Raw genomic sequence first — 57,671 nt, 5'->3', positions numbered from 1 at the left:
AATTGCTCTACTAATTAATCGTTTTACTTGCAAATTTTTAAACAATGCCGTGGTCATTACATTGGCACCTTGGTCTTCTCCAAAGGCAATAATAACAACATCAGTATCGCTTAAAGGCAAACCAGAAACAGTAGATTCATCCGTAGAATCCATACAAATAGTATGAGATATTCTTTCTTTATACAGTTCTACTTTGGCCATATTGTTATCTATCCCTATAACCTCATTTCCTTGAGTGGTTAATTTTTCTGCTAACGGCGCTCCAAAATTTCCTAATCCTACAATAATATACTTCATAATTTTAGTTTATTGTTATTTCTTCGCTTGGATAGCGATAATTTTTATGTTTAATTTTTTTGAAAACTGCTACCATTATAGAAAGCATACTTACTCTTCCAATAAACATAATGGCAATTATAACTAATTTACTAGCAATACCAAAGCTAGCCGTAATTCCTAAACTTAACCCCACGGTACTATAGGCAGAAAAACTTTCGAAAGCGATCTTTAATAATCCTAATTCTGGATTAAACATGGTGATAAGCATAATTCCAGAACCTATTACAAATAAGGAAAGCGCAATGGTTGCAAATGCTCTTTTAACAGAAATATCAGCAATTTCTCTTCTGTATACTTCTATCCTATTTTTTCCTTTTGCTAAACTTAATATATTTAAAATTGCAATGGCAAAAGTACTTGTTTTAATACCACCTCCGGTGGATGCAGGTGAAGCCCCAATCCACATTAATAAAAATGTAATCATTATTGTTGGAGATGCTAGTGCATTCATATCTACGGAGTTAAAACCGGCTGTTCTAGGCGTTGTTGCTATAAATAAGGCATTTACCATTTTCCCGAAAAGAGAATGTTCTTCTAACGTATTATGATATTCTATAATAAAGAAAAGTATAAATGCAATACCTGTAAGAGAAAAAGTGGTAATTAAATTAATTCGACTATTAATTTTTAACACCCAAGGTTTATAAGCTTTTCTGTATGTTTGAAATCTAAAAAAATTTAGAATTACATGTTTTAAATATTTTAAAAGATTTACAACAATAGGAAACCCTAAACTCCCCATAAAAAACGTTGCAATTATAACCAATTGTAACGGGTAATTAAAACGAAAACCAACTTCATAAATACTATTACTTAATGTAGAAAAACCAGCATTACAAAAAGCAGAAATAGCATGAAATATGGAGAAAAACAATTTGTCTACAAAATTGGTTACTAATTTATCTCCTAAAGAGACATAAATAAGCAAGGCAGCAATTAACTCTACCGTTGCAGTAATTACAATAATGTTTTTTAAAGTATTAAAAACCCCTCCAATTCTTTGCGAATTTGTCATTTCAGTTAATGTCAATTGATTTTCATAAGTACTTCCTCCTTTAAAAAAGTAACTAAAATAACTGGCAAAAGTTAAAATTCCCAAACCACCTATTTGAATAAGAATAAGAATAATAGATTGTCCGAAAATAGTAAAATAAGTTCCTGTATTAACCACGGCTAAACCTGTTACACAAACAGCACTTGCAGACGTAAATAAGGCATCAATAAAAGATAAACCATTGTAAGTGGCCTTTGGCATCATCAATAATAATGAGCCTAGAAAAATAATGGTTAAAAAACTTAAAATAAATAACTGAGCAGGATTTAAATAAATTCTGTTTAAATTTAATTTAAGTTCAGAAAATTCTCTAATAAATGATAAAATAACGGCTAAAACAAGCCACATTGGGTTGTCTAAAACTAAATCTGTCTGAAAAGATTCTCCAACAAACAAATACATGTAAAAGATGCATAAAGAATACACCACCGAAAGAAAATCAAATACCGCTACATTTCTTTTTAAGAGATGAGGTCTTTCAAAATAACGTACAAAAGTAGACATTAAGCCCAATGCAATTACGATAAAATAAAACACATCTATAAGTTGTTGTACAAAAATAGTTTGATCAAAACCAAAATGAAATATAAAAGCAAACAATCCTAAAACGCTTGCCCAAAATGCCGTTTTATATATTTTTTTGAGAACAAAATTCATTCGGTAAAAGTAGTCTTCATTATTAATATTCTTCTTAACTTTTTATTAGTTTTTTTTAGTAATTCCTTGCATTACAAAATTCTAAAAAAATATTAGCTATTAATATCTAAAACGTATTTTCGTTCTGCTATTTTTATCAATATCATTTATTATTCGCTTAGATAATTAAACGTACACCACCCAATTCTTCAATTTTATAAGGAAAACGATCTCCAGGAGAACCAATAAACATAAAATTAATAGGAATTTTCCACTTTTTAGACAGACTAGCAATTAATTCTGGAGAGAAAACACCTTCTTCAATTATAAATTCAATTGCAATTTCAGGATATTCTCTATCTAAAAAATCTACTTCTTGCTTAAGTTGTTTGGGCATTACATTATCTTTATTCGCAACAAATACCAACTTTAACTTTTTTGTATGTTCATTATTAGATATGTATAACATTACTTGGTTTAAATTTGCAATATTATCTCCTTTGGTAAAAAAAACAAACTCCTGAGAATTAATTTTATCAATGACAGAAAGTAGTTTTCTATCCGTATTTAATACTGCTTTTCTAAAAGGATCGAAAACCGAATGCATTATTTTTAGTAAAACTTTCAGTAATAAAATTCTATTTAGCATAATGCTGATAAAAATAATAGAAGGAATAAAATACTCTAAAAACACGGATAAGTTACTAGGTAAACCATCTTTTGGTTCCATACTAATATTACCTACTAAAGCAAAAATAACAGCAGTAATTGCAACTGCAATAGCAAACCAACTAGCCCTTTCCGGACGAGGTAAACTAGATCTTTTTACTTTCAATAAAACATTACCAATTCCAAAAAGAGCCATTACAGATAAAAACGAAATGGTATAAACACCTGCTAAAAGTTTTACGTTTCCGTTGGTAATAAGTAAAACAGAGATTGTTAAAAGTAAGAAAACAATAATAATACGATATGAACTACCTTTTTTGTTTTTCTTTAGAAAGTACTGAGGTAAAATACGATCTAAGGCCATACGTTCTAACAAACCAGAAACCCCAACAAAACTAGTAAGCACTGCTCCACTTAATACTAAAAAGGCATCAATAGCAATTAAAATAGCCAACCAATTGCCACCAACATGAGAAGCCATTTCTATTAATAATGTATTTTGATAAGCATCACTTTGCAACAAGGGCATAGCAAATAAAGACAATGCAAACAAAGCTGCTAAAGGGTTGATCACACTTACTACAATCCACATATTTTTTAGTGTTTTAGGAAAAACACCTTTTTCTTGTTCCTCTACAAAATTGGCGGAACTTTCAAAACCAGAAACCCCTAACATGGAAGCTGCAAAACCTAGAAAAATAGCATTTGTTATACTCCCTCCAGTAGTTGGTAAATGCCAATTTTCTATAAAAATATCAAAACCACTATTTAATAAAAAGAAAATGATAAAAACACTTAGTAGTGCAAAAGAGGCTAAATGAAAAAGGAAAATTCCGATAGCAACCTTTGCCGATTCCGAAACTCCACCTATGGTTAGTACTCCAAAAAAAGTTAGTAATATAATAGTGGCTATAATTATAGGTATTGAAGGAATTAAATGATGCAGATAATGAATGGCTTCATTGGCAGAAATTACTGCTGTAGCCATATAAGATAACAAGGTTAATGTAGCCGCAAAAGAAGCCATAGATTTACTTGTTGTGTTTAATAAAGCGTTATAAGCACCTCCGTTTAAAGGCAATGCTCCCACCACTTCTCCGTATATTTTCCTGAATAAAAAGAGCACTAATGATACAATAAGCAAGGTTACCCAAGCATATTGACCTGCAAAAGCAATCGCTAGCGCAGACACATATAAAACAGATGAACTTATATCATTTCCACAAATAGCTGTAGATGCTAAAACAGATAATTTTTTATGCTTTTTCATTGAAAATCCTTCTTAATATTTAAGATTTTATTTGAATTATAATTTAATTTATTTATAAAACCAAGATCTAAATTAATACTTATTTAAGATTCCATTACTGACATAAATCAGCATTCTAAAAACAAGTTTAAAAGAGACTATAAAGTTATTTTATTATCCTTTAGAAACAAACAATATTAGCAGAACAAATAAAGATTTCACATTCTAATAACTATAAAATAGAACTTTAACTATTTATCAAAAAAGTGTACCAAATTTTATGTAATTTTGATAATTAGTGTCATTTAAGTACTAATGAATTTAAAAAACATTTTTTTAATTAATTTTGTATTTAACTGCTACTAAAATGAGATTTTAACGCTTTTACTAAAAGTTTATATATTTCTCTATCCAGTACATTAAAACACCTAAAAACGAATTAATTGCTACATTTTATAGACGTCATATTACCCATTCCTATTCAGAGAACGTTTACGTATTCTGTAACAGAAGAAGAAGCCAACTTTTTAAAAAAAGGAATGCGTGTTGCAGTTTCTTTTGGAAAATCTAAAATGTATTCTGCTTTAGTTTTTAACATTCATCAAACTAAACCTGTTTTATACGAAGCCAAAGAAATTCATCAGATTTTAGATGAAGTTCCTTTGGTAAATGAATTGCAACTAAAACATTGGCAATGGATTTCTACTTATTATATGTGTTCTATGGGAGACGTGTATAGAGCGGCATTACCATCTGCCTTTTTGTTAGAAAGTGAAACCATTATCAATAAAAATGAAGCATTTTCTGACGAATCTATTTTAGCAGATGATGAATTTTTAATTTTTGAAGCCTTACAACATCAATCTCAATTGACTATTCATCAAGTTGTAGCAATTTTAGGAAAACAAAAAGTAATGCCTATTATAAATTCTTTAATCAAAAAAGAGGCAATTACCATTAAAGAAGAAATTTACGAACAATACAAGCCAAAATTGGTAAAATATGTTCGCTTACATCCAGATTATGCTTCGGATGATTCTTTAGGAAAACTATTAGAAGAGTTATCTAGAGCAAAAAAACAACGAGAAGCAGTTTTAGGATTTTTTCAATTATCAGCTTCTAAAAAACCTATAAAAGCAAAAGAGTTAGAAGAAAAAGCAAGTGTTTCTGCTTCCATTTTAAAATCTTTAGTTGATAAAAACATCTTTGAGTTTTACCACATACAAACCGATAGAATTCAGTTTAAAGGAGACACAAACGATTTAAAAAAGCTGAATGAGTTTCAAGAAAAAGCGCTATCTGAAATTAAAGAAACTTTTAAAGAAAAAGATGTTACACTTTTACATGGAATTACCAGTTCTGGTAAAACAGAAGTCTATACAAAATTAATTCAAGAGGTTTTAGACCAAGGAAAACAAGTATTATTCTTGTTACCAGAAATAGCTTTAACAACACAAATAATTACGCGTTTACAGTTTTATTTTGGTGAACAAATTTCTGTATTTCATTCTAAATATTCTATGAATGAGCGAGTAGAAGTTTGGAATAATGTATTAGAAAACCAACCAAAAGCACGCATTGTTTTAGGCGCACGTTCTTCTATATTTCTACCCTTTTCTAACTTAGGTTTAATTGTGGTGGATGAAGAACACGAAACTTCTTACAAACAATTTGAACCTTCTCCAAGATATAATGCACGAGATTCCGCTATTGTTTTAGCCAAAATTCATAAGGCAAAAATATTGTTAGGTTCTGCTACTCCTTCTTTAGAAACCTATTTTAATGCGCAACAAAAAAAATATGGCTTTGTTGAATTAAATCGTCGTCATGGAAATGTGCAATTGCCAAAAATTGAATTGATCGATGTAAAAGAAAAGCAGCGCAAAAAAGAAATGAAAGGTCATTTTTCTGACAGATTACTTCAATTAATTCAGGAAGCTTTAGACCTAAAAGAACAGGTGATTTTATTTCAAAACCGACGTGGATTTTCTCCTGTTGTAGAATGTAAAACATGTGGTGTTTCTCCTCAATGCCCAAATTGCGACGTGAGTTTAACCTATCATAAATTCAGACATGAATTACGCTGCCATTACTGCAATTATCAAAGATCCATGCCTAACAGTTGTGGTGCCTGCGGAAGCAATACTTTAGACAATAAAGGTTTTGGAACCGAACAAATAGAATTAGAATTAACCACCTTATTTCCCGATTTTAAAATCGGAAGAATGGATTTAGATACCACACGTGGAAAATATGGTTATCAAAAAATTATTGGAGCTTTCGAAGCCAAAGAAATAGATGTATTAGTGGGTACGCAAATGCTTTCTAAAGGTTTAGATTTTGAAAACGTTACGCTAGTAGGAATCATAAATGCAGATTCTATGCTTAATTTCCCCGATTTTAGGGCGCATGAACGCGCTTATGATATGATGGTGCAAGTTTCTGGACGTGCAGGTAGAAGTAAAAAACAAGGAAATGTAGCTATACAAACTTACAATCCGCATCATCAAATATTACAACAAGTTTCTACTACAAATTATGCAGAAATGTATAAAGAACAGTTACAAGAACGCTGGCAATATAAATACCCTCCTTATTACAGGTTGATAAAAATAACTTTAAAACACAAAGACTTTAATAAAGTAGATAGTGGTGTTAATTGGTTGTTTAAAGCGCTATATACTTCTTTTGGAGAAAATGTATTAGGCCCTACAGCTCCAGCTGTTTCTAGAATTAGAAATCAATATATTAAGAATATTGTCATTAAAATTCCGCCAAAACAAAATTTAGCACAAACAAAAAAACAACTTCAAAAAATCAAAGATACTTTTGAAGCTGTTAAAGATTTTAGACCTATTCGGTTTATTACGGATGTGGATGCTTATTGATTTAGTTGGCAGTGCACTGTTGGCAGTATACAGTCTTAGTTTTCAGTAACTTACTAACTGCCCACTGCAACTGAATACTGAAAACTTTCCCTAATAATTTCTATATTGTTTCGTCTCTTCAAAAACGTGTTCTAGAATTTTTTTATCAATTTCGTCAAAAACAAGACCTCTACGTTTCATAACTACTTCTGCAACTTCAAAAACTTTATTGGTTTTATATTCTGTATATCCAGATGCTCCTCCCCAACTAAAAGACGGAACAAAATTTCTTGGAAATCCGCTTCCAAAAAGATTTGCACTGACTCCTACTACAGTTCCTGTATTAAACATGGTATTAATTCCACATTTAGAATGATCTCCCATCATTAAACCACAAAATTGTAAGCCTGTTTTTGCAAAACGCCCCGTTTCGTAATCCCATAATTTAACTTCTGCATAGTTGTTTTTTAAGTTAGAATTGTTAGTATCTGCACCTAAATTACACCATTCTCCTAAAACAGCATTCCCTAAGTATCCATCGTGTCCTTTACTTGAATATCCAAATAAAACAGCATTGCTTACTTCTCCTCCTACTTTGCAATAAGGACCTAAAGTTGTTCCTCCATATATCTTGGCACCCATTTTTAAAACCGCATGTTCACACATTGCAAATGGGCCTTTAACAGCACTGTTTTCTAAAATTACAGCATCTTTACCAATATAAATTGGTCCGGAAGAAGCATTTAAAGTTGCAAAAGTAATTTCTGCACCTTGTTCTATAAAAATATTTTCTTTATTGATGCATCTCGTTCCTTCTGGTATTGGCTCAGATTCTCTTCCTTCTGTAATTAAATCGAAATCTTGCTGAATAGCCTTATCATTTAAAGAAAAAATATCCCAAGTATTTTTAACTTGTATCAAATCTTCTTCAAATTCTATTTGCGTGTATTCATCAAAATTCACTTCTTCTTGAGAATCTGACGTATAAAAGGCAATTACATCTTCACCTTTAAAAATAGCTTCGTATTTTGATAAATTCTTTACTTTTTCAACCAAACTGTCTGTCGGACAAAAAGAAGCATTTATTAAAATATTTTCTTCCATTTCTACCATCGGATATTTTTCTTCTAAATATTCCTCCGTAATTGTAGTAGTGGTTAAACCTAAATGCATTTCCCATTTTTCTCTAATGGTTAAAATTCCTATTCTAATATCTGCAACAGGTCTTGTATATGTAAAAGGTAATAGCGCGTTTCTAACATCGCCATCAAATAGAATGTAATTCATTTTTTCTTTTTTGAAGTCGGACAAATTTACTTTAAAATAGGCACAAAAAAAACCCGTTCTATTAATTAGAATTGGTTTTTATCAACTTAAAAAAATAACACCTTTTTTTACACTTTTATAAATTTTTTTTTTCAGAATAGTTTTCTTAGATCATTTAATTTTTGTTTACAGACCTAATAGTCATAATTTTCTCTATACAAAAACAAATAATCCGTAATAATTATATATCTTAACTAAAAAATATTTAATAATTTTTAATAAGTACTGTTTTTTATTTAATAAAGTAAATAAAATGATATTTTCGCCTATCAGAAATAAAAACAAAAAATAAGAATTTTAAAATATTAAAGGCTTGTTACTTAAAGCACAAAACTAAATTATGAATAAACATTTTAAATATATACAAGAATCACAAGTAAAAATTATGGAGTTAATGAAACCATCTAACTCTAATTTTAGTGGTAAAATTCATGGAGGGTATATTTTAAATTTGATGGATCAGATTGCTTTTGCTTGTGCGTCCAAACATTCTGGAAATTATTGTGTAACGGCTTCTGTTAATAAAGTAGATTTTTTAAACCCTATAGAAGTTGGCGAATTGGTAACCATGAAAGCTTCTATTAATTTTACAGGAAGAACCTCTATGGTGGTTGGTTTGCGTGTAGATTCTGAAAACATTAGAACGGGAGAAACCAAACATTGTAATTCTTCTTATTTTACAATGGTTGCTAAAGACGATAATGGTAAAAGTACGCCTGTTCCTGGAATTGTATTAACTACAAAAGATGAAGTAAGACGGTTTGCCAGAAGTATTACTAGACAAAATGAAGGAAGACATAGAACTTCTCGTTTTAACAGTAATGTATTTGAAATTGAAGATTACATCCATTTGTTAGAAGAGAGCAATGCTAAGGTTGATTTAAAATAAACAAAAAAGCTACTGACTAAAAAGTATTAAACCTTTTCATACAGAACTCGTTTCAGTATCTTATCTCCTTATATTGTAATTATATATGAAGAAAATTTAAAATAAATTCAGGCTGACAGAAATTTCACTTTTAAGGCCAAAAAAAACCGAGTAAAATAAATTTACTCGGTTTTTTAATATTTTAAAATACGTTTATCTTCTACTATAATTAGGAGATTCTTTCGTAATTACAACATCATGAGGATGGCTTTCATTAATTCCGCTTGCGGTAATTCTTATAAAACGACCTGTTTCTTTTAAAGTTTCCACATCTTTTGCTCCACAATAGCCCATTCCTGCACGTAAACCTCCAATAAATTGGTGAATACTTTCAGATAATTCTCCTTTGTAAGGAACACGACCTACAATACCTTCTGGAACTAGTTTTTTAATATCATCTTCTACATCTTGAAAGTATCTATCTTTAGAACCTTTTTTCATCGCTTCTACAGATCCCATACCTCTATAAGATTTAAATTTTCTTCCTTCGTAAATAATAGTTTCTCCTGGAGATTCTTTGGTACCGGCTAATAAAGAACCTAACATTACAGAATCTGCACCAGCAGCCAATGCTTTTGGGATATCTCCTGTATAACGAATTCCTCCATCTGCAATTACCGGAACTCCACTTCCTTTAATAGCTGCCGCCACTTCTAAAACTGCAGAAAACTGAGGGAAACCTACTCCCGCAACAATTCTGGTTGTACAAATAGAACCTGGTCCAATACCTACTTTTACAGCATCGGCGCCTGCTTCTACTAAATATTTAGCTGCAGCTCCTGTTGCAATATTACCAACAACTACATCTAAATTAGGAAATTTTGCTTTTACTTCTTTTAAAACCATTACCACACCTTTGGTATGCCCATGTGCAGTATCTATAATTACAGCATCTACACCAGCATTTACTAAAGCTTCTGCTCTATCTACGGCGTCTGCAGTAACACCTAATGCAGCTGCAACTCTTAATCTACCAAAAGAATCTTTGTTAGCAATTGGTTTCTGAGTTACTTTGGTAATATCTCTAAAAGTAATTAATCCCTTTAATTTATAATTTTCATCAACAATTAAAAGCTTTTCTATTTTATAATTCTGAAGTATTTTTTCTGCATCGCTTAAAGAAGTACCAACAGAAGCTGTTACTAGATTTTTGCTAGTCATTACTTCTATAATTGGTCTTTGGCTATCGTGCTCAAAACGTAAATCTCTATTGGTAACAATTCCTTTTAAGATGCCATTGTCATCAACAATAGGAATTCCTCCAATACCATGTTCTTTCATATTGGCTTTTGCTTCAGAAACCACAGCTGTTAAAGGCAACGTAACCGGATCTAAAATCATTCCGCTTTCAGCTCGTTTTACTTTTCTAACTTCTTTCGCTTGTTGCTCAATCGTCATGTTTTTATGTAAAACACCAATACCACCTTCTCTTGCAATAGCAATTGCTAAAGCAGATTCTGTAACGGTATCCATGGCTGCAGATGCAATTGGTACGTTAATAGTAATGTTTCTTGTAAATTTTGTTTGAATACTTACTTCTCTTGGAAGTACTTCGGAAAAGGCAGGGACTAAAAGAACGTCGTCATATGTTAATCCTTCTCCTAAAATTTTGTTGTCGTGTGCTGTCATGTTGCAATTAAGGTATAATTGCGTGCAAATTTACAATTAATAAATGAATTTTTATGTTAAATGAACGTTAGATTTTTTACCACTAACTACTTGCTTTAAAATAATAAATATAGAAACGGTATAAGTTGCCGTCATAAAAAAACCAGAAATCATAATTACATACTTCATAAAGTATAGCTCTTTCCACAATAAATAAATTCCTCCAAAAGTAAGAACCAAAGAAAAGAAAGGCTCTATCATTAAAAATAGTTTCAACCTTTTAGAAATATCTGTGGTAGACAATATTAAAGCAAGCATAAAGAAAATTACTGAAAGCGATAAAATATGACTGTGAACTGTGGTCATTATTTCACCTTCCGATTTTTTGAACATCATTTTAGTAGCGTTTTCATCTTCTTCATTTCCTAAATAACGTTGCTCTATTCCTTTAGGGTTTGCGTTGGTAGTAGATCTTACAAAAGAAATTCCGCTATAAAAACCAATACTTAGAGTACAAATAAAAGCAATGATTAATAATTTAATTTCTTTAGGAAATTGATAAATAAGACCTTTTAAAACCATTATAATACTTTGTTTATATGTAAAATTTCTAGACTATGTAAAAACTGATTCACAGCAATTGTCATAGAACTAGCAGAAATGGTTGCGCCAGAAATTGCAATGATGTCTTGTTCGTATTGCAAACTGTCTGAAGATTTTTTTCCAATAAATTGTTTCAACCAACGTTTGCTGCCAATTTCGCCACCATAATCTTCTCGATACACTAAAACCTTTGTTTTTGCAATAATTAAGTTTTTATCCAATAAAACTAAATAATCAAACTCATCTGTTTTACTTGGAGCCTTGTCTATATATGCGTATCCAATTAGTTTAGAATTACTTTCTATTTTAAAAAGATGATCCTCTCCAATTTTTTTTCCTAACTGATTATTAACGGAATCGTTAATTTTAATTAATTTTAATTGAAAATCCTCAACTTCAAAAGTGCTGTTAATTTCTTTATTTACTTTTTTTAAAAGCTTGTTTGGTAAAGAAAAAGAAAACAATAGAAAACTTAGTCCTATTAGTAATAATGAAAAAAATCTTTTTAAAATCATTTTGCAAAAATAATTAGAATTAATCTAAATAAAAAGAAAAGCCAATTCAAATTAAAAATTAGAACTGGCTTCACTACATTTAATAAACTATTTTTTTAGAACCAAACTCCTATACCAAAGTTTAACTGTCCTACAGATTTGTAACCTGCAACTGCATTATCTTTTATTTGGTAATCTCCTTTAACAACTGCTCCTGGTGCTATTTTATAACTTAAACCGAAAGTCCATTCTTGTCTGTCATAACTTAAATCTTTTGCTAAAGTTCCATCTACAGAAGCTTGTGTATCAAAATCTTCGAATCTTACAAAACCAAATAATTGTTGTCTTTTATTTTGAGGTAATAGATTATATGCAGCTTCTAAATAATATCCTTGTAAAGCACTACCTAATTTAGATCCTGTTGCATTATTATAGGCTTCTGTATCTGATAAACTTCCATGAATAAACTGACCTCTAGCCGTAAAACGTTGGTATGCATAACGAGCGTCTAAACCAATCATAGCAAGACCTACATCTGCGCCATCTATATCTTCTACATCGGCAGGAGATTGTGTTCTACCTGCATAACCAGACAATCCTAAACGTAAACCTGGTACTCCATAATAATCTAATTTTCCAGAGAAATTTACATTATTCATGGTAGATTTTGCTCCTTTTTGTCTTCCGCCTCTTAATCCGTTGCTTCCACCAATATTTCCTCCTGTAATATTACCGTTTCCGTCTGATGTTGTTGAAGAAAAGCCATTAAATAAATACGCTTGGTAACGTAAAGATGCTTCATTATATCTACCAGAAACTCCTACTCCTAACTCTCTCCAAGTAGTTGGAATGATAGAACCATCTATACTTGGTCTTTCTACTCCATTAAAAGTTGTAGGTTCATGATATTCATTGATAATTCCCATTGGAACTAACATTAAACCAGCTCTTAAATTTACATTATCGCTCACTGAATATTGCAAAAAAGCTTGTTCTACATAAACTTCGTTAACATGTTCGAATTCTACTTCTGTAATAAATTGAGTTCTATCGTCAAATTTATATCCGAATAATAAAACCAAACGTTGCACGTCTAATTCTGCATTACTATTTTCTTTTCTATTATAAGTTAATTCTCCATAACCACCAACTGTAACTCCTTTTGTATTAATGTTACCATTTAATATACGTTGTGCCGTATTTACTTGGTAGTTTGGATTGTTAATGGAATCTTGTTGTGAGTTTTGAGCTGAAATACCTATAGTTGAAGCTACAACAATTGCAAAAGTTAAAAACTTTTTTTTCATTTTATTTAGATTAAATATAAATAGTTAAATAATTTCCGTGCAAATATAACTTTCATTTTTACTTACACAAATCTTATTTAGATTTAATTTAAACAAATCAAATAAACAACAATAATTAACTTTAAATCAACGAGTAATCTATAAATTTTTCAAATAAGAAATAACCGCTTTTCTAATATCAAAAGAAATTTCTGATTGCTTAGGGATATATACAGAAAGTACTTCTTTATTTTCTTTGGATAAAAAAGGAATATCAAAACCTTTTAATAAATAATCAGAAAAGGCAACGCTATAGGTTTTATTAATGTTTAATTCTTCGTTTTTAATCAACCACTTCTCTCCTATTTTTTCAGCATTAAAACACTGTAAATAAGCACCTGTACCTTTTGCTTTATTACCATAATCTAACACTCTTTTTAGTAGCCCTCCTTTTATTTTAACTTTTAAAATTGCTCCACCATAAGGCAACACTCTAAAAATATCTACAGGTGTTATATGCCCACTCAATTCATCATCAATTCTTATAGAACCGCCATTTACAAGAGCACAGTCCACTTTATCATTATAAGCAAAAGACATAGATTGGGTAATGATTTTTCCTAAATTTGTTTGTGTACTTCTAATTGGAGCATCTCTTCCGTCTAACGGTGTTTTAGCTTCAAAAATAACTTCCTCTGGATTTTTTATAATCTCAGTAATTTTTGAAGTTAAAATTGTTTGCCATTTATTTACAATTTTGGCTACTTTTTCATCCGGTTTAACGGTAGCATTGATTTCTTTTAATTCTGATGTAACCACCGCTTTCTTTGTTTTCTTATCATAAGAAATTCGATGAATATAAACTGTCTTTGCGTTGGCATCTGCTTTAGAAATTTGCACATTTTCAACAAAATCATTACTATTAGTATGCTCATGTCCTCCCATAATTAAAGGTAAGTCTGGAATTATCTTTGCAATTCTTTTGTCATCTTCTAAAGCTACATGCGTTAACCCAAAGACCACATCTACAGAATCTTTTATAGCTGCATAAGAGGCTCTTGCTTTTATAAACATACTTCCATATTCTACAAAATCCTTTGGATTGGATGGAATACAAACACTTATAAAACCTACTTTTATTTTGGTACCATCTTCATCTGAAAATTCTTTGATAAAAGTTTCTCCCACATGCTCTTTATGACCATTAACTTCTTTGTAAAAAGGAATTGCAGCCTCTTTTGTTTTTAATTTTACGTTGGCAGAAATCCAAGGAAAATTACTTTCGTTTAATCTTTTTTGAAGGGCCACTTTAGAAACATCAAACTCATGGTTTCCAAAAGCAACCAAATCGAAGTTCATGGCATTCATTACTTCTACCATTTGTTTACCTTGAATTCTTTCTCCATCAATTTTAATGGTTCCTAATAAAGACGGATTTAAAAAATCCCCAGCCATAAAAAGCATGGTGTTTTTATTTTCTTCTAATAATTGTTTGTGTACCGTTTCTACTCTTGCCATTCCGCCGAATTCTCCTCCTTGGATTGGTGCAATTTCGTACACATCATTTAACTGTAAAAAAGTAAAGTTTATTTTATGATCATCTTTAGAGCAAGATGCTAAAATTGTGATTCCTAAAAAATATAAAAATAGCTTTGATAATTTCATGTCTGAATTCTTTTTGATGCAATATATAAAATAAGAAATATTCTGAAAGTAATTTATTTTTACATATTATAGATACGTTTAAATTAAAAATAAGCATCGTTTTTATTCATTTCCTATTTTGTTTCGATGGGTTAATCCCCAATCTCTCATTGTTTCAATTACTTTATCTAATGATTTTCCGTAATCCGTAAGGCTATATTCAACAGAGACAGGCATAGCGTTAAATACCTCTCTGTTTATTAATCCATTTATTTCTAACTCCTTCAATTCCTTGGATAACATTCTTGGGGTTATTCCTTCAATTTGGCGCTCTAATTCTTTAAATCTATGAACTTTAAAAGATAGCGCTATAATAATTGGTAATCTCCATTTTCCTCCAATTATGTCTATAACATCTCGAACAGGAAGAATAAATTTTTTACATTCTGTTGGCGTATATATATTCATTTCACTCTTTTTTTTATCCATCTTTAGATTCGTCTTAATACTTTACTATACCAAAGCATATCGATATACTTTAGTATAGTAGTATACTTTATATAGCAAATTTAACATAAATTTGTTCATAATAATCAAAGAATATTAAAATGAAAAAAACATTAATTTTAAGTTATACTCCAAGAGATAATTCCAATACAAAAAAAATGCTTGATTTCTTTATAGAAAACAATCAAAACAAAACAGAAATAACATTTGTTGATTTAGCAGAAGAAGCTCCAGATTTATTATTAAAAGAAAATTTGAATCTTTATGTAAATAGAAATTTTGGTGGTGTAGCACTTACGGATGAACAACAGAAAATTTTAGCCAAAAATGATAAAATGATGCAACAATTATTGGATACAGATTATGTTGTTTTGGCGAGTCCGATGTACAATTTTTCAATTCCTGCAACAGTTAAAGCTTGGTTTGATGCTGTCATACAAGCTGGAAAAACTTTTGGATATACAGAAACTGGTGTTCAAGGATTCTGTAAAAATACAAAAGCTTTGATATTAATGACAAGTGGAAGTGATTTTGGAATGGAACCTTATAAAAGTGTTAATTTTGCAACTCCTTTTTTAATAACAGCTTTTGATTTTCTTGGGATTCCTGCTGAAGCTATCAATAAATTTGGTATGATACAATATGCAGACAAATCTGAACAAATGATAGCCGATGCAAAAGAAGAAATTAAAAATGTAAGTGATAAATGGTATTAATTCGAATTAATTTTGAGTTACAGAAATAGTAATAAGTTAATTAAGTGTTTCCCTTTTCAGTCTGTTGTTTTTATTCAAAAAAAAATCAGATTCTGATTAGGGAATTATGCCTTTTAGCTTACTGTTAACCTATAAAGGTAATTATTCTTTACTTATTAAAAAGTCTCTAAAGCCTTGTTATAAGCACTTTCAAAACTCATGGGTTTTAAATTTGTATCTGCTTTATGCGTGGTAAAATAACTCAATAACTTTTCTGTTGGCATATTACCAGTCAACTCATCTTTTGCCATTGGACAACCTCCATAACCTTTTATAGCTCCATCAAAACGGTTACATCCTGCTTTGTAGGCTGCATCTACTTTTTCGTGCCATTTATCTGGGGTAGTATGTAAATGTGCGCCAAATTCTATAGATGGATACTGCGGAATTAAATTAGAAAACAAATAGTCGATTACTTCTGGTGTTGAACTCCCTACAGTATCGGAAAGTGATAAAATTTTAACGCCCATAGAAGACAATTTATCGGTCCACTCTCCTACAACCTCCACATTCCAAGGATCTCCATACGGATTACCAAAACCCATAGACAAATACGCCACTACTTCTTTATTGGTTTTATCTGCAATATTTAAAATGGCATCTAACGTTTCTATAGATTCTTGTATTGTTTTATGCGTATTACGCATTTGAAAGTTTTCTGAAATAGAAAAAGGATATCCTAAATAGTCAATCTCTTCAAATACAGAAGCATCGTTTGCGCCTCTTACATTGGCAATAATTGCTAACAATTTACTTTGCGTTCTAGACAAATCTAATTTAGACAAAACAGCTGCAGTATCTCGCATTTGCGGAATTGCTTTTGGTGAAACAAAGCTGCCAAAATCAATAGTATCAAATCCTACTTTTAAGAGTGAGTTAATATACAATGCTTTTTTTTCTGTAGAAATAAAATGGCTTTTTATTCCTTGCATTGCATCACGCGGACATTCTATGATTTTTACTTTTTTCATCAATATCAAAGATAGAAATTCTAATGAAGTGGCAAAACATTTTTTAATTGATTATTACCTGCTTTTTGGTACTTTCGCTTTTCTATATGAGCCACTCAAAACATATTCTTCCAATAATCATTATTTCTCAGTTTTGTTGCACTTCTTTATGGTTTGCAAGCAACGGTGTAATGACAGATTTAGTAATCAGTTTTAACTTAAGTACTATTGCGCTAGGCTATTTAACATCTGCAGTACAATTTGGTTTTATTATGGGGACTTTAGTCTTTGCTTTGTTTACCATTGCAGACCGATTTCCCCCATCTAAAGTGTTTTTTTTCTGTGCAATTTTAGGTGCGTTTTTTAATTGGAGACTTATTTTCGATAATCAAACTTTTTTCTCGCTAATAGGTATGCGATTTCTAACTGGTTTTTTCTTGGCAGGAATTTATCCTGTAGGTATGAAAATTGCGACAGATTATTTTGATAAAGGCCTGGGTAAATCTTTAGGCTTTTTAGTTGGCGCATTGGTTTTAGGCACCGCCTTACCTCACCTATTAAAAGACATGATGCATGCATATTCTTGGAAAACAATTATTACATCAATTTCTGTTTTAGCCGCTTTTGGCGGATTATTAATGTTGCTTTTTGTACCTAACGGACCTTATAGAACTGCCGGAAAAAAGCTAGATATTACCATTTGTTTTTCCATCTTTAAAAATGTGAAATTTAGAAAAGCTGCTTTTGGTTATTTCGGGCACATGTGGGAACTCTATACCTTCTGGACTTTTGTACCTATTCTTTTAAAAATCTACGAGAATTCACATACAGACACCCAACTTAATATTCCTTTATTATCCTTTATAATTATTGGAACAGGAAGTTTAGCTTGTGTTTTAGGAGGCTATTTATCACAAAAATATGGCCCAAAAAACATTGCTTATTTAGCCTTATTTTTATCTTGTATTTGTTGTCTTATTTCTCCGTTGATGTTTCAACTAACAAATGAAAATCTATTTATTGCCTTTTTACTTTTCTGGGGAATGGTAGTTGTTACAGACTCTCCATTATTTTCTACTCTAGTTGCACAAAATGTAGCGTCAAAAAATAAAGGAACAGCATTGACTATTGTTAATTGTATTGGTTTTGCAATAACCATTGTGAGTATTCAATTAATAAGCAACTATAAAGAAATGACAGATTCTAATGCTATTTTTATGCTATTAGCCATTGGTCCTATTTTAGGATTATTTACTTTTTCTAGAAAAGAAATTCATTCGTAAGCTTAAAAACATCTCGATACAATTTTGCGAAAAGCAACATCACTTGATGTGACAATTCTATAATAAATTTAGGAACGCAAACTGTCTGGCTGAGGCATCAGATAAAAAAATATCAAGCGGAAATGATGACTTGCAGTTTTGTCATTTCTACCAAAGGGAGAAATCACATAATATTGCTCAATTTACGTTCTCCTCTTTATGAGACTTCTCCCAAAAGGTCGAAGTAACAGTTTTGTGAAGTTTTTTATAATTTCAAAAAAAAATAATTGATTCACAGTCACTTGTAAAAAAAAATCAATAGTTATAAAATTTCTTTTTCAGAAATTTTATAACTAGAACATTTTGTTTATTACACCCAAAATTACATTTTACACAAACAAAAAAAAGGATAGCAAAACTAATTGCTATCCTTATATTCTTATGTTTCTTCACCGAAATTAAAAGTGATCAATTTGGTGTAATCATCGTTATGTAATTTCTACGAAAAGTCGAAATGACAAATAATCTACTAAACTTTAGTCAAAACCCAAAGCTGCACTTCTTCTAAAGGAGCTGCTTTTTTGTTTCGTTTTGTTTTATCAACCACAGGTTTTATGGTTTTCTTTAAACATTTTTCTAGTTTAAAACGAATTCCTTTTGCTAATTCCTTTTCTATCGGATTTTCTTTTGTAAGATTCTTTATTTGAGCTGCATTAGAAAATAATACGACTAATTTCCCCTCTTCAGACAATCTATTATTTGCTTCTGCAAAAAACTTAGGAAACAAGTTTTTATTATAATAAACAGCTTCGTCTATATTTTCTTCTCCAGAAATTGCTGGCAACCAAGGCGGATTGAAAACTATTAATTCCGTTTCTTTTTCCCATTTACCAAAAAGAGATCCGTGATCTAATTCTATTTTACGAGACAATTTGGTCTCTCCCATAAATTCTTTTAAACCAAAAATAGCATTCGGGTTTGTATCTGTACCAAACACTTTCTGAAAACCATGTTGCACCATCTGAAAAGACAAAACACCACTACCAATACCAACATCTATAGCAGATTTTTTTGGTCCTTCGTATCGTTTTAACCAATTATCAAACAAAGTTAATTGATCGAAACGCGTAGGAAAATATACACCATAATAAGGATGTACTTTGTTTCTTAAAACAGGCACTTTAATTCCTTTATTATACTTTTGCCAAGCACTGTTTAGTCTTTGAACTTCTGGAAACGTTAATAAAAAATTATTTTTATTTGCAAACATTTTAGCAAACCAACCAATTTTAGGCGCTTTGTCTACAACAACCTTTTGATTTTTAATTTGTAATAAAATTTGATTAGAAAGCGTATGGTATTCTACACGAAATGCATGTTGCTCTTTAATTGTTTTATTTGGCAAACGAATTTTTAAATGTTTTTGCAACTCTTTTAAAAGCAACATTCCGTTGCTATAAAATTCCGTAATTAAAACAGATTGCCCTTCCCTCATCGCATAAAGCGTTTCTCTTACATCTGTATTACTATCAAATTTTATTAGATCATCACCTGGGTGAATTGGTGTTGGTTTGTTTATTTGTAACGCTGAACTCATTAATTTATGTGTATTATATAGAATTGCAGCTTAATGCTATTTGCAACTCATTCTTTTAAAAATTAGAAATCGTATTAAAATCTAGTAGCAATCTACAATCAATTGTTTACCAAATAATATTTTGCAAAGATACTTTTTAAAACCTAGTATTTTAATTATTCACAGAAATAGCAAAAAATTATATATACCATTTTTTTATCCTTTAAAATTAGCCGTTTTTTAAATCATTTTTTATAGAATCGATAAAAATTACCAAAGAAGTTTTTAGAGATAGAAATAATGAGTTTATTATTCGGATATTTGTTTCTTATTCTTACTTTTCAATAGTAAATAATGATAGACAATACTACTTTAGACAATTTAAATAACTCACTTTCTGGTGATGTTCTTTTTGATAATTTACATAAAACTTTATACGCAACCGATGCTTCTGTTTACAGGAAAATTCCGTTAGCTGTCGCTTTTCCAAAGGATGAAAAAGACTTAAAAACCTTAATTACCTTTGCAACTAAAAACAATATTACGTTAATACCAAGAACCGCAGGAACTTCTTTGGCAGGACAATGTGTTGGTGACGGTCTTGTGGTAGATGTTTCTAAACATTTTACGAACATTATTTCTTTTGATGAAAAAGCAAAAACCGTAACATTACAACCCGGAATTGTAAGAGATTCTTTAAATGTATATTTAAAACCTTTCGGCTTGTTTTTTGGTCCAAACACATCTACATCTAACCGTTGTATGATGGGCGGAATGGTTGGAAATAATTCCTCTGGAAGTACCTCTATAAAATATGGAGTAACTCGTGATAAAGTTTTAGAAATTGATGCCGTTTTAAGTGATGGTAGCACCGCAATTTTTAAAGAAATTACTTCGGCAGATTTCATCAAAAAAACAAAAGAGAATACACAAGAAGGAAAAATTTATAAAAGTCTTTTTGATGAACTTTCATTAGTTGAAAATCAACAAGAAATTAAAAACGAATTTCCTAAAGAAACCATTCACAGAAGATGTACTGGTTATGCTATTGACGAATTATTAAGTTCAGATTTATTCGGAGGAACTTCAAAAACCATAAATGTTGCAAAATTATTAGCAGGAAGTGAAGGAACTTTGGCTTTTTCTACGTCAATTACCTTGCAATTAGATCCCCTTCCTCCTTCTCAAAGTATTATGGTTTGTACGCATTTTAAATCTATAAACGAAAGTTTAAATGCTACTGTAATTGCCATGAATCACAATTTATATAATTGTGAGTTAATGGATAAAACCATTTTAGATTGCTCTAAAAACAATAGAAAATTAGCCGAAAATCGTTTCTTTTTACAAGGTGATCCAGAAGCTATCTTAATGCTAGAAGTTTCTTCAAATACCATTGAAGAAACCGAAATTTTAGCAGATAAATTAATTGCCGATTTAGAGAAAAACAATTTCGGATATCATCATCCAAAAGTGTACGGAGCAGATATTGCAAAAGTACATTATTTACGTAAAGCAGGTTTAGGTGCTTTGGCTAATATTGTAGGAGATAAAAAAGCGGTTGCTTGTATAGAAGATACTGCAGTTGCTTTAGAAGATTTGCCTAATTATATTGAGGAATTCACTCAAATTATGGCCAAATACCAACAAAACGCTGTGTATTATGCACATGCTGGCGCTGGTGAATTGCATTTACGCCCTATTTTGAATATCAAGAAAAAGGAAGATGTGGTTTTATTTAGAAAAATTACTACTGAAACGGCTGAGTTGGTAAAAAAATATAAAGGTTCTTTTTCTGGTGAACACGGAGACGGAATTGTGCGTGCAGAGTTTATTCCGTTAATGATTGGTGATAAAAATTACCAGTTATTAAGAAGGGTTAAAAAAGCATTTGATCCAAACAACGTATTTAATCAAGGAAAAATTACGGATGCTTTTGCAATGGATGAAAACCTTAGATATGAAATTGATAGAGTTGAACCAGAAATTAAAACCATTCAAGATTTCTCTGATAATGAAGGAATTTTAAAATTAGCAGAAAAATGTAATGGTACCGGAGATTGTAGAAAACCTGTAGAAGCTGGCGGAACCATGTGTCCTAGTTACAGAGCTACTAAAGACGAAAAAGATACTACAAGAGCAAGAGCAAATACCTTACGTGAGTTTTTAACAAATTCTACGGAAGCAAATAAATTTAATCATAAAGAATTAAAACAAGTTTTCGATCTTTGTTTAAGTTGTAAAGCGTGTGCATCAGAATGCCCAAGTAATGTGGATATTGCTACCATGAAGGCAGAGTTTCTTTATCAATATCAAGAAACAAACGGGTATTCTTTTAGAAATAAATTATTTGCAAATAATGCCAAGTACAATAAATTAGGAAGTTATTTACCTACAATAACTAACTTTTTCACAAACACTACACTAACAAAAAAAATATTAGGTGTTGCAGTTGAAAGAACAGTTCCTAAATTAGCGAATCAAACCTTAGAAAGTTGGTTAAAGAAACACTTTGCAACTTCGATTGCTGCTGAGAAAACTAAAAAGTCTCTTTATTTATTCAATGATGAATTCACCAATTTTTACGATACAGAAATTGGACAAGATGCTGTTATTTTATTAGAAAAATTAGGCTACGAAGTAAAAACGGTAAAGCATGATGAAAGTGGAAGAAGTCATATTTCTAAGGGTTTCTTAAAAGAAGCAAAAGCAATCTGTAATAATAATATTGCTACCTTTAAAGACATTATTACAGACGAAACTCCATTGGTAGGAATAGAACCTTCAGCAATTTTAGGTTTTAGAGACGAGTATATTCGTTTAGCGGATGATAAAAAATCTGCAGAAAAAATAGCGAAAAATGCTTTTACGTTCGAAGAGTTTTTAGCAAAAGAATTAGAAAAAGGTAATATTGATACTTCTGTATTTACATCTGCAGCTAAGACTCTAAAAATTCATGGCCATTGTCATCAAAAAGCATTGTCTAGCACACATGCTAGTTTTCAAATTTTAAATATTCCAGAAAATTATAAAGTAACGATTATTAATTCTGGTTGTTGCGGAATGGCAGGTTCTTTTGGGTATGAAAAAGAACATTACAAAGTTTCTATGCAAGTTGGTGAAGACACCTTATTTCCGAAAATTAGAAACACACCTGAAGACACACAAATTGTGGCTGCAGGAACAAGTTGTAGACATCAAATTTTTGATGGTACAAAACGTATAGCAAAACATCCTATTACTATTTTAAAAGAAGCGTTGGTTTAATTTAGTAAGCAGTTTTTAGTTGCAGTTGGCAGTAAAAAAAGAAGATCCAAAGAAATTAAGCAAACTTCTAAAAGATATTTAACGGAAATATATGAAAAGCAATGATTGTAAAATCGTTGCTTTTTTGTTACTTTGAAAATAGAATATTAGTCTAAATATTAATAATTATTCTACGAGATTAATTTACAAATAATCATGGCAAAATACAAAGCAGATTCAGAGAGATATAATAAGATGAACTATAGAAGAACCGGAAATAGTGGCTTGCTGTTACCGGAACTTTCTTTAGGCTTATGGCATAATTTTGGTAAAAATGACGATTTTGACAATGCCAGAAATTTATTAAAATGTGCTTTTGATAACGGAATAACCCATTTTGATTTGGCCAACAACTACGGACCTCCTTATGGTTCTGCAGAAAAAACTTTTGGAAAAATCCTTAAAAAGGATTTCAAAAAATACAGAGATGAATTGATTATTTCATCAAAGGCTGGTTATGATATGTGGGAAGGTCCTTATGGTAATTTTGGTTCTAAGAAATATTTAATTTCTAGTTTAGACCAAAGTCTACAGCGAATGAATTTAGATTATGTTGATATTTTCTATCACCATAGACCAGATAATGATACGCCTTTAGAAGAAACTATGGGTGCTTTAGATTTAATGGTAAGACAAGGAAAAGCCCTATATGTTGGTATTTCTAACTATCAGCCTAAAGAAGCCGAAAAAGCATTTAAAATATTAAAAGACTTAGGAACTCCTTGTTTAATTCATCAACCAAGATATAGTTTGTTTGACCGCTGGATAGAAAATGGATTACTAGATTTATTAGGGAATTCTGGTGTTGGTGCCATTTGTTTTTCTCCATTAGCACAAGGAATGTTAACAGATAAATACATTAACGGATTGCCAAAAGATTCAAGAGCCGTAAAAGATGGACGCTATTTAAAAACGGATAAAGTAATGGAAATGCTTCCAAAAATTAAAGCTTTAAACGAAGTTGCTAAAAGCAGAAATCAGAATTTAGCGCAAATGGCAATTTCTTGGATTTTAAAAGATGATAGAATTACGTCTGTACTTATTGGAGCAAGTAAAACCGAACAAATTTTAGATAGTGTAAAGGCTACTGAAAATACGGCTTTTTCTGAAGAAGAATTGGCTACAATTAATTCCATTTTAGCTTAAAATAAAATGATAAAAGCTCCTTTAAGTTTTATAAACCTAAAAGGACTCTTTTTTTTATTATCACCGAACAGAAGATGATTATTTATTACATAAAAAAAGCTCCTTTAACAAGGAGCTTTTCACTATTTATACTACACTCTTCCTTTTCCTAAACTCTTCCTTTTTCATACAATTTTTCTTATTCAGAAAGTTGATCATCTGCAAGTAAAGCAAAGAATTTGTCTAAATTTGGTAAAATTACAATTCTAGTTCTTCTGTTTTTTGCTCTATTAGCATTCGTAGTATTTTCTACTAAAGGCATTGTAGAACCTCTACCTGCAGCAATCAATCTACTCCCCTCAATATTATATTTACTTTCTAAAAGACGTACAATAGACGTTGCTCTTTTTACACTTAAGTCCCAATTGTCTTGTACAACTGCATTGTTAATGGTTCTAGAGTCTGTGTGTCCTTCAATCATAACATCCATACTTGGTTCAGATTTTATAACTGCAGCTAATTTTTCAATTAAACCATAAGCGCCACTTTTAACTCTATAACTAGCGTTGTTAAATAATAATTTATCAGAAACAGAAATCATCACTACTGTTTGATCTATATCAATATTCAAATCATCAGAATCTGTTAAATCAGATGAGTTAATTTTATTTTTTAAATTATACGCAATAGCAAGATTTAAAGAATCTTTTAATGTTTTTGCCTCAGAAAGTAATGCAGGATCTACTTTTGCTAAAGTTTCTCTCATTCTCTCTCTTGTCTTATTAGATATTACAGCGGTTTTACCAACCATATCTAACTTTACATCGTTCGCATCTTGTAAGCTAGAATTGTCACTTTTTAATGAATTAATTTTTTCATTATAATCCGCTACTCTATTTTCAATTTTAGCAAATTTCCCTTCTAATGCTTCTTTTTCTAAAGTAGTTTTTTGAAGATTTCCTTTTGTATTAATATACTGGTTTTCTAGCGCAACATACTTTTTTTTAGAAACACAAGATGTTGCCAATAATGATATTGCTACAACCGGAATAATAAATTTTCTCATAATAGATTGATTTAAATTTTTATAACCGTTTAAAGGTTATTTTGTTATTAAATGATACTGTTATAAATAAAACAACTCAGTTTTAAAAAACCCTACCATAAAAATCAACTTTTTTATAAAAAACAAAAAAAAGCCCATAAAAACTTAATTTTCATGGACTTATAATATTAAAAAAAATAAAAATTATTTAAGAGAACTCAAACTACTTTTTATGGTTTCTATTTTTGCAATAGTATCTGCTTCTTTCTTACGTTCCAAAGCCAACACTTTTTCTGGTGCATTAGATACAAAACGTTCGTTAGATAGCTTCTTTGTAATACCAAATAAGAAACCTTCTGCTCTTTTAAGCTCTCCTTCTAATTTCTTTATCTCTGCTTCTACATCTATATTTTCTATAGAAATTGGCACAAAGTATTCGTTAGATTTTACTCTAAATGAAGCACCTTCTACTTTTTCTGAAACATAGTTTATAGTTTCGGTATTTGTTAATTTCTGAATTACAGCATCAAATTCTTTAGAACTCTTATCGTTATCAATAACAAATAATTCAATGGCATCTTTAAAAGAAATATTTTTATCTTTTCTGATGGTTCTTATACCTGATACTACATCTGTTGCAAATTCAAAATCAGCAATAATTTGAGTATCAAACTCTTTTAATACTGGATATTTTGCAATAATCAATGCTTCTTCTGGTGTTCTGTCTGCAATATATTGCCAAATATCTTCTGATAAAAATGGCATAAATGGATGCAATACTTTTAAGTTATTTTCTAAAACTTCAATAATAGCATCAAACGTAGTTTTATCTATTGGTTGTTGATAAGCAGGCTTCACAATTTCTAATAACCAAGAAGAAAAATCATCATTAATTAACTTGTAAATTGCCATTAAAGCATCAGACAAACGGTATTTAGAGAAATGATCTTCTATTTCTGCCAACGTTTTTTGAAACTTCGCTTCGTACCATTCTAAACCAATTTTAGAAGTTGCTGGTTGTGGTAAACTTGCATCAACTTCCCAACCTTTTATCAAACGGAAAGCATTCCAAATTTTATTTGCAAATCCTTTTCCTTGCTGACAAAGATCTTCATCAAACATTAAATCATTTCCGGCAGCAGAACTTAATAAAAGTCCAACTCTTACTCCGTCTGCTCCATAATCAGAAATTAATTTTAAAGCATCTGGCGAATTCCCTAAAGATTTAGACATTTTACGTCTTTGTTTATCTCTAACCAAACCAGTTAAATACACATTATTAAAAGGTTTTTCTCCTTTATATTCGTAACCAGCAACAATCATTCTTGCTACCCAGAAAAATAAAATATCTGGTCCGGTAACTAAATCGTTTGTTGGATAATAATATTTAATTTCTTCGTTTTCTGGATTTCTAATTCCGTCAAAAACAGACATTGGCCACAACCAAGAAGAAAACCAAGTATCTAAAGCATCTTCGTCTTGACGTAAGTCGGACGCCGACAGCGAAGTATTTCCTGTTTTCTCTTTTGCTAAAACTAAAGCTTTTTCTCTTGTCTCAGCAACTACAAAATCTTCTTTTCCGTCTCCGTAGAAAAACGCTGGAATTTGTTGTCCCCACCAAAGCTGACGAGAAATATTCCAATCACGTACATTTTCCATCCAATGACGGTACGTGTTTTCAAATTTCTTTGGATATAAGTTAATCTCAGCATCTTCACCCAAAACTGCATCAATAGCAGGTTTCGCTAAATCTTTCATCTTTAAAAACCATTGATCAGACAATCTAGGTTCTATAACTGCTTTTGTTCTTTCTGAGGTACCTACTTTATGAACATGAACTTCAGTTTTTACTAAAATTCCTTTTTCTTCTAATTCTTTAGCAACTTCTTTTCTTACTACAAACCTATCTTTTCCTTGGTAATGTAATCCGAAAGAATTTAAAGAAGCATCTTCATTAAAAATATCGATAACCTCTAAATTGTGCTTATCACCTAAATTCTTATCATTTTCATCGTGTGCAGGCGTCACTTTTAAACAACCTGTACCAAATTCTAAATCTACATATTCGTCTTCTATAATAGGCACTACTCTATTAGATAAAGGTACAATTGCTTTCTTCCCTTTTAAATGCGTAAAACGTTCATCATTTGGGTTGATACAAATTGCAGTATCACCAAAAATAGTTTCTGGTCTTGTAGTAGCAATGGTTAAAGTATCTTCTGATCCTTCAATTTTATATTCTAAATAATACAAGTTTCCTTGTCTTTCTTCGTGAATTACTTCTTCATCAGAAAGTGTCGTTTTAGCTTCTGGATCCCAGTTTACCATTCTGTATCCTCTATAAATTAAACCTTTGTTGTATAAATCAACAAAAACCTTAATTACAGATTCAGACATTTCCGGATCCATTGTAAACGCAGTTCTTTCCCAATCGCAAGAAGCACCTAACTTCTTTAATTGTTCTAAAATGATTCCTCCGTATTCATCTTTCCAATCAAAAGCGTGTTGCAAAAACTCTTCACGCGTTAAATCGCTTTTACTAATTCCTTGTTCTTTTAACTTGGCAACCACTTTTGCTTCTGTAGCAATAGATGCATGATCTGTACCAGGAACCCAACATGCATTTTTACCTAATAAACGCGCACGTCTTATTAATACATCTTGAATTGTATTATTTAACATGTGCCCCATATGTAAAACGCCTGTTACGTTTGGTGGCGGAATTACAATTGTATAAGGTTCTCTTTCGTCTGGCGTTGAATGAAAATAGTTGTTTTTCATCCAGTAGTCGTACCATTTACCTTCTACTTGGCTTGCATCATATTTAGATGGAATTGTCATACTTTGGTATCGTTTTTGATATATAGTTTGCAAAAATACAAAACTCTAATTTGTCGAGAAAATTAGTAGTTGATTTTTTAAAACAAATTATTAGTTATAACTTTACAACATAAAAAATTTAAACATGAAAACTTTAGGAACATTATTAGTAGTATTCTTTATTTCTTTTTCTATAAACGCACAAGAGTTTAAATTTGAAGAAGAAACAATTAACTATGGTAAAATTGATAAAAATTCTAATGGAGAAAGAGTTTTTGTCTTTACAAATATTGGAGATGCCCCTTTAATTATAAAAGATATTCAATCTTCTTGCGGTTGTACCGTTCCTAAAACATCTGGAGAACCAGTTATGCCAGGAGAAAAAGGAGAAATTAAGGTTTCTTATGACACCAATAGAGTTGGTGGTTTTTCTAAAACAATATCTGTTTTTTCAAATGCTAAAGCAGCTAGAAAAATGATAAAGATTAAAGGTTTTGTTAATAAAGAAATCTCTTTAGAGAAAGAAGAAAGTATCTTAAAAGATAATTAAATTAAACTTTTTTTTCTAAACGAAAATTGAATTTCAAATTTAAGAGTATTTCTTAAATTTGGAATTCGATTTTTTTTGTACTATAATTTACCCTTTTACAATTATTAGCTAGCTTATTGTTCATAAAACACGTTAGATATAACCCAAACTATTTTAAAATAGAAACCTTCAAACTTTTTTTAATAAAGTCGTCTAAATAAAATATATTTCGGAAATTCGCATGAATAACTTTTAAAAACATATTTATGCCTGCAATATCTAAGAAAGGATTAAAAATGCCAGAATCGCCAATTAGAAAATTGGTGCCATTTGCGGAAGATGCTAAAAAAAGAGGCGTTAAAGTATTTCATTTAAATATCGGTCAACCAGATATTAAAACACCACAAATTGCCTTAGATGCTGTAAAAAATAATAATATTACAACATTGGCATACGCCCGTTCAGAAGGTTCTGAAGAATACAGAAACAAATTGGTTTCTTATTATAAAAAACACCAAGTTAACGTAACTGCAAACAATATTGTTGTTACTACAGGTGGTTCTGAAGCCTTAATTTTTACCATTGGAAGTATTACCGATCCGGGTGATGAAATTATTATACCTGAGCCTTTTTACGCAAATTATAACGGATTTTCTACCGCTTCTGGAGTAACTGTTGTTCCGGTAATTTCTAAAATAGAAGACAACTTTGCATTACCAAAAATTGAAGAATTCGAGAAATTAATCACCAAGAAAACAAAAGCAATTTTAATTTGTAATCCTGGTAATCCTACTGGATATTTATACTCTAAAGAAGAAATTCAGAAATTAAAAGAAATTGTTTTAAAACACGATTTATTTTTAATTGCTGATGAAGTGTATAGAGAATTTACTTACGATGGTTTGCAACATACATCTGTACTAGCTTTAGATGGTTTAGAGCAAAACGCTATTGTTATAGATTCTGTTTCTAAACGTTATAGTATGTGTGGAGCAAGAATTGGTTGTATTGTTTCTAAAAATGAAGACTTTATAAAAACCGCTATTAAATTTGCACAAGCACGTTTAAGTCCGCCAACATATGCATTAATTGCCAGTGAAGCTGCTTTAGATACACCTCAACAATATTTTGATGATGTAAAAGAAGAATATGTAGACAGAAGAAACACTTTAATTACAGAATTAAACAAAATTGAAGGTATAAAAGTAGCCAATCCAAAAGGTGCTTTTTACTGTGTTGCAGAATTACCTGTAAAAGATTCAGATCATTTTGCAAAATGGTTATTAGAAGACTATAATTTGAATAACGAAACGGTTATGGTAGCCCCTGCAAGTGGTTTCTATTCTACCGAAGGTGAAGGAAAAAATCAAATTAGAATGGCGTACGTTTTAAATAAAGTAGATTTAATTAGATCTGTAGAAATTTTAGGTGAAGCATTGAAAGTATATAAGGATTAGTTGTTTACGGAGTTGGAGTTCATTAAAAACTAAAAGTTAGAAATAGAGTTTTAAAAACAAATCTGAATTAAAAAGCAGTTCAAAATTATTGAGAAACAAAACGGAAACTTGATAAAGTTTATAAAATATATTGAAAATTGATAGAAAGTTAATGGAAAAAGTATTTAAAACTAAAACGGGATTTTGTCATATTTTACCTGATAAAATTATTCTAACTAGAGGTGGAATAATTGGAAATGTTGCAAAAGTTGCTGTTGGAAAAAACATAACTCGAATTTTAATAATTTATGGTGGAGTTTCTGCCTTCTTACTCTATTCAGCATTTGATAGTTTTCAAAAAAATCAAGTTCCTATATCTATATTTTATTCAATAGTTGGTTTGTTTCTTATTTATGGAATATTTACGAGCCTGAATAATTCAGCAACATCAATAATTGAACGAAATGATATTAAGAGTATCAAATTTAAAAAAGCAATATTCGGAATAACTCGCTCTCGGTTTGAAGTTCTTTTTATAGACCAAAATAGAAAAATTAAGAAGCGTATAATAATGTTACCAGGTTCTATGAAGAATGGAAAGAAAGAAACTGAAAATGCGAAAAAAATAATGAAAGAAGAGAAATTATTGAATGAATAAAATTAAGAAACACCAACAACTAGTATAATTAATTGTTAGGTTTTACCTTGCTGCTATCGCTCGTTTTTAACGAGAGCCAGCAAAAATTGGTTAAACAAAGCGATACTGGTCGTGTAAAACGAGCATTAGCAAGTAACAAAAAAACGCTAGAACTTTACAGAAAACAAATGAATATTCTAGAAAACACATCCCTAAAAAATTATAATACATTTGGAATTTCGGTAAATGCCAAACGTTTTATTTCTATAGATTCTGTATATCAATTGCAACAACTTTTAAAAGTTGAAAAAGACCTTTTTTTAATCTCTGGAGGAAGCAATATGTTGCTAACTAAGGATATTGAGAAATTAGTGGTCCATATAGATATTAAAGGAATTTCTATTGATAATGAAGATGAAAACGCTGCTTATATTACTGTAAATGCTGGCGAAAATTGGCACGATTTTGTATTGTGGTGCGTTTCTGAAAATTATGGCGGAATAGAAAACTTATCTTTGATTCCAGGCAATGTGGGCACCTGCCCTATTCAGAATATTGGAGCTTATGGTGTAGAAGTAAAAGACACTATTACAAAAGTAGAAGCACTAGATATTGAAACTGGTAAATTGGTTCAGTTTTCTAATGAGGACTGTAATTTTGGCTACAGGAATTCTATTTTTAAAAATGAAGTAAAAGGAAAATATATTATTACTTCGGTGAGTTTTAATTTGACAAAAACCAACCATCTTTTAAACTATTCTTATGGAGCCATTAATACTGAATTAACATCTAAAAATATTACAAACCCCACTTTAAAAGATATTTCTGAGGCTGTAATTGCGATTCGAAAATCGAAGCTTCCAGATCCTAAAGAAATAGGAAATAGCGGTAGTTTTTTTAAAAACCCTGTAATTGCTAAATCTCAATTTTTAGAGCTACAAAAGAATTTTCCTACAATTCCTAGTTATAAAATATCGGATACCGAAGTTAAAGTTCCGGCAGGTTGGTTAATAGAACAAGCTGGCTTTAAAGGAAAACGTTTTGGTAATTATGGCGTACACGAAAAACAAGCTTTGGTTTTAGTAAATTACGGAAACGCTACTGGAAACGAGATTTATCAGCTTGCTGAAAAAATAAAAGAAACCATCTTTAAAAAGTTTGGTATCGTTTTAGAAATTGAAGTGAATATTATTGCATAAAAAAGAAGTCGTCTAAAAAGTAGCCTTTTTGTCAATCTGAATTATTTATTTCAGATTCTTATAAACATTGAAATTCCGTAGTTTAAGATAATGAAACGAGTTCAGCATGACAAGCTTATCTTTTTTAGACAGACTCTTTTTAAAAATTACTGCTCTAATTGCAGCGTTTTAATATCAGCAATTAATTGTTTTACAGAATTTTTATTTAAACCGTTATAAATACCTCTAATGTGTTTTTGCTTATCGATAAGAATAAAGTTCTCAGTATGTAAAAAATCATCGATTCCTTTTGGTTCTCCTAAGTCTTCTTCAACAAAATAGGATTTTCTGCCTAAATCGTAAATTTCTTTTTTATCACCTGTAACCAAATGCCAATTCTCACCAATATTTTTATCTATTGCATATTTTTTTAATTGCGCTACAGAATCGATAGAAGGAGTTACTGAATGAGATAACATTAAAACACTAGTATCATCTTTAAAAGCATCTTGTACAAGTGTCATGTTTTTTGTCATCATTGGACAAATACCAGGACAAGTAGTAAAGAAAAAATCTGCAACATAAATTTTATTCTCAAATGTTTTCTGAGTGATATTTTCTCCATCTTGATCGGTTAAACTAAAATCTGGAATTTTATGAAACGATTTTAATTCATCACTATTAGCATCTATCCATTTTGGAGTAAAAGAAGCTTCGTTATAATAAGGCAAAGCATCTACTCTACTTAAAACGGTTTCTTTCTTTGTATTTTTACAACTGATTGATATTACTATAATCAATAATAAAAAAAATCTACTTACTCTTTTCTGCAACTTTTTCATCTTTTAATTGGTAACATAAATTTGCTCTTTGTAAGCCAAATGTTCTTCCGTTTTTAGCTTCATAATTAACGTAAATTTTTCCGTTTTGCAACCAAGCTTGTTGCAACCCATTTTCTTTGCCGTCTGTTAAATTTTTCCGTTTTGCTAATTGCCCGTTTATAAACCATGTTTTTTGAATTCCATGCTTTTTTCCGTTGACATAATTAGATTCTAAATAAATATTTCCATTCTTAAAATAATGCAACTTTAAACCATGTAATTTATTTTGAACATAATGTGCTTCCATTTTTACAGTTCCATCATCAAAATATTTAAACATTTCCCCTTGCCTTTTTCCATTAAAAAAACCAGTTTTTTCAGATAAAAATTCATTCTTATTATAAGTAACAGCATAGCCATTAAAAGGTTGGTCTTTATAAAACCATTGTCCTTTTAGAGGATTCAATATTACTTGTTCTTTGGGAATAAGAACGTTTACAATTTCTATAGTATCCGTAATAGATATGTTTTTGGTAGTCTGTTTATTACAACTACCAAAAACACATATAAATACTAAAAAAATATATTTATCTAATTGCATTAGGTGTTCCTTTATATGGGCCAGGAAAAACAAGATATCTTCCTGTTGTTGTATATAATTCGTTAATAATATGATAATGATATTCTGCTATTGTTGTATGTTGTGTTGTACTTGTATGACCGCCAGAAGTATCTAAATCTGTAGGATAGGTTCCTGTAGAATTACATTTTCTTCCATAGATAAAAAAACCATCAGAAATAATACCATTTAATTTATCATCGTCATCAGAGAAAGCTAAAGGCTCTAAATGATAGTGATAATCTGTTGGGCCAATATGTGCACCCGAATAATCTAAACTTCCTGCTGCAGCATCTAAAGCACCATTTCCTTCTTGATCATTATAAAGATAAGCACCACTTACAGCAATACCAATTGCACCTAATTGTGTTGCTGTTGTTGCACTTGCTAAACTAGCATTTTGAGAGACCGTTAAAGTACTTGAATTATCTCTGTTAGAAGTATCAATTCTAGTTGGTGTCATTTGAGCTTCACTTGTAACTGTTGGAGCAATATATAATGGGTGACTTTCGCTCCAATAAGGGGTTTTGTGATTTGGTAAACCTGTAGTTTCTATTACTACATTTGATCCTGAAAGATAAATTGTTGTTTCGTCTACATCAAACTCTGCAAAAGCATTATGTAATGTACCTGTTGTTTCTTCTTGTTCCACTACTTCTTCTACTTCTTCCGTAAGGTTATCATCTGCATCTGAGCTACAAGAAACTATTCCTGTAAAAAGTATTGCTAAAAGTATTGTGGTTTTGATAAATTGGTTTTTCATTTTTTAATGGTTTTTTAGTGTTTTATATTTAGATGCTTAATTAAAACAAAACTTGCGTTTTATTTTTTTTAATTGTGTTTAAGTAATCTTTGTTCTCGTCTTTGCCCAACATTTCCCAATTCCTCTTTCGTTAAAAAGCCGTCTTTATTGGTATCAACTTTAGAAAACTGTAGTTTTAACGGACCTTTTACTTCGGTTTTAGATAATTTACCGTCTTTGTCTGTATCCATCATTTCTAACAACTCATTAAAGTTTTTACGCGCTCCACCATTTCTGTCTTCATTTCCATTTCTAGATGGTCCTCGGCGCTCTTCTTGTTTTACTTCTCCCATTAAACAACGGCTTACATACGGAAACTCATTTGTTACTAAATACATGTACTTACCGTCAATTGTAATACCGTTACATTCATCTAAATCTCCTGAACCCACGATATACTCAAAATCAGAACCAAAAGTTCCATCATGATCATCGTTCACATCCATTTTTATGGTTTGCTTAGGATTTGTATAAACACAATCTTCTCCTTCTCGGGTGCCCTCTAATAATTTATAACTTGGTTTATAAACGCTACTTTTAGAATAATAAATAGGAAATCCATCATGTGCAAAACCAACGTGTACCAAATCTTTTCCTGCATCAAACTCTTCAATTACAGAGGTTGGAGTACCATGATAATGATATTCTCCTGTAGGTTGCACATGTGCATGGTTAAAATCGAGACCTAAATCTATCTTGTCTTGAAAAGCTTCTACTCTATAATTCTCACCTGTTTCACAAACCACCACTTCTGCGGTTCCGGGTTCAAATTTTACACCATTTAAAGCAATACCTGGCTCTCTAACCCAAGTCGGTTTTCCTGTATATTTTGGATTTAAAGTAAATGTGTATGCTTTGTCTTGAGCAGAAATTGTATTCGGATTTCCTTTTCTTGGAAAAGCTCCCGTTCTATGATTTGGCAATGCATTTGTTACCATTTTACGCTCACCTCCTTTTATGGTTACTACTGTTTCTGTTCCATAAATGGGACTCCTTAAAACATAGGAATCAAAATAATCTGCTTTTACATGTGTATGCCTTTCTGTTTCACCTTTATGAATGAGTGCACTATTTGTCACTTTACTTTTACATCCTAATAAAAGAACGCTTGCTATTATTGGAAAAAAATATTTTTTTATCATCTTTAATGGTTTTATAAAAGTTTAGATGTGTTATTTGATAAAAACTTGCGTTTTTTAACTTTAACCGTAGGTCGTTAGCAAAGGTTTAATTCCCCGAAGCTTGTCTAGAAATGAAAAGTATTTGTTTTGGCTGCATACTAGGTATCCTTATCTAGGTTGTTGATTTAACATAAAAAAGCCTCGCAATTGCTCACGAAGCTTTTCATTATTAACCAAATTCAAATACTTTTTTATTTAATCTAAATAACTTTCTACTGCTGCTTTTCTAGAGCTAACATGACTTTTTAATTGACTAATAGCAGACTGAAAACTTGAACTGTTACTTAAAAAAGTATAGCCAGATACTTCTGCATTTGCATATTCCTCCACTAAAGCCGCATAGCTTGTATACAATGCTTGCATTGTACTTTCTTCAAATGAATTCTCTACAACTTCTTTTACATACGCATCATATTTTGCTTTGTAAACATCATCTTGATATAAATACCCTATAATTGGCCATTGTGCAGCATTTAATTCAGAGAAATTTAAAGACAAAGCACCTTGTCCATTTCCAGTTTCTAAAGCTTCATTATGATCCCAAGGAATCCAAGTTAATTTACTAGTATCAGGATCATTATATAAGAAGTAATTATGTGTCATTCTACCATAAGTATCCCAATTTTGAATAACGGTATTTACTGCTAAATATTTTAAGAATACATCTGTATCAAAAACGGCATCTAAACTTGCTCTCCAAGCTGCAGGGTCTGTAGTTCTAGTTCCATCATGTAAAACAGTTAACAAGCTTTGTACATCAGAGAAATCGGCTTCATCCTCGTTATTTTTCTTTACATATTCATCTTCATCAAAAGTACCGCTTGCAAAAGTAGCTGCATCACCATCTGGTTTGTATAAATTTCCGTTATCATCAGAAAATTGAGTGTCTAACACAGAACCATCTACTTCTTCTACCAAAGTGTACAATCCAAAATATTGAGGTCCATCTCCATGATCTACATAAACCGTATAAAAAGCGGTGTGAGATGCTGCTAAACCAGCATTTCTAAACACATCTGCTGCTACTTTTTCTCGTAACATAGAAGCATCATTATAATTGTTTTTAAGACTTAGCTTTTTAATTCCGTAAAAACGTTGATTTTTTATCTGCGGATAATCATCTTCAAATTCATCAAAATCTAATTTGAATGATAATTTTAAAATACCTGCTTCCCAGCTAGATTTTAAACTAGAATTCCCCTTAAAACGCAAACCTACACGATACCATTCTTTGCCTTCGTAAAAAACTTCTCCGGGTACAAAAATTGGGTCTTCATCTATACCTGCAGTAGCACCACCTGGACCACCTGCTCCAGGTCCTCCAGCACCTGTAGAAGTCCCTCCAAATGTTCCATAAAGATTTGTCATGTCATCTAACATTGTTTGCCATCTTTCTTCCGTAATTACAAGATCTAATCTTTTTACCGTATTATCTTCAAACACTTCCTCTAGATTAGGATCTACATCTTTACTATGTGTTTCGCTAGTCCAATCTGTAGCTTCAAAATCTGTATCATCTATTACTATGGCAACTTCAGTATCATCTTCTTCTACAACATCTGTAACATCCGCAACATCATCACTCGTACACGAAAAAATAATGAGTATAATAAATAATGAGAACAGTTGAGTTTTATAATTTTTCATAATTGATTGATTTTTATTTTTAATTTCTTGGTCTTTGTTTTCTTTCTGGTTTCGGTGCATTTTTTATTTCTTTTTCTGATAAAAAACCATCTTCATCTGTATCAATTTTTTTAAAATCTTTTGCTAAAGGCCCTTTAACTTCTTTTAAAGAAATTTTACCATCTTCATTTGCATCCAAATCTTTAAGAAGTTGCTTAAAAGTTGGAGGTCCTTTTGGACGCTCATCAGAATTACCTGCCTGTGCAAAAGTGGATGCAGACAATCCTAAAGAAACGATTATAACTGCTAAAATTTTATTTGTTGATTTTTTCATCCTAAATCTATTTATTAAGTTTATAAAAGTTTAGATGTCACTCTTTTTAAAAACTTGCGCACGTTAACTTTATTTTAACATTTAACATAAATAGCTAATTATAAAAACCTCTAAAAATCAATTAAATACAAATAAACACGTTGATTTATTTTATCAAAAAACACTATAAAAATTATATGTATGTGAAATAAATGCATATTGTATTTATAATTCCATAAAAAAAATATTTTTTTATGTGAATAACTTAATTTTTACACCAATTAAATGAGGGTAAAATACCTATATATTAAGGTAATATTAAAGAAGTTTTTACCATCCTTTTTTTTAAAATTTATACTCTAATTACTATTTTAATATATACTATGAATTGTTCAAACATTTCCATGATGAAAACCAAATTTTTATTAAGTATTTTTTTATTATCCGTCTTCGTTTCCTTTACGGGATTCGCTCAAAAGAAAAAACAACCAAATGTCTTATTTATCGCTGTTGATGATTTAAAGGCAGAACTTGGAACTTATGGTTCTAATGTTGTTTTATCACCTAACATAGACAAGTTGGCTAGTGAAGGTATTCAATTTAATAAAGCCTATGTACAACAAGCTATTTGTGGTCCTTCTAGAGCAAGTATTCTAACAGGTGCTCGTCCAGAAACGATTAACGTTATCGATTTATTTCAAGATTTTAGAGCCAACAGACCTGGTATTGTAACTTTACCTCAACATTTTAAAGAAAATGGATATGAAACGGTATATCTTGGAAAAGTATTTCATGGTCAATATACAGACGATGAAATGTCTTGGAGTAGAAAACCTATAAAAGTAAAGGTAAATGCAAATGTGCCAAAAACTTCTGGTGGTTATGCACTTCCTGAAAGTCAATTAATGTATTTAAAAAATAAAATAGCTTTAGACGCTAAGTATGGAGAAAAAATGATTCGTGAGAATTGGTTAGCAAAAGGTCCTGTTACAGAAAATGCAGATGTACCAGATGAAACTTATGAAGATGGATATAATACGCTTTCAGCAATTGCAACCTTAAAAGATCTGGTTAAAAAAGATGACAAACCATGGTTTTTAGCTTTAGGATTTAAAAAACCTCATTTAGATTTTATTGCTCCAAAAAAATATTGGGATATGTATAATGAAGCGGATATACCAATCGCTACACAAGTAACTCCTCCAAAAGATGGTGCTGCGATGGGCTTATCTGAATCTTTAGAAGTCCGTGTTTCTGCAGATATGCCTAAAACTGGAGATTTTAGCATCCCTTTACAAAAAAAATTACGTCATGGTTATTATGCTTGTATTAGTTATGTAGATGCTCAGGTTGGTAAAATGATTCAAGCCTTAAAAGATTCTGGAGAATATGAAAACACCATTATTGTTTTTTGGTCTGATCATGGGTTTAATCTTGGAGAAATGGGATATTGGGGAAAAGCAACTAATTACGAAATAGCTACCAGAGTACCTTTTATTATTTCTGCACCTGGAGTAACTGATAAAACAAAAGGCCAAAAAGCAAATGCATTGGTTGAGTTAATTGATTTATACCCTACGCTATGTGATTTAGCTGGTTTATCAATACCTAGTAATTTAGAAGGTAAAAGTTTAGTGCCAATCTTAAAAAGACCAAGTAGCAAATCTCAAAAACCTGCTTTTAGTTTATTTCCAACACCTGCTTTAAGAGAATGGGCAGCAAGACCATTTACACCTCCTTTTAGAACTAGTTTTTTTAAGCCTTTAATTGTAAAAATAGAGAATAAAATTAAAGCTCAAATGGGAGATAAATGGAATAGAAAAACTTTTGAGCAGTTTGTAATGGGCTACGCTATGAGAACTGATGATTACAGAATTGTAGTTTGGAAAGACAGAAGAAAACCTAAGGATACACCTTTATTTATAGAACTATATGATCATAAAAATGACCCGAATGAATCTGTAAATATTGCCGCTCAGAATCCTGAAATTATAAAAGAACTTCTTAAGGAATTTAATAAAACCTATTAGAAACTAATTCAATAACAAAAAGAAAATCCAAAGTTTAATTGCTTTGGATTTTCTTTTTTTATAACTTTCTAAAATATTATCTTCTAGGTGGCATTCCTTCATTTCCATGAGGCAACATTCTTCCATCATTTCTAGGAGGTGGCATTCTTCTATTATTTGGGGGTCTTTGGTCTCCTCCTCTTATTGCTTCTTTAATTATTTCATCAAACTTTATTGCTTGTTCCGTTGTACAAATGACTCTTACTTTATTAAAAAAAGAAAAAACTTCAGCGTCCTTTTTAGCTTCTAAAAGCCCTATTTTAACCGTTAAGGAATCTATATTAAAGTCTTTTTTATTAAAAGAACTAAACAAAACATCTTTTTGATATTTAATAGTATCTTCTAGACTCATCATAAAATCTCTATGATCTGCATCTAAAGCTTTAAAGTCTTCTTTTTGAGTTTTAGAAAATTGTAATTGATCTGTCAAAAAATTTTCTTGCGGATTATTTCTTGGATTTTCATGTGGTCTTTTTAACAACATAAAAATTAACACTCCATTTAAAAGTATTAATAAAAATAATAAAATAGGAAGTAATTTTGATTTCATCTTTTTTAATTTAAAATTGAGCTGCTATCTGATTGCAATGAATACTCTTTTGCAAAAGCCTCGATACCAGAACTTGAACTGGCACTTTTATCTGAATTATTAAAAGCATAAAAAATAGTACCTAAATTTAATAACAAAACAACACTTAAAGTAGCCAATTGCAGTTGGGGTGTAAACCAAGAAAAAACAGATTGTTTTTCTACTTTTTCTGCATCTAACTTTTGCAATATTTTATGCTTAAAAAAGTGATTTACATCTACCTTTTCAATAGCATCTAATGACTTAAAAGTATCTTCTACTTGCTGGTTTATATATTTTTTATTTTCCATTTTACTTATTCTTTACACAATTACTATTTATTTAGATGCAATAATTTACAAAAACTTGCGCTTCCTTATATTTTTTTTGAAATACATTTAATGCCATTTACTAATTATTGCAAAACTTTCTTTTATTTCTATTATTTAAAAGAATTAAGAGTTTTCATTCTTATAAAAATTCTCTAATTTATCTTGTAATCCTTTTTTTGCTCTAAACATTAAAGACTCTACAGACGATAAGCTTTTACCTGTTATCTCTACAATTTCTTGATAACTTTTATCATCAATTTTTGCTAAGGTAAAAACGACTCTTTGAGCTTCTGGCAAGGTATTTATCGCCTTAAAAATAATTGCTGATTTTTCTTGATTCTCTAATAAAATTCCAGGATGATTTACTTCTGTAAAGTAACTCGTCTTATCTAATGGTATTTCATTTCCTAAAATAGTTTGCATAAAAGCAAATCTCTTTTTTGTATTCTTTTTTCGGATAAACTCTAAACACTTATTGGTTGTAATTTTATAAATCCAAGTAGATAACTTAGAATCTCCTTTAAATTTACCAATTGATTTAAAAACTTCTAAAAAAACTTCTTGTGCTACATCTTCTGCATCTTCTTTATTTGGGATAAAAGAAATACAGGTACCAAAAACTTTATGCTGATAATCATCTATTAATTGACTAAAAGCAGTTTGTTTTCCGGCTTGTAATTGAGTTATAAAAGTTTCTTCGTTCAAAAGATAGTTTAACAAAAAGTAAACATACAAAAAAAGACTGCTTCTTAAAACAGTCTTTTCTAATTATTATGTATTTATAATTTATTTTGTCATGGTAACAACACGTTGTGGTAAAGGAGCCTCGTAACCTGCATTACCAAGTGCTTCTACAATTTCTTGTCTTGTATCCCAATAAACCTCCCAATAGTTTTCACAATTCGCATATGGCAAAGCCAATAATTCAACACTATTTTGCCCTAAATTATTAACGGCAACTCTTGGTGCACTAGCTCCTTCTTGTAAAACATGTGTATCTTTCTTAAGAACATCTAATACAATTTGTTTTGCTTTCGCAATATCTGAACCATATCTAATTGCAAACGGCATATCGATACGTAAATTTCCTATTTTAGTTAAATTAGTAATTTTATTAGAAGTAATTGCAGAGTTTGGTATAATCTCCGTTTCATTTTGAAACGTTTCTATAACAGTAACAAAAACAGAGATTTCTTTTACAAAACCAAAAGCGCCATTTGTTTTAATTAAATCTCCTACTTTAAAAGGCTTAAAGATAAGTAGCATTATTCCTGATGCAATATGCCCCAAAGAGCCATTAAATGCTGCACCAATTGCCAAACCAACACCTGCTAATAAAGCTGCAAAAGAAGCCATTGGTAAACCAACAATACCTGCAATAGAAATAATTAATAAAAGTTTTAAAATAAAACCGATAGTGGTTAATAAAAAAGGCTGCAAAGTTTCATCTAATTTTGTTTTTTCAAACGCTTTAGAGATTCCTTTCATTATCATTCTAATAATCCAAAGACCAATAACTAAAGCTGCAATAGCTCCTATTAATTGAAGTCCCCAGTCTCCTAAACCAGATGAAATTGAGTTGTAAAAATTTTTTAAAGATTCAGTTGTTGTTTCCATAGTATAAATATTATTTAATTAATCATTTATTTTCAAAATTATGACACATAATTTTTTAAAAAGTCACACTTTAAATATTGTCTATAGTTTTTTTAAGACAGCTTAAGAATATGTATCTTTGTTCCACAATTTTTTATTATGAAATTATTATTTATTACTATAGGTTTATTAGCACTAGGTGTTGCTGGTATTGCAATTAAAATTTGGGCAAAAAAAGATGGTAAATTTGCAGGTACTTGTGCAAGTCAAAACCCTGTATTAAATAAAACGGGAGAACCTTGTGGTTTTTGTGGTAAAGCACCAGATCAGTTTGAGACTTGTTCGGAACCAGAACATAATTAATCCTCTTTTTAGTCAATGATATTAACTGTACTCTTCTACTTTTTTGTAGCATTTACAGCAATTCAAATTATTTACTACCTTGTTTTTTCTTCTTTCTTATTTAAACCTAAAAAAGAAAAAATAACGGATAGTAATGTTCCTTTTTCTGTAATTGTCTGTGCCAAAAACGAAGCTAAAAATTTACAAGATTTTTTGCCTTCTATTATAAATCAAGATTATCCTAATTTTGAAATTGTTTTAATAAATGACGCTTCTTCTGACGACACGTTAGAAATAATGCAATCTTTTGAAAAACAACATTCAAATATTAAAGTAATTAATGTTGAAAATATTGAGGCTTTTTGGGGAAATAAAAAATATCCTTTAACTTTAGGAATAAAAGGTGCAAAAAACGAACATCTATTGTTTACAGATGCCGATTGTAAACCTGTGTCTAAACATTGGATTTCTGAAATGGCTAAAAATTTCAATAAAGAAAAAACCATTGTTTTAGGTTATGGTAAATATAAAAGAGAAAAATCCTTAATAAATTTATTTGTTAGGTATGAAACTTTGTTAACAGCCATTCAGTATTTTAGTTACGCCAAATTAGGCTCTCCATATATGGGCGTTGGCCGAAATTTAGCGTATCACAGATCGGAGTTTTTTAGCGTAAAAGGATTTATAAATCATATACACATAAGATCTGGTGATGATGATTTATTTATACAAGACGCTGCAAATAAAGAAAATACAACTATTTCAATATCTGAAAAAAGTTTTACGGAATCTATTGCTCCAAAGAATTTTACAGAATGGTTTCGACAAAAAAGAAGACATATTTCTACAGCAAAACATTATAAAAACCAACATAAATTCTTTTTAGGGCTATTTTTCGTTTCTAAAGTATTGTTTTATCTTTTAGCAATTACCTTGTTTTTCTTTTATCCATGGCAACTTATTTTAGCAATATTTTTAACGTATTATTTAGTTCAATTTATTGTGATAGGCATGTCTTCTAAAAAATTAAAAGAACCAACAATTACTTATTTATTACCTTTTTTAGAAATTGGCCTACTAATATTTCAATTTTCAATATTTATCACTAATTTGTCGTCAAAACCAAATCATTGGAAATAAACGATAATAAACTTCAAATAAACATCTCTAAAGCTAAAAACGGAAATCAATCTGCATTTAGATACTTATTAGATACCTTTTGGTCTGATGTTTATAATTATCAATTAAAAAGAACTAAAAGCGAAAACGAAGCAGAAGATATTACCATTCAAACTTTTTCTAAAGCTTTTGATAAAATTAATACTTTTAATGAACAATACGTTTTTAAGACTTGGTTAATTGCCATTTCTAAAAATGTTCATATTGATTTACTTCGAAAAAAAAGTATTTCGATAGCAGCAGACACCTCTAAAGAGCAAGAAGAGAAAGCGTATTTAGTGGTTGATGAAAGCCCTACACCTGAAGACAAAATTATTACCGAACAGAATTTAGCAAAATTGTTAAGAGATATTAAACAATTAAAACCTAAATACCAAGAAGTAATACAATTGCGTTATTTTCAAGAATTATCTTATAAAGAAATTTCTGAGCAAATTAACGAACCAATGAACAACGTAAAAGTAAAATTGTTACGTGCAAGAAAATTATTAGCAGAGATTATCAGAAAATCTTAAGCTTTGAAAAAATCATTCTTGCAATCTTTAGGACTAGGATTATTATTTGCTGGAACAGCAATTTCGGTTTCGAATTTAGTACAATTTACAAGAGTTGGAGCAGAATGTAGTTTTGGATTATCTTCTTGTTTTGTAGTACATTTTTAATCTTAAAATACTTTATGGAGAATATGTGTATTCTTATAAAAACGGCCACAATCTTACCCTTTTTAACAGCAACTTTTTATGCCGTTGTAATTTTTTAATTAATTACAGAGAAACATACTCCAAAAGAACATCAACCAGAAATTTATTTAAGTATTATTGGTATTGCTTTTTTAATAGGGTTTAGTATTTGGTTTTTAATGAGTTTAAAAAAATATTTTATATCTTTAAGGGAAACAAATTGCGATGACTTCTAAATTAAAAAACACTACGCTTTCTAAAAAAGAAAAAAATAAATTAAGATTAGCTATAGTCCTTTCTGTAATTGCTTTTTTCATTTTAAAAGAGATCTTTACGAATTGGGAACATTTTAAAGTTGGAATATCGGGTGGTTTTTAATAAAAACAATTACCTCCCATTCATTCTAAGCAAGCAGAATAATTACTTCGGATATTAACCACTCATTTTTACTTTTTTCTTTGTAAATTCGCACTTCAATTCAGAAATAAAATGGCAATAGAATCCGTAATACTTCCAGAAAAACAACAAAAACCAAAATGGCTACGTGTAAAACTACCCGTTGGTAAAAAATATACTGAATTAAGGAGTTTGGTAGATAAATACAAACTGAATACCATTTGTACAAGTGGAAGCTGCCCAAACATGGGAGAATGTTGGGGAGAAGGAACTGCTACATTTATGATTTTAGGAAATATATGTACACGTTCATGTGGTTTTTGTGGTGTTAAAACCGGAAGACCAGAAACTGTAGAATGGGATGAACCAGAAAAAGTAGCACGTTCTATTAAGTTAATGAGTATAAAGCATGCAGTAATTACTTCTGTAGATAGAGACGATTTAAAAGATGGTGGTTCTATTATTTGGGCAGAAACTGTAGAAGCAATTCGTAGAGCAAACCCAAATACTACTTTAGAAACTTTAATTCCTGATTTTCAAGGAAACACAAAACAGATAGACAGAGTTATAGAAGTACACCCAGAAGTTGTTTCTCATAATATGGAAACGGTTAGAAGGTTGACTCGTGATGTTAGAATACAAGCAAAATACGATAGAAGTTTAGGTGTTTTAAAATACTTAAAAGAAAACGGAATGAGAACTAAAACAGGTTTAATGCTTGGTTTAGGAGAAACGGAAGAAGAGGTAATACAAACGATGAAAGATATACGTGAAGCAAATTGCGATATTATTACCATTGGACAATACTTACAACCTACTAAAAAACACTTACCTGTTAAGAACTTTATAACACCAGATCAGTTTAAAAAATACGAAACTTTAGGTTTAGAAATGGGCTTTATGTATGTAGAAAGTGGTGCGTTAGTACGTTCTTCTTACAAGGCACATAAACACGCTATATAATATTTTTAAGTCGACAAAAGTTTAACTGAAATAGTTACATATTTAGTCTCTTCTAAAAATAAAATTAAACGATTCTCAATAGAGAATCGTTTTTTTATTAAATAAACAAAAAATCACTATTTTATTATCATATATATATCTAATATTTTATTTTTGCAAAATCCTTGAAAAAGGAACTTGAAAGCAACTTTGTAAACTGTTTTCATGTTTAAATATTTGAATTTATTAAAAAAAAACCATCTCATTGAGATGGTTTTTTTTATGAAAAAGAAATAAGCTACTTTAAAAATTTTATTTTTTATTTTTTCAGAAGTTTAACTTAATTTAAACTGATTGGAAGTGTTGTCTGTTCCTCGTGCTTTTAAAGCTCTATTAACTACAAAGAACACTTTATGATTATCACCAGCATAAGCTTTGGCCTATTATTATCTTCATATTTAAAAAGCAACTTAACTTCTTTAAAGAAAACACCTTTACTCAAAAAAATAGTTGCGGTATTTGCGAAACTTGTATTGTTAAAAACTGTAAGGATAGTGTTGTTGAACAATCGCGATTAGAAAAACAAAATAAATACAAAGACATTGAAATTACAGTAGCTAATATTATTAACTTTTACAGCTAAAAGTTTCTTATTTTAGCAATTGAAAATAAACATTTTTATGGATATCAACTTCAATAAAAACGAAGATTACAATAAATTGTTAGCATCAGACCTAAAACGAAGATTTGCAAAAGTAAAACTAGGTGGTGGTCAAAAAAGAATTGACAAACAACACGGAAAAGGTAAAATGACCGCAAGAGAAAGAGTTGACTACCTATTAGATAAAAATTCTAAATCTATAGAAATTGGTGCTTTTGCTGGTGAAGATATGTATACAGAACATGGCGGCTGCCCTTCTGGAGGCGTTGTGGTAAAAATAGGATACATAAAAGGAAAACAATGTATTGTTGTTGCAAATGATGCTACTGTAAAAGCAGGAGCTTGGTTTCCTATTACTGGAAAAAAGAATTTACGAGCACAAGAAATATCCATAGAAAACAGATTACCAATTATTTATTTAGTAGATTCTGCTGGTGTTTATTTGCCTTTGCAGGATGAAATTTTTCCTGACAAAGAACATTTCGGACGTATTTTTAGAAATAACGCGGTGATGAGTAGCATGGGTATTACACAAATTTCTGCGGTGATGGGCAGCTGTGTAGCTGGTGGAGCTTACTTACCAATTATGAGCGATGAAGCAATAATTGTAGATAAAACAGCTAGTATTTTTCTTGCTGGAAGTTATTTGGTTAAAGCTGCCATAGGAGAAAGTATAGACAATGAAACTTTAGGTGGCGCAACAACACATTGTGAAATTTCGGGTGTTACAGATTACAAAGCCAAAGACGATAAAGATGCGCTTGATAAAATAAAATTTATTGTTGATAAAATTGGTGATTATGACAAAGCTGGTTTTAGTAAAACCGAAGCTTTTCCTCCAAAAGAAAATGAAGATGATATTTTCGGAATCCTTCCGAAGGAAAGAAACGCGCAATATGATATGTTAGAAATCATAAAGCGTTTGGTAGATAACTCTGAATTTGAACAATACAAAGAAGGCTACGGAAAAACCATTTTAACCGGTTATGCAAGAATTGATGGTTGGGCAGTTGGTATTATTGCCAATCAACGTAAATTGGTAAAAACCCAAAAAGGAGAAATGCAATTTGGCGGTGTTATTTATAACGATTCGGCAGATAAATCTACTCGTTTTATTGCCAATTGTAATCAGAAAAAAATACCTTTAGTTTTCTTACAAGACGTTACTGGTTTTATGGTAGGCTCAAAATCTGAACACGGAGGTATTATAAAAGACGGTGCCAAAATGGTAAACGCAGTGAGTAATTCTGTAGTACCAAAATTCACCATTATTATTGGTAATTCTTACGGAGCAGGTAATTATGCCATGTGTGGTAAAGCTTATGATCCAAGACTAATTGTTGCATGGCCAAGTGCAGAACTGGCTGTAATGAGCGGAAATTCAGCAGCTAAAGTTTTACTACAAATAGAAACAGCATCACTTAAAAAACGTGGCGAAGAAATAACTCCAGAAAAAGAGACTGAGTTATTTAATAAAATAAAATCGCGTTACGACAAGCAAATCTCTCCATATTATGCAGCTGCAAGAATCTGGACAGATGGTGTTATTAACCCATTAGACACAAGAACTTGGATTTCTATGGGAATCGAAGCTGCAAACCACGCTCCTATTACAAAACAATTTAATATGGGTGTTTTACAGGTTTAAATTCTTGTGGTATAATTTTTGACAAATTTTAAAAAAAACTATAATTAATTATGAAGAAAACTACAAACTTATTTTTAACATTACTAATGATTTTTGCTTTTACAGAAAACAGTGAAGCTCAATTATGGAAAAGACTTAAAAAGAAAGCTGAAGATGCACTTGTAAAAGGTGCTGAAAAAAAAATAGACGAAACAATTAAAGGAGAAACTACTACAGATAATAAGAGTATAGAAAATGATGATGAAGACAATGAAATAGCAAATAATGATACCCCTAATTTATGGAGAAACTTTCGTTTTGTACCTGGAGAAGATGTTATTTTTTATGATGATTTAAAAACAGAAGAAGTAGGAGAATTTCCTGCACGTTGGGACTTGATAGAAGGAAGCGCTGAAGTAGCAAGATTAAATGGAGAAAAAGTAATAATTTTTATGTCTAAAGACGGAAATACAATTACTCCGTTAATTAAAAGTACAGATTATCTAGGTGATGAATTTACCATAGAATATGACCTTTTAATACCTAATTTTAGACAAGAAAAAATTTGGTGGATGGCTCAAGAAATTTATTTCACACCTAAATATAGTTCTAGTGATGTACATATTGAGTTTAGAGAGCAATTAGGAAAATTAAATGGTTGGGCATCTAATAATAAATTTAAAGTTGAAGCAATTCCTTTTGGTTCTCAAAACAATTGGCATCATATTTCAATATCTTACTATAAAGGAAAATACAAAATGTATTACGATTCTAACAGAATTGCTAACTTACCTGTTTTTGATGTAAAACCATCTATTTTTGGTTTAGAGCTAATGTGCCACACTAACAGTAAAAAAGGACATCCTTATTTAGCTGTAAAAAATGTTAGAATTGCTCATGGAGGTGGAGAAATGTATAAGAGAATTGTTGCTGATGGAAAATACGTAACTAACGGAATTATTTTTGACAGCGGAAAAGCAAAAATTAAGAAACCTTCTTTAGGAATTATTAATAAAATAGTATCAATTTTAAAAGATAATTCTGATTGGACTTTTGATATTATTGGTTATACAGATAATGACGGTGCAGATGCTATTAATTTGAAATTATCTGAAGACAGAGCAAATGCAGTAAAACAAGCTATTGTAGAACAAGGTATAGAAACGGAAAGATTAACCGTTATTGGTAAAGGAAAAGCAGAAGCTTTAAACAGTAATAGTACTCCTGAAGAGAAAGCAAACAACAGACGTGTTGCTTTTGTAAAGAAATAAAGAAAAACGGATTTCTAGAATATTTTTATAAGGGTTTTGTATAATGTGCAAAACCCTTATAAATTACTATAAAAATCTGTCATAATGTAGGTAAAGGAGGTGTCAAATATCTTTTCAATTTATAAAATTGTAGATTTTATAATATTCATAGTTATTTATAAATAAAACAAGAACTTATCAAAAAATAAGTAGATACTAGATAATTCTAGTAAAATTTTAATGACTATTATCATAAATAATAATCACTCTAAATTATATTTTTGTAAAAACAATTAATTAAAAAATGAGTAAAGCTATTTATATTGCCGCAGTAGAATCTGACAGTGGTAAATCTTTGGTATCATTAGGTCTTTTAAGAATGATGTTAACCAAATCTTCTAAAGTAGGTTATTTTAGACCTATAATCAACGAAGTTAAAGACAGTACACTTGATGACCATACCAATACTGCTATTAATTTTTTCAACTTAGATATCGAATACGAAGATTGTTATGCCTATAAGCACAATGAAGTTGTAGAACTTTTAAGTGAAGGAAAAGCAGATGATGTAATTCATACTGTAATTAAAAAATATAAAAAACTGGAAGCCAAATACGACTATGTTTTGGTAGAAGGTACAGACTTTTCTGGTGAAGGTGGTTTTACAGAGTTAGACGTAAATTTAATGATTGCCAAAAATTTAGGAATTCCTGCTTTAATAGTAGGTTCTGGAAATGGTAAGAAAAAGAAAGATTTTGTAAATACAATGCAACTTACTTATAAATCTTTTGTAAGAAAAGAGGTTGATGTTATTGGTATTATTGCCAACAAAATTGAAGTTGATGAAGTAGACTATATTCAAAAAGAATTAGAAAAAAGTTTTCCAGAAAACATACAAATAAATGTTATTCCTAGAATAGATTTCTTAGCCTACCCAACAGTTAGAGAGGTTTTACTAGCTTTAGAGGGTAAAGTATTATTTGGAGAACAATTTTTAGATAACGCCATTGGTAGTTACAGTACAGGTGCAATGCAACTCCGTAACTATTTAACAAGAATAAGAGAAAATGCATTAGTGGTAACCCCTGGAGACAGAGCAGACATTATTTTAGGTGCTTTACAAGCAAATGCTTCAACCAATTATCCTAAAATTGCAGGTATTATTTTAACCGGTTCTTTAATTCCAGAAGAATCAATTACCAAATTAATTAAAGGGGTACAATCTACAGTGCCTATTATTTCTGTTGAAGGAGGTACGTTTGGTATTACTAATAAGATTGGGGCAGTAAAATCGAAAATTTACGCTAGTCATAGCAAAAAGATATTATTATCTTTAGATACTTTTGATACGTATGTAAATGCAGAAGGCTTAACCAATACACTTACATCATACCATTCTGTTAAACTAACACCTAGTATGTTTCAATATAATCTATTGCAAAAAGCAAGAGCTTATAAAAAACATATTGTTTTACCTGAAGGAGATGATGAAAGAATTATTACTGCTGCAGCTCGTTTACAATTATTAGATATTGTAGATTTAACCTTATTAGGAGATAGAAATGCAATTCAATTTAAATGCGATCAAATTGGTTTGCAAATAGATTTGGATAAAATAAACATTCTAAACCCAGAAGACTCAATTCATAATGACGCTTTTGTAGAAACCTTGTGCGAAGCTCGTAAACATAAAGGTATGACAGAAACTATTGCTAAAGATTTAGTAAGCGATGTTTCTTATTACGGAACTTTAATGATTATGAATGGTTTAGCTGATGGTATGGTTTCTGGTGCAGTGCATACAACTATGCATACCATAAAACCATCACTACAATTAATTAAAACAAAACCCGGAGTATCAGTGGTATCCTCTGTATTCTTTATGTGTTTATCAGACAGAGTTTCTGTTATGGGAGATTGTGCTGTAAACCCTAACCCTAATGCAGAACAATTAGCAGAAATTGCAATTTCTTCAGCACAATCAGCAGAAGCTTTTGGAATTGAAGCAAAAATTGCCATGTTATCTTATTCTTCTGGAAGCTCTGGAAAAGGAGAAGAAGTAGAAAAGGTAAGAAAAGCAACAGAAATTGTAAAAAAACTACACCCAGAATTAAAAATTGAAGGGCCAATACAATATGATGCTGCAGTAGATATGTCTGTTGCAAAAACAAAAATGCCAGATTCTGAAGTAGCAGGACAAGCATCTGTTTTAATTTTTCCAGACTTAAATACAGGAAACAATACATACAAAGCAATACAAAGAGAAACAGGCGCTTTAGCAATTGGGCCAATGTTACAAGGTTTAAATAAACCAGTAAACGATTTAAGTAGAGGTTGTACGGTAGAAGATATTTTTAACACCGTTTTATTAACAGCAATTCAAGCACACCAAGGATAATATGAATATTTTAATTTTAAACGCAGGTTCTTCTTCTTTAAAATACCAATTAATAGAAATGCCATCACAAGTAGTAAAGTGTGTTGGTTTAGTAGAAAGAATTGGCATGCAAGATGCTATTTTTACACATGAAAAAGATGGTGAAAAACATTCTGAAGTTACCCCTATTTTAAACCATAAAATTGGTTTAAAGAAAGTAGCAGATGCTTTATTAGATAAAGAAATAGGTGTTATTTCTTCTGTCGATGAAATAAAAGCAATTGGTCATAGAGTTGTACATGGTGGAAGCAGGTATAGTGGTACTGTAGAGGTTGATGAAAAAGTAAAATCTAATATTAAAGATTTATTTAGCTTAGCTCCTTTGCACAACCCTGCAAATTTAACAGGTATAGAAATTGCAGAAACAATTTTTACTTCTGCAAAACAGGCCGTTGTTTTTGATACTGCTTTTCATCAAACAATGCCTAAAGAGGCTTTTCAATACGCAATACCAACTAAATATTTAAAAGAAAACAAAGTTAGAGCTTACGGTTTTCATGGTACTAGTCATAAATACGTATCAGAAAAAGCAATAGAATATTTAGGCGAAAAATCATCAAAAATAATTACCATCCATTTAGGCAACGGTTGTAGTATGGCTGCTGTCAAAGACGGAAAGTGCATTGATACTTCAATGGGTTTTTCTCCAACAAATGGATTAATTATGGGAACAAGATCTGGAGATATAGATCATTCTGTTATTTTCTTTTTAATGAAAAAATTAAATAAAACAGCAGATGAAGTGAATGATATCTTACAAAAAAAATCTGGAATGTTAGGTTTAACTGGTTTTTCTGATTTAAGAGAAATTGAAGAAAAAGCAGGTAACGGAAATGAAGAATGCCAAAACGCATTAAGATTAGCAAGTTACAGAATAAAGAAATTTATAGGTTCTTATGCTAGCATTTTAAATGGTTTAGATGCCATTATTTTTACAGCAGGAATTGGAGAAAACTCAATTTTAATGAGACAAATGTCTTGTGAAAATTTAGACTTTTTAGGCATTGAATTAAATGAACGTAAAAACGACATCCGTTCTAAAGAAATTAGAGAAATACAAAAAGAAACCTCTAGAGTTAAAATTTTAGTGATTCCTACTAATGAAGAACTAGAAATTGCAAAAGAAACGTATGATCTTTTAAATTGATAATATACTTATCTTATAAAAAGAGCCTTCAAGTATTTGTACTTAAGGCTCTTTTTTTTCCGTATAAAATACTTTTCCTTTTTATTTTTTTACAATTCCTTTTGGTTGCAATATTACCTTTTTCTGATTCTATTTTTAGAAGATAAACTCCATTCACTAAATACTCTATATGTATTTCATCTTTTGTTAATGAAAACTCTTTTTTTCCTAAAACATTAAATAGTTAAATATTCTTTATAGTAAAACGAGCATCATCCATCTTTAAAATTGAAGAAGTTACCTATAAAAACAAACTCTCTTACACTTGCAGTTTCTTCACAATAATAAGAAGTTGTTCTGTAACCTGATTCTTCAAAAGAACCAATTAACTTGTTTATAAATTTATTATTCTGACCTATTAAATCATCAAAATATTCTTCGCCTGAATATGTTAATTTTACTTAGCCAAGCAAGTTAAATAAGCAAAAAGTTAAAATTAATTGCGTAATTTTTTTCATAATTTTTATATATAAGGTTGAACATTAAAATTATAAAGAAATATACCTACAAATAAGAGTATTTCTAAAAAATCCTTGTTTAAAAAATTGTGAATCAACTAGCTAATTTTTACATTTGTATTTATAATTTTTAAAAAACAATCATTAGAAATGGGTAGAGCATTTGAGTTCAGGAAAGCAAGAAAAATGAAACGTTGGTCGGCAATGGCAAAAACTTTTACCAGAATAGGTAAAGATATTGTGATGGCAGTAAAAGAAGGTGGACCAAACCCTGAAACAAACTCTCGTTTGCGTGCAGTAATACAAAACGCAAAAGCGGCCAACATGCCAAAAGAAAATGTTGAACGTGCCATAAAAAAAGCAACAGACAAAGATACGGCTAACTATAAAGAAGTTCTTTTTGAAGGCTATGCGCCACACGGAATTGCACTACTTTTAGAAACAGCAACAGACAATAACAACAGAACAGTAGCAAATGTTAGAGCTTGTTTTAATAAATGTGACGGAAATTTAGGAACTTCAGGTTCTGTAGTTTTTATGTTTGACCATACGTGTAATTTTACCTTAAAAAAGGAAGACATTACTATGGATATGGAAGAATTAGAATTAGAGTTAATCGATTTTGAAGTTGAAGAAGTGTTTGATGATGAAGAAGGGGTAATTATTTATGCTCCTTTTGAACAATTTGGAGCATTACAAACTTACTTTGAAGAAAATAATATAGAAATATTATCTTCTGGCTTTGAAAGAATACCAACTACAACCACAAAATTAAACGAAGAGCAGCAAGCTGATGTAGAAAAACTTTTAGAAAAACTAGAAGAAGATGATGATGTACAACATGTATATCATTCTATGGAAATGTAAATTTTGGGAGTTACCACAAGACGTTAATTACAACTAAATTATTATAAACTAATAAGACCTCAGCTATTCCTTATAACTGAGGTCTTATTGTTTTATAGATTATAAACTATAAAAAACTACAATGTGACTTATCCCAAAGAATCGTGTCATATAAATGAGGGATCTTAAAAAGATACTTCTAACAAAAATCAAAAAAAGAAACCAGCGTCCTAACAACGCTGGTTTTATTTTATATGACTTTTTATAATAGTATTAAACTCTTCTTGCTGCTCTAAAAAAGAAGTTCGTATTCCTAAAAAAGAAAGTGCTTCCACCCTATTTTCTAAACGAACATAATCTTTTTCTGTAGTTAAAATAAGTTTTTTAGAAGATTTTAAAGCAGCGTATTCCTCTTTAATCGTAACTATTTCATGCTCTGTAAAATGATGATGATCTGGGAATTTTAAATGTTTAAAATTCACTTTCTTTTCATTTAAAAAAGATAAAAGCGGTGTTGGGTTTGCAATTCCAGTAATTAATAAAATCTCGTAATTTTTTAAATTATCAACCAAAATAGATTCAGATCCTGCCGTTTTATCATCATAAGAAATCGTTGTAAAAAACACCTTTTTATGGAATTTCTTTAACTTCTCTTCCACTTTATTTTTAGAAGATTCAGATAAGTTTATTGGGCATTTTGTTACTAAAATAACATCTGCTCGTTTTGCGCCACTTCTACTTTCTCTTAAATTTCCTGTTGGTAATAAAAAATCATCTGTAAATAAATCATCAAATTTAGTCAACAAAATATAAAAACTACCTTTTACTTTTCTATGCTGATAAGCATCATCTAATAAAATAACCTCAGGAGAATTCTCATTAATTAATTTGGTAATTCCTTCAGCCCTGTTTGCATCTACAGCTACATTAATAGCACTAAACTTTTTAAAGTACTGTAAAGGTTCATCTCCAACATCTTCTGCAGAATGCGTACTATTTAGCAACACAAATCCTTCTGTTTTACGTTTATACCCTCTACTTAAAACAGCTGTTTTAAAAGACACTTTTAATAAGCGAATTAAATATTCTATTTGTGGTGTTTTCCCCGTACCTCCAACGCTTAAATTACCAACAACAATTACTGGAATCTTAAACGAAGTTTGTTTAAAAACCCCTACTTCAAAAAAGAAGTTACGAATGCTTGTAACCACATCATAAATAATGGCAAACGGAAATAATAAAAATCTTAGAAATTTCATTGATACGAAAATAAGCAGGTTCAACGCATTAAAAAAAGAAAAAGTCACCAATTTCAAATATTTACACAAATTATTTATAAAATTATTGTGCAAGGAATTTAATAATTCCATTTTAACAACTTTCAATTCAATATCACCTAATTAATTATGATAATTAAAGAAAATCGCATCCAAAAAGCAGCTCATTTCTATGGAATGCTGAAAGGAAAATGTTAACTTTGATTTTTCATACAATATTGATTTATGACCATAAAAGACATCACAAATTATTTAGAAGAATTAGCTCCTTTAAATTACGCTGAAGATTTTGATAATGTTGGGTTATTAATTGGTAATTATCAAACAAAAGTTACCAATATTTTAGTTACTTTAGATACTTTAGAAAAAACAGTAGATGAAGCAATTGCTAAAAAGTGTAATTTAATTGTGAGCTTTCATCCTATTATTTTTGGCGGTTTAAAAAAACTAAACGGAAATTCGTATGTAGAACGTGTCGTTTTAAAAGCAATAAAAAATGACATTGCCATTTATGCTACCCACACAGCTTTAGATAATTCTAAAAATGGAGTTTCAGCAAAAATGTGTGAAGTTTTAGGCTTAGAAAACACTAGCATTTTAATTCCGAAAAAAGGGATTATCAAAAAACTAACTACCTACACTCCTACTGCAAATGCAGATGCTCTAAGAGATTCTCTTTTTAAAGCTGGCGCTGGAAGTATAGGTAATTATGATAATAGTTCTTTTAGTTCTTTTGGAAAAAGTACTTTTAGAGGTAACGAAAATTCTAATCCGACTTTAGGAGAAAAAGGAAAAAATCATACTGAAAATGAAACTCAAATTTCTGTAGTTTTTGAAAGTAAATATGAAGCTGCAGTTTTAAAAGCATTGCAAGACAATCATCCGTATGAAGAGGTTGCTTATGAATTAGTTATCACAGAAAATGTGCATCAAAATACTGGAATGGGAATGATTGGAGAACTTCCATCGGAGATGGATGAAACCGACTTTCTTTTATATTTAAAAGCCACAATGAAAACAGATTGTGTGCGTCATTCTAATTTAATCAATAAAAAAATAAAAAAAATAGCTGTTTTAGGCGGATCTGGTAGTTTTGCCATTTCAAACGCAAAAAGAGCCGGAGCAGATGCATATGTGAGTGCAGACTTTAAATATCATGAGTTTTTTAAAGCCGAAAACAAGATTCTTTTGGCAGATATTGGACATTATGAGAGTGAACAGTTTACAAAAAACCTTTTGGTAGACTATCTTACGAAAAAATTTAGTAATTTTGCAGTCATTTTATCAGAAGAAAGTACAAATCCTATATATTATATATAAACATGGCAAAGAAGAAAGAAATTTCGGTTGAAGAAAAATTAAGAGCTTTATACGATTTACAATTAATCGACTCTAGAATTGACGAAATTAGAAACGTTAGAGGTGAACTACCTTTAGAAGTTGAAGATTTAGAAGATGAAGTTGCCGGATTAAACACGCGTATTGCTAACTTAAATCAAGATGCAGCAAACTTAGAAACGGACATTAACAACAAAAAATTAGCTATTGAAGAGTCTAATGGGTTAATGAAAAAGTATGATGAGCAGCAAAAGAAAGTTAGAAATAACAGAGAATTCGATTCTTTATCTAAAGAAATTGAATATCAAGATTTAGAAATTCAATTAGCTGAAAAAAGAATTATTGAATACAAAGCAAAAATTGCTCAGAAAAATGAAGTAATTGATGCTACTAAAGAAAAATTAGCGAAACAAGAAAAACATTTAGGTCATAAAAAAGCAGAATTAGATGCTATCTTAAAAGAGACTCAAAATGAAGAAGAATTATTAGCTAAAAAATCTGATGAGTTTTCTCAAACTTTAGATGCACACTTATTTTCTGCTTATACTAGAATTAGAACTAAAGTTAAAAATGGTTTAGCAGTTGTTGCTATAGAGCGTGGAGCTTCTGGAGGTTCTTACTTTACTATTCCACCTCAGGTGCAATTAGAAATAGCAAATAGAAAGAAAATTACTATCGATGAGCATAGTGGTCGTATTTTGGTTGATGCTGCCTTAGCGGAAGAAGAAAAATTAAAAATGGAAAAATTCTTTTCTTAATCTTTCTACACATAATTTATAAAAAACTCGAAGCTTTTAAGCTTCGAGTTTTTTGTTTTATATAGAAAAATGATTCAAGACTGTTTCGCTAAAAGATACAAGAATCAAGACTAAGTTCATTTTTCCTATTCTTTTTTCACACATAGATTGTCATTCTAAAAAGAATCTTTTACCCTATGTTAGCCCTTTCGTGAGAGACTTTTCAGGGAATACAAACTAGGTAGAAAAAAAAGAACAAAACTCCAACTTGTCACTTCGAATGGAATGAGAAGTCACATAAAGAAGAGAACACAACGCAGAGCAGCTTTGTGCGATTTCTCTCTACGCTTAAAAGCACAAACTTTTGAGAAAAAGTTATTAAAAAACATAAAAACCTTACAAAACTCAAAAACAGATCTCTTCGGCATTTTGAGAGAAATCACTTTAAAGTGACCACACGAAATGGCACTGTCTCATAAAGTGTGTAAGTTTTAAAATCTCAGGTTAATTAATTAACCTGAGATTTTTTTATTAATTTTAAATTTTACATATTTATGAA

Annotated in this window: 48 protein-coding genes (1 of these 48 running past the window's edge); 23 read left to right on the top strand and 25 right to left on the bottom strand. The window is 30.3% G+C overall.

Annotated features, from left to right (window positions below; genetic code table 11):
* From MPF19_RS14810 to MPF19_RS14800, 3 genes are all read right to left on the bottom strand, one after another.
* On the bottom strand, window positions 1–297 hold the start of the coding sequence (locus MPF19_RS14810) for a potassium channel family protein (protein WP_203393693.1). The gene continues 387 nt to the left of window position 1, outside the view; the window shows 297 of its 684 coding nt (coding positions 1–297); its start codon is at window positions 295–297; its stop codon lies beyond the left edge, outside the window.
* Window positions 298–301: 4 nt separating this feature from the next.
* Window positions 302–2,050, bottom strand: a complete 1,749-nt coding sequence (locus tag MPF19_RS14805; RefSeq protein WP_249988860.1) for a TrkH family potassium uptake protein — start codon at window positions 2,048–2,050, stop codon at window positions 302–304.
* Between the two features lie 157 nt (window positions 2,051–2,207).
* A complete protein-coding gene (locus MPF19_RS14800) occupies window positions 2,208–3,968 on the bottom strand; it encodes an APC family permease (protein WP_249988859.1) in 1,761 nt (586 codons plus the stop codon).
* 422 nt (window positions 3,969–4,390) lie between these two features.
* Here MPF19_RS14800 and priA point away from each other — a divergent pair, with 422 nt between their 5' ends.
* Entirely contained in the window at window positions 4,391–6,835 is a 2,445-nt protein-coding gene (priA, locus tag MPF19_RS14795) for a replication restart helicase PriA (protein ID WP_249988857.1), read from the top strand.
* A 90-nt stretch (window positions 6,836–6,925) separates the two neighbouring features.
* On the opposite strand, the gene MPF19_RS14790 is transcribed toward priA, so the two are convergent.
* The gene (locus MPF19_RS14790; RefSeq protein ID WP_249988856.1) at window positions 6,926–8,101 is read right to left on the bottom strand and encodes a GlmU family protein; all 1,176 of its coding nucleotides are present in this window, start codon (window positions 8,099–8,101) and stop codon (window positions 6,926–6,928) included.
* A gap of 379 nt (window positions 8,102–8,480) precedes the next feature.
* On the opposite strand from MPF19_RS14790, the gene MPF19_RS14785 reads away from it, so the two are divergent.
* Window positions 8,481–9,029 carry an acyl-CoA thioesterase gene (locus MPF19_RS14785; protein ID WP_203393688.1) on the top strand — a complete coding sequence of 183 codons (549 nt, stop codon included), beginning with the start codon at window positions 8,481–8,483 and terminating at the stop codon, window positions 9,027–9,029.
* Between the two features lie 192 nt (window positions 9,030–9,221).
* On the opposite strand, the gene guaB is transcribed toward MPF19_RS14785, so the two are convergent.
* The 6 genes from guaB to MPF19_RS14755 all read right to left on the bottom strand — a co-directional run bounded on the left by guaB (window position 9,222) and on the right by MPF19_RS14755 (window position 15,171).
* On the bottom strand, window positions 9,222–10,697 hold the full coding sequence (gene guaB, locus MPF19_RS14780; RefSeq protein ID WP_249988854.1) for an IMP dehydrogenase: 1,476 nt from the start codon (window positions 10,695–10,697) through the stop codon (window positions 9,222–9,224).
* Between the two features lie 51 nt (window positions 10,698–10,748).
* Window positions 10,749–11,258 carry an Aq_1264-related membrane protein gene (locus MPF19_RS14775; RefSeq protein WP_249988853.1) on the bottom strand — a complete coding sequence of 170 codons (510 nt, stop codon included), beginning with the start codon at window positions 11,256–11,258 and terminating at the stop codon, window positions 10,749–10,751.
* Window positions 11,258–11,794, bottom strand: a complete 537-nt coding sequence (locus MPF19_RS14770) for an FMN-binding protein (RefSeq protein ID WP_249988851.1) — start codon at window positions 11,792–11,794, stop codon at window positions 11,258–11,260. Before MPF19_RS14770 ends, MPF19_RS14775 begins: the two co-directional genes overlap by 1 nt.
* Window positions 11,795–11,889: 95 nt before the next feature.
* Window positions 11,890–13,080, bottom strand: a complete 1,191-nt coding sequence (locus MPF19_RS14765; RefSeq protein ID WP_249988849.1) for a porin — start codon at window positions 13,078–13,080, stop codon at window positions 11,890–11,892.
* Window positions 13,081–13,218: 138 nt separating this feature from the next.
* Window positions 13,219–14,724 carry a bifunctional metallophosphatase/5'-nucleotidase gene (locus tag MPF19_RS14760; protein ID WP_249988848.1) on the bottom strand — a complete coding sequence of 502 codons (1,506 nt, stop codon included), beginning with the start codon at window positions 14,722–14,724 and terminating at the stop codon, window positions 13,219–13,221.
* Window positions 14,725–14,826: 102 nt separating this feature from the next.
* Window positions 14,827–15,171, bottom strand: a complete 345-nt coding sequence (locus tag MPF19_RS14755; protein WP_249988846.1) for a winged helix-turn-helix transcriptional regulator — start codon at window positions 15,169–15,171, stop codon at window positions 14,827–14,829.
* A 140-nt stretch (window positions 15,172–15,311) separates the two neighbouring features.
* Here MPF19_RS14755 and MPF19_RS14750 point away from each other — a divergent pair, with 140 nt between their 5' ends.
* On the top strand, window positions 15,312–15,926 hold the full coding sequence (locus MPF19_RS14750) for an FMN-dependent NADH-azoreductase (protein ID WP_203393677.1): 615 nt from the start codon (window positions 15,312–15,314) through the stop codon (window positions 15,924–15,926).
* 155 nt (window positions 15,927–16,081) lie between these two features.
* Here MPF19_RS14750 and MPF19_RS14745 read toward each other — a convergent pair whose 3' ends face one another.
* A complete protein-coding gene (locus MPF19_RS14745; RefSeq protein ID WP_249988844.1) occupies window positions 16,082–16,936 on the bottom strand; it encodes a hydroxymethylglutaryl-CoA lyase-like TIM-barrel protein in 855 nt (284 codons plus the stop codon).
* A gap of 86 nt (window positions 16,937–17,022) precedes the next feature.
* On the opposite strand from MPF19_RS14745, the gene MPF19_RS14740 reads away from it, so the two are divergent.
* On the top strand, window positions 17,023–18,198 hold the full coding sequence (locus tag MPF19_RS14740; RefSeq protein WP_249988842.1) for an MFS transporter: 1,176 nt from the start codon (window positions 17,023–17,025) through the stop codon (window positions 18,196–18,198).
* Between the two features lie 508 nt (window positions 18,199–18,706).
* Here MPF19_RS14740 and MPF19_RS14735 read toward each other — a convergent pair.
* Complete coding sequence (locus tag MPF19_RS14735) at window positions 18,707–19,774, bottom strand: methyltransferase (protein ID WP_249988840.1); 1,068 nt, start codon at window positions 19,772–19,774, stop codon at window positions 18,707–18,709.
* Between the two features lie 333 nt (window positions 19,775–20,107).
* On the opposite strand from MPF19_RS14735, the gene MPF19_RS14730 reads away from it, so the two are divergent.
* The gene (locus tag MPF19_RS14730) at window positions 20,108–23,020 is read left to right on the top strand and encodes an FAD-binding and (Fe-S)-binding domain-containing protein (RefSeq protein WP_249988838.1); all 2,913 of its coding nucleotides are present in this window, start codon (window positions 20,108–20,110) and stop codon (window positions 23,018–23,020) included.
* A gap of 195 nt (window positions 23,021–23,215) precedes the next feature.
* Complete coding sequence (gene mgrA, locus MPF19_RS14725; protein WP_249988836.1) at window positions 23,216–24,205, top strand: L-glyceraldehyde 3-phosphate reductase; 990 nt, start codon at window positions 23,216–23,218, stop codon at window positions 24,203–24,205.
* Between the two features lie 178 nt (window positions 24,206–24,383).
* On the opposite strand, the gene MPF19_RS14720 is transcribed toward mgrA, so the two are convergent.
* Complete coding sequence (locus MPF19_RS14720) at window positions 24,384–25,250, bottom strand: OmpA/MotB family protein (RefSeq protein ID WP_249988835.1); 867 nt, start codon at window positions 25,248–25,250, stop codon at window positions 24,384–24,386.
* A gap of 183 nt (window positions 25,251–25,433) precedes the next feature.
* Window positions 25,434–28,070, bottom strand: coding sequence for a valine--tRNA ligase (locus MPF19_RS14715; RefSeq protein WP_249988833.1), 2,637 nt, complete (start codon window positions 28,068–28,070; stop codon window positions 25,434–25,436).
* Between the two features lie 124 nt (window positions 28,071–28,194).
* Between MPF19_RS14715 and MPF19_RS14710 the strand changes: the two genes are divergently transcribed.
* From MPF19_RS14710 to murB, 4 genes are all read left to right on the top strand, one after another.
* On the top strand, window positions 28,195–28,599 hold the full coding sequence (locus tag MPF19_RS14710; protein ID WP_249988832.1) for a DUF1573 domain-containing protein: 405 nt from the start codon (window positions 28,195–28,197) through the stop codon (window positions 28,597–28,599).
* A gap of 245 nt (window positions 28,600–28,844) precedes the next feature.
* Entirely contained in the window at window positions 28,845–30,035 is a 1,191-nt protein-coding gene (locus MPF19_RS14705; protein ID WP_249988831.1) for a pyridoxal phosphate-dependent aminotransferase, read from the top strand.
* Window positions 30,036–30,186: 151 nt separating this feature from the next.
* Entirely contained in the window at window positions 30,187–30,672 is a 486-nt protein-coding gene (locus MPF19_RS14700; protein ID WP_203394449.1) for a phosphoribosylaminoimidazolesuccinocarboxamide synthase, read from the top strand.
* Between the two features lie 167 nt (window positions 30,673–30,839).
* Window positions 30,840–31,850: a UDP-N-acetylmuramate dehydrogenase gene (gene murB, locus MPF19_RS14695; protein ID WP_249988906.1), complete on the top strand. Its 1,011-nt coding sequence runs from the start codon at window positions 30,840–30,842 to the stop codon at window positions 31,848–31,850.
* Window positions 31,851–31,996: 146 nt separating this feature from the next.
* On the opposite strand, the gene MPF19_RS14690 is transcribed toward murB, so the two are convergent.
* From MPF19_RS14690 to MPF19_RS14665, 6 genes are all read right to left on the bottom strand, one after another.
* Window positions 31,997–32,671 (bottom strand): SCO family protein, encoded by a 675-nt coding sequence (locus MPF19_RS14690; protein ID WP_249988830.1) that lies wholly within the window; start codon window positions 32,669–32,671, stop codon window positions 31,997–31,999.
* Window positions 32,643–33,251, bottom strand: a complete 609-nt coding sequence (locus tag MPF19_RS14685; RefSeq protein ID WP_249988829.1) for a toxin-antitoxin system YwqK family antitoxin — start codon at window positions 33,249–33,251, stop codon at window positions 32,643–32,645. The genes MPF19_RS14690 and MPF19_RS14685 overlap by 29 nt, the downstream gene beginning before the upstream one ends.
* Complete coding sequence (locus MPF19_RS14680; RefSeq protein WP_203394453.1) at window positions 33,238–34,032, bottom strand: YHYH protein; 795 nt, start codon at window positions 34,030–34,032, stop codon at window positions 33,238–33,240. The genes MPF19_RS14685 and MPF19_RS14680 overlap by 14 nt, the downstream gene beginning before the upstream one ends.
* A gap of 68 nt (window positions 34,033–34,100) precedes the next feature.
* Window positions 34,101–35,213 carry a YHYH protein gene (locus tag MPF19_RS14675; protein ID WP_249988828.1) on the bottom strand — a complete coding sequence of 371 codons (1,113 nt, stop codon included), beginning with the start codon at window positions 35,211–35,213 and terminating at the stop codon, window positions 34,101–34,103.
* A gap of 234 nt (window positions 35,214–35,447) precedes the next feature.
* Window positions 35,448–36,899: a CotH kinase family protein gene (locus MPF19_RS14670; RefSeq protein ID WP_249988827.1), complete on the bottom strand. Its 1,452-nt coding sequence runs from the start codon at window positions 36,897–36,899 to the stop codon at window positions 35,448–35,450.
* Window positions 36,900–36,918: 19 nt separating this feature from the next.
* The gene (locus MPF19_RS14665; protein ID WP_203394456.1) at window positions 36,919–37,212 is read right to left on the bottom strand and encodes an EF-hand domain-containing protein; all 294 of its coding nucleotides are present in this window, start codon (window positions 37,210–37,212) and stop codon (window positions 36,919–36,921) included.
* 386 nt (window positions 37,213–37,598) lie between these two features.
* On the opposite strand from MPF19_RS14665, the gene MPF19_RS14660 reads away from it, so the two are divergent.
* Window positions 37,599–39,221, top strand: a complete 1,623-nt coding sequence (locus tag MPF19_RS14660; protein WP_249988826.1) for a sulfatase — start codon at window positions 37,599–37,601, stop codon at window positions 39,219–39,221.
* 76 nt (window positions 39,222–39,297) lie between these two features.
* On the opposite strand, the gene MPF19_RS14655 is transcribed toward MPF19_RS14660, so the two are convergent.
* From MPF19_RS14655 to MPF19_RS14640, 4 genes are all read right to left on the bottom strand, one after another.
* On the bottom strand, window positions 39,298–39,810 hold the full coding sequence (locus MPF19_RS14655) for a hypothetical protein (protein WP_249988825.1): 513 nt from the start codon (window positions 39,808–39,810) through the stop codon (window positions 39,298–39,300).
* Window positions 39,811–39,815: 5 nt separating this feature from the next.
* A complete protein-coding gene (locus tag MPF19_RS14650; RefSeq protein ID WP_249988824.1) occupies window positions 39,816–40,139 on the bottom strand; it encodes a hypothetical protein in 324 nt (107 codons plus the stop codon).
* A gap of 144 nt (window positions 40,140–40,283) precedes the next feature.
* Complete coding sequence (locus MPF19_RS14645; protein WP_203394459.1) at window positions 40,284–40,865, bottom strand: RNA polymerase sigma factor; 582 nt, start codon at window positions 40,863–40,865, stop codon at window positions 40,284–40,286.
* Between the two features lie 81 nt (window positions 40,866–40,946).
* The gene (locus MPF19_RS14640; RefSeq protein WP_249988823.1) at window positions 40,947–41,777 is read right to left on the bottom strand and encodes a mechanosensitive ion channel family protein; all 831 of its coding nucleotides are present in this window, start codon (window positions 41,775–41,777) and stop codon (window positions 40,947–40,949) included.
* 138 nt (window positions 41,778–41,915) lie between these two features.
* Here MPF19_RS14640 and MPF19_RS14635 point away from each other — a divergent pair, with 138 nt between their 5' ends.
* From MPF19_RS14635 to MPF19_RS14590, 10 genes are all read left to right on the top strand, one after another.
* Window positions 41,916–42,119 (top strand): membrane or secreted protein, encoded by a 204-nt coding sequence (locus MPF19_RS14635; RefSeq protein WP_249988822.1) that lies wholly within the window; start codon window positions 41,916–41,918, stop codon window positions 42,117–42,119.
* A gap of 15 nt (window positions 42,120–42,134) precedes the next feature.
* Window positions 42,135–43,238 (top strand): glycosyltransferase, encoded by a 1,104-nt coding sequence (locus MPF19_RS14630; RefSeq protein WP_203394462.1) that lies wholly within the window; start codon window positions 42,135–42,137, stop codon window positions 43,236–43,238.
* A complete protein-coding gene (locus MPF19_RS14625; RefSeq protein ID WP_203394463.1) occupies window positions 43,229–43,792 on the top strand; it encodes an RNA polymerase sigma factor in 564 nt (187 codons plus the stop codon). Before MPF19_RS14630 ends, MPF19_RS14625 begins: the two co-directional genes overlap by 10 nt.
* A gap of 3 nt (window positions 43,793–43,795) precedes the next feature.
* Complete coding sequence (locus MPF19_RS14620) at window positions 43,796–43,939, top strand: hypothetical protein (RefSeq protein WP_249988821.1); 144 nt, start codon at window positions 43,796–43,798, stop codon at window positions 43,937–43,939.
* 507 nt (window positions 43,940–44,446) lie between these two features.
* The gene (lipA, locus tag MPF19_RS14615) at window positions 44,447–45,316 is read left to right on the top strand and encodes a lipoyl synthase (RefSeq protein WP_203394467.1); all 870 of its coding nucleotides are present in this window, start codon (window positions 44,447–44,449) and stop codon (window positions 45,314–45,316) included.
* 659 nt (window positions 45,317–45,975) lie between these two features.
* Window positions 45,976–47,604, top strand: coding sequence for an acyl-CoA carboxylase subunit beta (locus MPF19_RS14610; RefSeq protein WP_249988820.1), 1,629 nt, complete (start codon window positions 45,976–45,978; stop codon window positions 47,602–47,604).
* 50 nt (window positions 47,605–47,654) lie between these two features.
* The gene (locus MPF19_RS14605; RefSeq protein ID WP_249988819.1) at window positions 47,655–48,854 is read left to right on the top strand and encodes an OmpA family protein; all 1,200 of its coding nucleotides are present in this window, start codon (window positions 47,655–47,657) and stop codon (window positions 48,852–48,854) included.
* 283 nt (window positions 48,855–49,137) lie between these two features.
* Window positions 49,138–51,231 (top strand): phosphate acetyltransferase, encoded by a 2,094-nt coding sequence (gene pta / locus MPF19_RS14600; protein ID WP_249988818.1) that lies wholly within the window; start codon window positions 49,138–49,140, stop codon window positions 51,229–51,231.
* 1 nt (window position 51,232) lies between these two features.
* Window positions 51,233–52,417, top strand: a complete 1,185-nt coding sequence (locus MPF19_RS14595) for an acetate/propionate family kinase (protein ID WP_249988817.1) — start codon at window positions 51,233–51,235, stop codon at window positions 52,415–52,417.
* A gap of 647 nt (window positions 52,418–53,064) precedes the next feature.
* Entirely contained in the window at window positions 53,065–53,781 is a 717-nt protein-coding gene (locus MPF19_RS14590; RefSeq protein ID WP_203394473.1) for a YebC/PmpR family DNA-binding transcriptional regulator, read from the top strand.
* A gap of 224 nt (window positions 53,782–54,005) precedes the next feature.
* On the opposite strand, the gene lpxK is transcribed toward MPF19_RS14590, so the two are convergent.
* Window positions 54,006–55,019 (bottom strand): tetraacyldisaccharide 4'-kinase, encoded by a 1,014-nt coding sequence (gene lpxK, locus MPF19_RS14585; RefSeq protein ID WP_249988816.1) that lies wholly within the window; start codon window positions 55,017–55,019, stop codon window positions 54,006–54,008.
* A gap of 243 nt (window positions 55,020–55,262) precedes the next feature.
* On the opposite strand from lpxK, the gene MPF19_RS14580 reads away from it, so the two are divergent.
* Together MPF19_RS14580 and MPF19_RS14575 are read left to right on the top strand one after the other, a co-directional pair.
* Window positions 55,263–56,357, top strand: coding sequence for a Nif3-like dinuclear metal center hexameric protein (locus tag MPF19_RS14580; protein ID WP_249988815.1), 1,095 nt, complete (start codon window positions 55,263–55,265; stop codon window positions 56,355–56,357).
* Between the two features lie 2 nt (window positions 56,358–56,359).
* Complete coding sequence (locus MPF19_RS14575) at window positions 56,360–57,133, top strand: zinc ribbon domain-containing protein (RefSeq protein ID WP_203394476.1); 774 nt, start codon at window positions 56,360–56,362, stop codon at window positions 57,131–57,133.
* The last annotated feature ends 538 nt before the right edge of the window (window positions 57,134–57,671 follow it).

Origin of the sequence: Polaribacter sp. Z014 (assembly GCF_023555435.1) — a bacterium.
Lineage (GTDB): Bacteria > Bacteroidota > Bacteroidia > Flavobacteriales > Flavobacteriaceae > Polaribacter.
This window is presented reverse-complemented; position numbering and strand designations above follow the sequence as displayed.

Excerpts from the sequence above, each read along its gene's own strand:
- MPF19_RS14805 (WP_249988860.1), bottom strand. The coding sequence starts at position 2,050 with ATGAATTTTGTTCTCAAAAAAATATATAAAACGGCATTTTGGGCAAGC.
- MPF19_RS14800 (WP_249988859.1), bottom strand. The coding sequence starts at position 3,968 with ATGAAAAAGCATAAAAAATTATCTGTTTTAGCATCTACAGCTATTTGT.
- MPF19_RS14790 (WP_249988856.1), bottom strand. The coding sequence starts at position 8,101 with ATGAATTACATTCTATTTGATGGCGATGTTAGAAACGCGCTATTACCT.
- MPF19_RS14785 (WP_203393688.1), top strand. The coding sequence starts at position 8,481 with ATGAATAAACATTTTAAATATATACAAGAATCACAAGTAAAAATTATG.
- guaB (WP_249988854.1), bottom strand. The coding sequence starts at position 10,697 with ATGACAGCACACGACAACAAAATTTTAGGAGAAGGATTAACATATGAC.
- MPF19_RS14775 (WP_249988853.1), bottom strand. The coding sequence starts at position 11,258 with ATGGTTTTAAAAGGTCTTATTTATCAATTTCCTAAAGAAATTAAATTA.
- MPF19_RS14770 (WP_249988851.1), bottom strand. The coding sequence starts at position 11,794 with ATGATTTTAAAAAGATTTTTTTCATTATTACTAATAGGACTAAGTTTT.
- MPF19_RS14765 (WP_249988849.1), bottom strand. The coding sequence starts at position 13,080 with ATGAAAAAAAAGTTTTTAACTTTTGCAATTGTTGTAGCTTCAACTATA.
- MPF19_RS14760 (WP_249988848.1), bottom strand. The coding sequence starts at position 14,724 with ATGAAATTATCAAAGCTATTTTTATATTTTTTAGGAATCACAATTTTA.
- MPF19_RS14755 (WP_249988846.1), bottom strand. The coding sequence starts at position 15,171 with ATGAATATATATACGCCAACAGAATGTAAAAAATTTATTCTTCCTGTT.
- MPF19_RS14750 (WP_203393677.1), top strand. The coding sequence starts at position 15,312 with ATGAAAAAAACATTAATTTTAAGTTATACTCCAAGAGATAATTCCAAT.
- MPF19_RS14745 (WP_249988844.1), bottom strand. The coding sequence starts at position 16,936 with ATGAAAAAAGTAAAAATCATAGAATGTCCGCGTGATGCAATGCAAGGA.
- MPF19_RS14740 (WP_249988842.1), top strand. The coding sequence starts at position 17,023 with ATGAGCCACTCAAAACATATTCTTCCAATAATCATTATTTCTCAGTTT.
- MPF19_RS14735 (WP_249988840.1), bottom strand. The coding sequence starts at position 19,774 with ATGAGTTCAGCGTTACAAATAAACAAACCAACACCAATTCACCCAGGT.
- MPF19_RS14730 (WP_249988838.1), top strand. The coding sequence starts at position 20,108 with ATGATAGACAATACTACTTTAGACAATTTAAATAACTCACTTTCTGGT.
- mgrA (WP_249988836.1), top strand. The coding sequence starts at position 23,216 with ATGGCAAAATACAAAGCAGATTCAGAGAGATATAATAAGATGAACTAT.
- MPF19_RS14720 (WP_249988835.1), bottom strand. The coding sequence starts at position 25,250 with ATGAGAAAATTTATTATTCCGGTTGTAGCAATATCATTATTGGCAACA.
- MPF19_RS14715 (WP_249988833.1), bottom strand. The coding sequence starts at position 28,070 with ATGACAATTCCATCTAAATATGATGCAAGCCAAGTAGAAGGTAAATGG.
- MPF19_RS14710 (WP_249988832.1), top strand. The coding sequence starts at position 28,195 with ATGAAAACTTTAGGAACATTATTAGTAGTATTCTTTATTTCTTTTTCT.
- MPF19_RS14705 (WP_249988831.1), top strand. The coding sequence starts at position 28,845 with ATGCCTGCAATATCTAAGAAAGGATTAAAAATGCCAGAATCGCCAATT.
- MPF19_RS14700 (WP_203394449.1), top strand. The coding sequence starts at position 30,187 with ATGGAAAAAGTATTTAAAACTAAAACGGGATTTTGTCATATTTTACCT.
- murB (WP_249988906.1), top strand. The coding sequence starts at position 30,840 with ATGAATATTCTAGAAAACACATCCCTAAAAAATTATAATACATTTGGA.
- MPF19_RS14690 (WP_249988830.1), bottom strand. The coding sequence starts at position 32,671 with ATGAAAAAGTTGCAGAAAAGAGTAAGTAGATTTTTTTTATTATTGATT.
- MPF19_RS14685 (WP_249988829.1), bottom strand. The coding sequence starts at position 33,251 with ATGCAATTAGATAAATATATTTTTTTAGTATTTATATGTGTTTTTGGT.
- MPF19_RS14680 (WP_203394453.1), bottom strand. The coding sequence starts at position 34,032 with ATGAAAAACCAATTTATCAAAACCACAATACTTTTAGCAATACTTTTT.
- MPF19_RS14675 (WP_249988828.1), bottom strand. The coding sequence starts at position 35,213 with ATGATAAAAAAATATTTTTTTCCAATAATAGCAAGCGTTCTTTTATTA.
- MPF19_RS14670 (WP_249988827.1), bottom strand. The coding sequence starts at position 36,899 with ATGAAAAATTATAAAACTCAACTGTTCTCATTATTTATTATACTCATT.
- MPF19_RS14665 (WP_203394456.1), bottom strand. The coding sequence starts at position 37,212 with ATGAAAAAATCAACAAATAAAATTTTAGCAGTTATAATCGTTTCTTTA.
- MPF19_RS14660 (WP_249988826.1), top strand. The coding sequence starts at position 37,599 with ATGAAAACCAAATTTTTATTAAGTATTTTTTTATTATCCGTCTTCGTT.
- MPF19_RS14655 (WP_249988825.1), bottom strand. The coding sequence starts at position 39,810 with ATGAAATCAAAATTACTTCCTATTTTATTATTTTTATTAATACTTTTA.
- MPF19_RS14650 (WP_249988824.1), bottom strand. The coding sequence starts at position 40,139 with ATGGAAAATAAAAAATATATAAACCAGCAAGTAGAAGATACTTTTAAG.
- MPF19_RS14640 (WP_249988823.1), bottom strand. The coding sequence starts at position 41,777 with ATGGAAACAACAACTGAATCTTTAAAAAATTTTTACAACTCAATTTCA.
- MPF19_RS14635 (WP_249988822.1), top strand. The coding sequence starts at position 41,916 with ATGAAATTATTATTTATTACTATAGGTTTATTAGCACTAGGTGTTGCT.
- MPF19_RS14630 (WP_203394462.1), top strand. The coding sequence starts at position 42,135 with ATGATATTAACTGTACTCTTCTACTTTTTTGTAGCATTTACAGCAATT.
- lipA (WP_203394467.1), top strand. The coding sequence starts at position 44,447 with ATGGCAATAGAATCCGTAATACTTCCAGAAAAACAACAAAAACCAAAA.
- MPF19_RS14610 (WP_249988820.1), top strand. The coding sequence starts at position 45,976 with ATGGATATCAACTTCAATAAAAACGAAGATTACAATAAATTGTTAGCA.
- MPF19_RS14605 (WP_249988819.1), top strand. The coding sequence starts at position 47,655 with ATGAAGAAAACTACAAACTTATTTTTAACATTACTAATGATTTTTGCT.
- pta (WP_249988818.1), top strand. The coding sequence starts at position 49,138 with ATGAGTAAAGCTATTTATATTGCCGCAGTAGAATCTGACAGTGGTAAA.
- MPF19_RS14595 (WP_249988817.1), top strand. The coding sequence starts at position 51,233 with ATGAATATTTTAATTTTAAACGCAGGTTCTTCTTCTTTAAAATACCAA.
- MPF19_RS14590 (WP_203394473.1), top strand. The coding sequence starts at position 53,065 with ATGGGTAGAGCATTTGAGTTCAGGAAAGCAAGAAAAATGAAACGTTGG.
- lpxK (WP_249988816.1), bottom strand. The coding sequence starts at position 55,019 with ATGAAATTTCTAAGATTTTTATTATTTCCGTTTGCCATTATTTATGAT.
- MPF19_RS14580 (WP_249988815.1), top strand. The coding sequence starts at position 55,263 with ATGACCATAAAAGACATCACAAATTATTTAGAAGAATTAGCTCCTTTA.
- MPF19_RS14575 (WP_203394476.1), top strand. The coding sequence starts at position 56,360 with ATGGCAAAGAAGAAAGAAATTTCGGTTGAAGAAAAATTAAGAGCTTTA.